Origin of the sequence: Bacillus sp. GB_SG_008 (assembly GCF_052038115.1) — a bacterium.
In the GTDB taxonomy this organism is placed as follows: domain Bacteria; phylum Bacillota; class Bacilli; order Bacillales; family Bacillaceae_G; genus Bacillus_A; species Bacillus_A rhizoplanae.
Genome location: NZ_JBPZSK010000004.1, coordinates 115343 through 173013, shown reverse-complemented (window position 1 = coordinate 173013; position 57671 = coordinate 115343). Strand labels below are relative to the sequence as shown.

Genomic DNA, 57671 nt, shown 5'->3' with positions numbered 1-57671 from the left:
GAATGAAGGGCAATACATATTAGTCATATACAATATGTATTGCTCTTTTATTTATTGGGAATTTTTTAATTTAGGTCTTGATAAATTGATCCCCTTGTTTTTTTATAGTGTTATTTTTCTTATAATTTTGATATTTCTATTTAATTTCTTTAAAATATAATTATAAGATTTTAATGATGTGATTAGAAAAGGTTAACCACATTAAGGTTTTTATAAAAAATAAGGGGGAGACATGTATGCTCATTAAGTCAATTATTTGTCAAATTGATGAAGAGAGAAAGGAAGCATTTTCAACTGCTCAAGAGCAATGGGGAGAGTTGAAAGAATTAGAAGGATTTCATGGACAAGTCGGGGGATGGAATGAATCAGAAGCTTATATAGTTGGTTGCTGGGAAAATATGAAAATGTACCAAAGTTTTATGAATGAAACACATGATACGATTTTTCATAGCAGCAATCAAAAAGGTACGTATACATCATGTGAAACAGAACTATATCAATCTTTATTTGATATAACAGATACTTCATTTGTAGAAGCACTGGCGCATAGTTCCTTCTTACGAGTAGCAATATGTGATGTGGAGCAAGGTAACGAAAAACAATTTTTACATATGCAAGAAACCGTTTGGAATCCAGGTATGGCAAGAACAGAAGGAATGATGGGCGGAGTTGTTGGAAGATCTCTTTCTTCGAACCGTTACATTGTTCTGTCTTTATGGAAAGATGTAGAAGCTCACCAACATTATGTGAAAGAAATATTCCCTCAATTACACCATATAGCAAACCCATCTGAACAAGTGTTACATATAGAGGGAAAACAAATCAAACTTGTCAGTTCTTGGTCTATATTACCTATTCATTGTGTATAAAAAAACATACCTTATACAAAGGAGAGGGTATATATGCCTTATCCAAAGCATATTGTAACGGCTGCAACGGTCGTATTAAATGATAAAAATGAAGTTTTACTTTTAAAAAGTCCAATGCGAGGCTGGGAAATCCCTGGTGGTCAAGTAGAAGAAGGAGAAGCAATTCTAGTAGGTGCTATTAGAGAAGCGAAAGAAGAGACTGGAATTGATATTGAGATTATAAAATATTGCGGAGTGTATCAAAATGTTTCACAATGTATTTGCAATCATTTGTTCATAGGAAAGCCAGTTGGTGGACAATTTACAACAAGTAGTGAAAGCTTAGATGTAGGGTATTTTCCTATTGAAGAAGTATTACAAATGGTAACATGGACAAATTTCAAAGAACGTATTTTATATTGTTTAGATGAAAAGAAACAACCATTTTTGGTGGCTTTTTAATGAAATAACAGGATAGATATCGATAAAACAGCGGTTATTGAAAAATAAACCGCTGTTTTATATTTGTATTTTTATAAAGGAGGTAAATCAATTTTTCCTTCTTCAAATAACTCTTTCAGCATGTGCTTTGTATAGCCAGCTGCCTGTGCGAATGTAATTTTTGCCGGCATAGGGGCTTCATTGACATCAACGATCACATCAATAATACATGGTTTATTTTGCTTTACAGCTTTTTCAAAAGCAGGCATTAATTCCTCAAGTTTTTCCACGCGGTAACCGATTCCACCGCATGCTTCAGCGTATTTCGCGAAGTTTGGATTTGTAAGTTCTGTACCAAACTCAATATTTCCCATTACTTCTTGTTCAAATTTAATCATAGCGATTTTATGGTTGTTTAATACGACTACAATGATTGGAAGGTTGTATTTCACAGCTGTTACAAAATCGTTCATCGTCATACCAAATCCACCATCTCCGCAAATTGCGAAAACTTGTTTATTTGGATACGCAATCTGCCCAGCAATTGCGCCGGGAAGACCGCAGCCAAGTGTTGCTAACCAGCTTGATAAAATAAAGCGCTGATTTGTCATACGGAAATGGCGCGCTGTCCAAACTGTTACATTGCCTACATCTACTGATAAAATAGCATCATCGTGTGCAACTTGCTGCACAGCATGCATTACTCTTTGTGGTTTAATTGGAATAGAAGTGTCGTTTTCTTGATTGTGCAGTCTTTCTTCCCATTTCTTCATCAGTTCTTGATGATGTTCTAAGAAAGAGTGATCAGTATGCTTTTCAATATTTTGTGTGAGCCATTTTAAGGTTTTATCAGCATTACCAGCAAGACCAATATCGGTTGGATAACGCTTTCCGATTTGTGCTGGATCTGTGTCGATATGAATTGTTTTTGCTTTGTCTGGTAAAAATCCTGTGAATGGGTAAGAAGTACCGACCATAATGAGTGTATCGGCATTCTTCATCGCTTCATATGAAGGTTTTGTTCCGATTAAACCTAAACCACCAATACAAAGTGGATGCTCATCGGGAATGATCCCCTTAGCTGGAAGTGTTAACACAATAGGAGCTCCAATATGTTCTGCAAAAGCAAGCAAGGATTCCCTTGCATCTTTTGCCCCTTTTCCTGCTAGAATAACAGGCTTTTCTGCTTCATTTAATGCAGCCGTTGCTTTTTCTAAATCATGTTTTTGCGGAAATAACTCCGGCATCGTAAAAGAAGAGGTTGTAATCCGTGCTTTTGCATCTACCTCAAATTTTTGAATGTCATCTGGAATTGTAAGAACTGACACGCCTTTTTTTGTATAAGCCATGCGAATTGCTTGATTTACAACAGCTGGCAGTTGCTCAGCTGACATGATTCGCTGGTTATAAACTGCGACATCATCAAACATTCTTTCTAAATTTACTTCTTGAAAAAAACCAGTTCCAATTAAATCAGACTCAATCTGACCGGTAATAGCGAGCACGGGTGCTTGATCTAATTTGGCATCGTACAATCCATTTAGTAAATGAATTGCACCTGGCCCTGCGATTGCCATACATACCCCGAGTTTTCCAGTTAATTTTGCATAAGAAGCAGCTGCTAAAGCACCTGCTTCTTCGTGACGAACTTGAATGAATTTAATTTTATCTTGTGCTTTACGAAGAGGTTCGATAATAGAATTAATGGAATCACCAGGCATGCCATATACGTGATCAACGCCCCATTCGATTAGTAAATCGACTAGTACTTCACCGGCTGTTTTTCGAAACAACGTACTCACTCCTTTATTATTAAGCTAAACTTATTTTTTGATAAACTAGGTAAAATATACAAATAAATAGAAGCTATAGAAAAGGGAGCTTATTCAAGTACGATAATCCACAATGATACGATACAGAAGGGGGAATGGAAGTACTGTGTAGGAAAAAGAGCCACATAAAGTGAAACTTCCATCAGTGAGGGTTTTCTTCATCCCTCACTGATGGTTAGTTGAACCAATCGGGCTTTTACGGGCAGAGTGGATCCCTCACCTATCTTCTTCGTTTCTCTCAATCTTGAGGTGGGGGTCTTACTGCCCGTTAATGCGGGATAAAGGAGTAAGCACAACAAAAAAGCAAAGTAGTTTATTTACTACTTTGCTTTTTGTTGTAATGAAGTATAAGGGAAAATAGAAAATACTCAATGATTCATATAGTTAGTAATATGATGTATTTTATGCTGGTGATAATAAGGGAGGAAGAGGGTTCAATAGCTGTTAGCAATTATGTATAGCTTGGAAATCATTTGAATCATCATTTAGGAGAGATGAAAGAAAAAGCCTTGCAGAGAACATCTTGCAAGGGGCAAACTATGGTTTATCCCAATCGAGGCAATAAACGTTCTCCGCTTTTCATTTCACTTCCACATAAAGGACATTTCGGATGTTCTTCAAATGCGAAGTTCTTTCGCATCCATCCTAAGCACTCTTCTGACTCACATTCCCAAACTGGGATTTCTTCTGGTGGTACTTCTGCAACGTCATTCTTTTTGTTACGATACATGAGATCACTCCTTTTATGTAAAATATTTGTTTGTATAAGTAAAAAGGCTGTTAACCGTTCGTGTTAACAACCTTTTTATTGTCTAAATTATAGCTTTACAACGTTTTTAGCTTGAGGTCCGCGGTTACCATCTTCAACTTCGAAGCTAACTTCTTGACCTTCGTCAAGAGTTTTGAAGCCGTCGCCAGTGATAGCTGAGAAGTGAACGAATACGTCGTTTCCGTCTGCAACTTCGATGAATCCGAAACCTTTTTCGCTGTTAAACCATTTTACTTTACCTGTTAATGTCATGGTAAATGCCTCCTAAAAATAAAAAAATAAATATAATATGATCCGTCTTATTTCTAAGAAAATAAAAATTCACATATTATCAAAAACCCATAAGGAACGCATATCATCCCTATTGATGCTTGATAATATGTGAAGTGGATCTGTTTGCATATTGTATTCTACGGTTTCATTTTACAACGAAATGAGAAATATTGCAAGTGATGGTAACATTTTTGGCTATTTTAACAAATGGCCTCTCCATGCAGGATTAACTTGCTTGGAGAGGTGAGGCATTATAAGGAAGCTACGATATAGAATCGATGTGCTTTTACTTCAATATACCCATTTTGTTGAATGGAGTTATAAGCGCAAAGTAAGCGATCTTCATATTTGGATACTGAAAAATCAGGGATTTGCCATGGAACCGCTTTTAAATAATACACAATGCTTCCGATGTCGTAAAAGCGTTGATACGGGAATGCTTCTTGTTGCTTAAGAATTTGAAAGCCAGCTTGTTTTAGTTGTGAAGAGGCGTACTGCATGTTCCAATAACTATATTCACTTTCATTATATGCATGAAGCAGGTGATTTAATTCTAAATTATCTAATCCACCAACTTGCTGTGTAATAAAAATTCCGTTTGGCTTTAAAATTCTTTTTATTTCTGTCTCCGAATATGATTCATGTTTATTAATAATTAAATCAAATTGATTGTTTGCGAAAGGCAAACATGTATCATCCTCGACTGGATATACAGAGACACCTAAAGGTTCTAATTTCGCTTTTGCTAAAGCTACATTTGGCGGATGGCCTTCTGTTGCTGCAGTTCTAGCAGGAAGCGGGGTTAACAAAGACAAAAACTCACCGCCACCAGTCCCCATATCTAGCATACTATCTACTTTTTGTATATAGTGTAATACATTTGCTGCATAACTCCATGGCAGAGGTTCTGTGCTTAGCCTTCCGGTATCTGCTAAAAACGAGAAGTTCCACCCATGAAAAGGCTTATCCGCCTGTTTAATGAAATAGTAAAAAGTGTCCTTCATAGTAATTCCTCCTGAGTTATATATTTATAGCTGTAATATATAAGAGGAGGTCCACGACATGAAATGAAGTTACTATATGTCTATTACATAGTGATACATATATGTACATTTCCTTTCTAAATGGAATATAAATGAAATATCTTAAGGGTTATTGTAAGATTTTAACGTTAATTAGTAAATGTGAAAATCAGAAAAATGAAATTGTTTTCATTTTTATATTAATTAATTTAAGAAGAATGGTATGAAGGAGCTGTATTAAATATGGAAGTAAGATCTAAATTTTGTTAAGAATTTGTTGGAAATGATACTTGAGGATTAGAAAAATAACATTCAATCTAAAACACTGTTTAAACTAAACAATGAGGAAATACGAAATAAAAACCCGATATAAATATATTGAAACATCCTCTTATTCCACTTTTATTAATGGTGATTATATTTTTGTGAACATAAACTTTTTTTAAAAAATTATGATAATATATTGTAAGATAAAATTTATTCTTTATTTCACTTCTTACATTTTATGTTGAAAAATAAGGGGAATATAAGTAGTGATTTGTAAGTGGAGGAACAACATGGATAATCTTACAATTTGTGTTAATTATGCGTTTGAAAATGAACGAAGAGAACAATTATATGGGTTGTTCGAACGAGTATTTCACATTCCAGTACATACATTACAAGACTTTTATAAAAAGGGGTTTTGGGATGAAACTTACTCTCCGTTTACTTTATTTGAAGAAAATACAGCAATTGCAAATGTATCTATGTTTTCAATGCCAATGATGGTTGGGGGAGAGCGTATAAAAGCAGCTGGCATTCAGTCTGTGATGACACATCCTGATTATCGTAATAAAGGTTTAATGAAGCACTTGTTGTGTGAAGCATTGAAAAGCATAGATGAAGAGTATACATATTCATTTTTATTTACAGAAACACCAGAGCTGTATACATCATTTGGTTTTCAAACAGTGAAAGAATATATATCCACTATGCAGTATGAAAAGAATGAACTACAGTTATCGGCTATTCGAAAATTAGATTTTTTTGATGTAGAAGATTTGCAGCTTATAAAAGATGTATTTGAAAATAAAGAATGTCTTTCGCGAGTTTTTGCACCACTTCACTATCAATCTTCTTTTTATTTACATATGTACAATGAAAAGTGGAACGATAAGCTTTACTTTTCAGAGGAAATCAAATCTATACTTATATACGAAGTTGTAGATGGCGTGTTGAAGTTATACGGAGTAATAAGTGAATTAATGCCTGTTTTAGATGAATTATATGCAGTAATTCCGGAAGCGTTTCATACAATAGAGTTTTATTTTTCTCCAGATCAATTAGGAGTCGAAGATTTTAAGTTGAAATTATATGAATCAAATAAGCATTTTATGGTAAGAGGAGAACTTCCTATTGAATTTAACCAGGGTAAGTTTCCAATCTTAGCAGAATTTTGATTTTTTATTTATAGTTATCGAAAAATACCGACATTGGTTACAAACAAATGAAGCATAAAGTATTGTTTCGATAGAACAGTGCTTTACAGAAGTAAGTAAAAACACTCATCCAATTATGATTGATGAGTGTTTTTTGTTGCAACGAATTTTTCCTCTGTTCAATTTACGATGTTTTCTAAAGAGGCTTTTGTAATTGTATTTTCAACTGCTGTTAAATCAAAAACTTTAGCAGATCCTACTAATTTTTCTAATGAAATTGTTTCGAATGTTTTTCCTTCATTGATCATATGTAGAGGTACGTCAATATGTATATCGCTATGAACATCTAACTCTATACGGAGTGTTTGTTACTTTCGAAAATTTTGGTTGTTTTCAAGCTTATTTTTGTAAACAGTTATCCCTTCAAAAACAGGTGCTGTTATATCATATATTTTCATTGTCGTTCTCTTCTTTAAAACGAGTTGTTATAGTTGGCCACCAATGAAAATCATCTTTTTCTAATAAAGCATCAGATTCTTTAGGACCCATTGATCCAGACTCATAGTTAGGGAAGTTTTCAGCTTTTTTGTTTGTCCAAACATTTGAGATAACATCAACAAATTTCCAGGAAAGGGCCACTTCCTCCCAATGCGCAAAATTAGTTGAGTCACCACGCATGCAATCATATAGGAGAACCTCATATGCCTCGGGTGTGTTCATTTTATCTGCACAGTTATTACAATAACTTAATCTAATTGGTGTTGATGTAACACTGCTATTTGTTTTTTGGGCATTTAAATGCAGTGTAATTCCTTCATCGGGTTGAATATGAATAATTAGTAAGTTAGGATGAGTCTTTTTTTCCTTATTAAAATACAAGTTCATTGGCAAGTCTTTAAATTGTATGACAATTTCAGTCGATTTCTCTTGCATACGTTTACCTGTTCGAATATAAAAAGGAATCCCTGACCATCTAAAGTTGTCAATCATGAGCTTACCAGAGACAAATGTCTCTGTATTAGATGCCGGATCTACCGCGTTTTCTTCTTTGTAGCTAATCACCTTTTCTTCGTTTACGATGCCGGACCCGTACTGTCCGCGAACAAAATATTGTTCGACTTGTTCTTCAGTAAGTGATCTTAAAGCACGAAAAATTTTTATTTTCTCGCTTCGAATCTCATCTGCTGTTAATTTAATGGGCGGTTCCATTGCAAGGAGAGCAACCATTTGTAACATATGATTTTGAACCATATCACGGAGAGCACCTGAGGACTCGTAATAACGTCCACGATCCTCAACTCCTAATGTTTCACTTGAAGTAATTTGAACGTTAGCAATATATTGATTGTTCCAAAGTGGTTCGAAAATAGCGTTAGCAAAGCGAATTACTTTAATGTTTTGAACCATTTCTTTTCCTAAGTAATGGTCAATTCGATAAATTTGCTCTTCTGTAAACGCCTGGCGAAGCTGGTTGTTTAGCTCTTCGGCTGATTCGTAGTCATGGCCAAACGGCTTTTCAATAACTAAACGAATCCATCCTTCCGTAGAAGTTAATCCTTCTGACTTTAAATTTGTGGCAATTGTACCAAAAAAATCAGGTGCCATCGCTAAATAAAAAATGCGGTTTCCATTCGTATTATAATTGTCATCAAGAGTGCTTAACAAACTTTTAAGCTCTTGATAAGAAGATACGTTTGTTACATCAAAAGGATGGTAATAGAAATGGGAAGCAAATGTCTCCTGATTCCCATCATCATCTGGAAAGTGGTTAACAGATTGTTTGACATTTTCACGAAATGTTTCATTAGACCAAGGTCTTCTTGCAACACCAACAACAGCGAAATCTTCAGAAATTTCTCCATTACGATACAATCTATAAATAGAAGGAAACAATTTACGCTTTGCTAAATCACCTGTTGCGCCAAAAATAACAATAATAGCTTTAGGAGTTTTTATCATATAATGGTCCTCACTTTATTCAAACTAAATTTACACTTAGTATGCGGTTTGTTTGGAAATATATATAAAATTATTGTTAAATAATTTGTTTTAGCTGATAGGGTACATATAGTACATTTGAAAAAAGAAGGAGAATTTTAAACAGTAGAGAAATGTAGGACTAAATTAAAGATGGAGGAATAAGATGAAAGTGCAATTGGGAGCAGTGACGAGAGAGAATTGGCAAGAGGCTCTAAAATTAAAAGTAAAAGATGTTCAAAATCATTTTGTACCTACTGTAGCAGTATCACTGGCTAAGGTGTATATTAAACCAGATGGTGATAATGTGAATTATCTGCCCTTTACAATTTATGAAGAAGAGCGGGGAATGATTGGTTTTGTGATGCATGCTTATGTAGAGAATACTGATGATATGTATTGGATCAATGGCTTTATAATTGATGAAAAGCATCAAGGTAAAGGATACGGTCGAGCGGCGCTACGAGAGATGGTGAGTTGGATTATAAAGCAATATGCGCAGTGCAAAGAAATTCGCTTAACAGTTCATAAAGAAAACTATGTTGCTCGTCAATTATATAAAAGTTTTGGTTTTGTTGAAGCAGGGGAATTTGATCAAGAAGAAGATTTATTGCGCTTTATAATTAGCAGGGAAGAATAGATGATATATGGATTTGGTATAAAGTGAAACTTCCATCAGTGGGGGCTTCATCCCCCACTGATGGTTAGTTGAACCAATCGGACTTTTACGGGCAGATCCCCCCACCCATCTTCTTCGCTTCTCTCTCAATATTGAGGTGGGGGTCTTACTGCCCGTTAATGCGGGATAAAAGGTATATTAGTTGGAGCTAATATACCTTTTATATTTTTACATTTGGTTGTTATCTAATTTTTTTACGATTCTGTCGTACTGTAAACGGAAGAGGTGAACGAGTAAAGGAAGGTCATCTTCGCTTTTCATGTAATAACTAACCCATCCAGAATCAGGTAAAATATGATGAGGCTGAGCTAATCCTTGCTTTAAAATCTCATCTCTTATTGATTTTGGAAATGGCAAATCAGCTAATGTGTCTCCGTGAATATGACCTAATTCTTTATTTTTATAATTAAATTCAATCCCACCATATCGATGCGGCTTCTCAGTTACACCGTTCCAACTAAGAAGCTCTTTTTTAATCATTTCGCTAAGGGACATAATAGTTCACTCCTTATAAATCGTAGATTTTAATAGTATAATATGTTTTTTATTTGCTGTTTATATCGTTCAAAAGTATGAATGTATGTACGAAAATGGTTTTAGATATGCAGTTTAGAGAATCGATTTAAGTTTGGATTCTGACAGTATCTTTGAACATTCTTGGAATAGACATGGTATAATTTGGGAGGTAGAACCGGTATGAAAAAGTTAGGAGGGAGAACATGGGAAGAGAAGTACACTTTGATGATGAAGGTGTAGTTTTGAAGTTGAATGGAGTAACTGGTTTTTTTGCGTTGAAACTATCCTTAAAAATGCCATTTCATACTATTAAAAGTGTATATGTTGATTATTTTGATGCTCCGCAATGGATGCTTCGGATGCCTGGAACATCTGTTTCTTCTCTTAATATCTTTGAAGGAAGTTTTAAATATGCAGATGAATGGTATTTTCTTTCCTATGAAAATAGAGTACCTCTCGTAATGATCGAATTAGAGGGTCATGAAAAATACAAGTATGTTGTTTTTGAAATTGATGATCCTACTAAGGTGGCAGCAGATATTAGGAAACGTATGAAAGATTGATATGAGTGGTGGATAAAGGTGATACAATTTTGGTAATTGTATCATCCTTTACATGTTATTGGCCCATTCAACTCTTTTCACAGCTTATTAGAGAGAGCGTGCGTTGGTGGAAGCCAAAACAATCCCCTGTGCTTCTTACTTTCTAAAATTAAGTAGAATCTTTTGAATATTTTCTTTCACTAAAATATAATAGAGTTATAATCTAGTGAAAGGCGGTGAAACATATGAAGATGACAGTTACAGCAAAAATTAAAATCAATCCAACCCATGACCAACTTCTGTCGTTAAAAGAAACTACTTTTGCCTACAAAAAAGGGTGTAATTTCGTATCCCGAATCATCTTTCAAACAAAAAAGTTAAGTCAAAAAATCTTACATGAATCTACATATAATGAGTTGCGTTCTCACTTCGGACTACGTTCTCAAATGGCTCAATCTGTTTTAAAGACTGTCATTGCAAAATACAAATCAGCTAAAAGTAATGGCCATAAATGGTCACTTGTTCAGTTCAAAAAAACTGAATACGACCTTGTATGGAATCGTGATTATTCACTTTCAAAAGACATGTTTTCTGTTAATACACTTCAAGGACGTATCAAAGTACCATTTGATACGAAAGGAATGGAACAGTACTTCGACGGTTCTTGGTCGTTTGGTACGGCAAAATTAGTAAACAAATATAACAATTGGTTTTTGTATATTCCCATGACAAAAGAAATAAATGAAGTGTCTGAACACCATATCAAACAAGTCGTGGGCATTGATTTTGGTATTAACTTTGTTGCTACTTCGTATGATTCAAATGGATTAACCACCTTCTTTAATGGCAAACAAATAAAGCACAAAAGAGCGAAATACAAACACCTTCGAAAACAATTACAAAAGAAACAAACTTCTTCTGCTCGTAGACGATTAAAAGCAATTGGAGATAGAGAAAACCGTTGGATGACAGATGTTAATCATTCTGTCAGTAAGGCACTCGTATCCAAATATGGAGAAAGTACGCTATTTGTAATTGAAGATTTAACAGGAATTCGTAATGCAACAGAAAAAGTGCGAGTGAGAAATAGATACGTTTCTGTTTCTTGGTCGTTCTACCAACTTCGTCAAATGCTTGAATATAAAGCGCTAATGAATAGCTCTAAAGTAATTGCGGTTGACCCGCGATATACTTCACAAACTTGCCCTAAGTGTGGGCATACAAAGAAGGCAAACCGCAACAAGAAAACACATACTTTCTGTTGCAAAAATTGCGATTACACATCCAATGACGATAGAATTGGAGCTATGAATCTTCAGCGAAAAGGAATTGAGTACATCGTTGAAGTAACAAAAGAAGCATGACTTCTCTTGTTGGGTAGCGGTCAATCTGCCCACGTTGTAACACCAATCTAAGGAAGGAGTCGCAAGACGTTTGCACTTCTGGGTAGTTACAAGCTCGTGACTTCAGTCGTGAGTAATTGATACAGGAAAAAGCCTTTCTAATGGCATATAATTGTAAGTAGACCTACATTTCATTTTCAGTATCATCCATGTGCAGCAAATATAAGGGGGATTATGCATGAGAATAGAAGTAGAAAAGTTACTGCAAAACCTTGAAGTATTCGGATTAGAGCATGATTGTACAAAAGAAACGAGGGAAGAAAAGCTGCGCAACGTGTCTAAAGAAATGGGGCAGTTTTTATCTATTTTGGTGAAAATGTGTGAAGCGAAACATATTCTAGAAATTGGAACGTCGAATGGATTTTCTACGTTATGGCTTGCCAATGCTGCAGAGGAAACAAGAGGAACTGTCACAACAGTTGAACTCTCATCGAAACGAGTTACACAAGCAATTGAAAACTTCCAAAAAGCAAACCTCACAAACTATATTCATATCCATAATCAAGAAGCTGGTGCATTTTTATCAGAACAGCTAGACAAGTCATATGATTTTATTTTTTTAGATGCAGAACGAACGCAATATATGTGGTGGTGGGAAGATCTAAAACGTATTTTAATGCCCAAAGGGATTATCATCATTGATAATGCGACTTCGCATGCAGAAGAATTACAGAATTTTTTTGATTTAGTCGAAGAAGAGAAAAACTTTGAAACAGTGTTACTACCTTTTAAAATGGGTGCTTATGTAATGAGGAAAAATAGCTGAAAAGAGTATACAAGAGGAAGGGTTAGCTTTTAAACTAAAGAATCCGACTTAAGCATGGAGGTTTCTCAGCCTTAAGTCTGAGGACAATCAAAAATACAATAGGTATACTTATAATATAAAACAGGGAATGAATGTAATATAAATTGTTTAGAGATATGGTACCCTAACCATAATTATAAGTGTATGCATATAAAGGAGCGATTTTGTTGACGGAATTGCAAAAGAAAGAAACCTTATCAGTAGATTCACAAAATAATATGGAGGTAATCGTAGATACAGTAATTAAAGAGGATGAATTAGTTGCACTAAATAAAGAGGCAGATTTGTATGTACAAAAGTTAAATAGTGAGCATAATGCAGATCTTTCAAAAGTATTGTCACAACTGGCTGATTTAGGAGATAAAGAACAACGCGATGCAGGACAAACATTAACGGCATTAAAACGTCCAGTAACAGCAATGATGAATGGGAAAAATGAGGATATTCCTAACACGTTGCTTGATTTACGTAAAGTTGTATCGGAATTAGATCCGAATTCATTACAAGCAACTGGTATGAAACGAATTATGTTTAAAGTATTTAAGAAAAATCCAATGGAAACGTATGTTCACAAATATCAATCCATTGATAAACAAATCGAAGAAATTATAAAGTCACTATTAGTTGGTCGTGATAATTTAAAAGAAGATAGTGTTGGTTTAGAAATGTTAAAAGAACAGTCTCAAGCAAAGATTTATGCGCTTGATAAACAAGTATATTTAGGTAAGAAACTTGCGGATATGTTGGAAGTGGAGAAACAAAATCCAGAGAGATATAAAGATGTTCCGTTAATTAATGATGCGCTAGAAAAAATTCTTGTACGTACGCGTAACATGCAGCAAGCAAAGAGTGTCTTACTGCAATCTATTGCCTCTGTTGATATTATTAAGAAGAACAATGAAAAATTAACAGAAGCGATTCGAAATGCAATCACAATGACACAAAACGTTGTAACCGTATCTGCCGCTATTCAATTGGCATTAACGAACCAAAGGAAAACAATTGACGCAGTGAATGCAACAAACGAAGCAATTGAATCTATGGTATTAAGTAACTCACAAGCGTTGAAACAAAATACAGAAGAAACGACAAAATTATTAGAAAATCCAGCAATCAGCATGGAGAAACTTCGTGAATCATTCCAAAACGTCTTTGCAGCGATTGAAGCGTCTGAAAAATCATCAGAGCGAATTATCGAATCAAGTAAAATGTTTGTAAAAGAACTAGATTCGTTCAATGATGAAATGAAAAAGAAGCTCATTCAACGTCCAACTAAATAAGCTGCAATAGAGGAGGTGAAATCATGGATTTCTTTCAATTTATTTTGACACTGATAGGTATTGTTCTTTTGTTAGGACTTACTGCAGTAATTTTACTTGTTTACTTTGGAAGAAAGTTTTATTTATCATGGACAAAGCCGTATAAACGAGCGACAGACTCAATAGCACGCTTATCACACAGCACAGTACCATTCTTACGAGAATTTACACAGAATCCGTTGTTTTACCGCTGGATTCGTACAGAAGGAAGCAGTAGCCAAAAAGCATTTACAATTCTTTTTTGCACAGCTAATCAACGCACAAAGCAGCAGGTTTTTTCAATGTTGCCGAGGGAAAAGCAGAAAAAACTACATTACAATGTAAAAACAACAAAGCAAATTACAAGTGAAGATATGGAAATGACAACGATGAAAGTAAAAGAATTTTTGAAACAGGAATCACAACAATTATCGAAACCGAAAGATTTCTCGTTTTACAAGTTATACTTTTATGATCGTTATCCAGACGCATTAAAACATATTGAAATGTACAAACGTTCAGTGAATCCATCATTGCAAAGAAGTATTGATGATGTGACAATCTCTGTTTTACATGCTATTCCGTTTTATCAAGAAAATCGTATGTTTGAACAGCAACATAAACTTGAGACCTTCTTAATGAAAGACTTAGTAGATATGTTGTCACTCATTGCACAAATTCCATCAGCGCAGCGTTCTGAGAAAGAAGAAGAGCTTACTGTTTATCTAAAAGGATTCCAAAAAGAAATGGAAGCAGTAGAACGTAATATTCGTAACGCTGTCGATTATGATTTACAAGTGAAGATGCGTGCAGCGAAAGAGAAATTTAAGAATTAAACAAGCGAGCATTGGTATATCAATGCTCGCTTGTTTAATTTGGGATGGAGATAATAGTTAGTAATTTCACGTACCGTAATAATAATTATAATTACAATTAAAAGAAAAAAGAAAGTAAACAAACCTAAATGTGGGAAGGGGTTACAGTTTGCTCGCTACCGATAATAGTATGTTAACTTCATATGAATAAAGTATACAAAGATGAAAATCAAGATGAAGGAAAAATATACCAAGGATATTTTGTTACTACAAACGAATTATTCATACATATGCTACACAATAAAAGAAATGTAGGGAGTGTCTTTATGCCATTAGTAAAAATCTATTAAAAAAAAGAAATGGAATAGATAAAAAATTGATTGCTTTTACTGTAAGAGAGATACTTAAAGATGTTTTTAAAGTGCCTGCTAATGATGGACCTGTAAAGTTTTTTGAAATAGATGAAAGTAATTGGTTTATGCCTGATGGATGGGAAGAAGAAAAGGTCTTTATTGAGCTTCTAATCTTGCCGGGACGCAAGAAAGAAACAAAAGCTAAATTGCTAAAAGAAATAACAGAACAAGTGTCAAATATATTGAAAATCGACAAGAGTGCCATAATTATAACGCTACACGAACCATCTCTTGATAATTGGGGATTTAAAGGAGGACAGCAAGCTTCTCAAATAGGTGTTACCTTTAAGCTGGATGTTTAATTTCGATACTAAGGCAACTTATTTATTAATTAAGCAGTGATAACTTAAAGAAATCTTGATTACAATGGAAAGTAACCTTTCTACGGAAAAGTAGGATTTTTTTATAATCTTGAGGTGGGAGTTTTACTGCCCGCGAACAGTGAGATAAATTTGCAATGCTTTACCCCTTTAGATTTGATTTTCTAAAGGGGTGTTTTTATACCCCAAAAACTCAGCTATTAAAAGTTAATAAAATATAAATTTGTTTAATTAATAGTAGTTTCAAATTATTTGGGATAATTCCGAATAGACGGTAAATTCGAATGGGATTTGGTATAATTATCTTATAAGCATAATTTGTAAGAGGTGAAATTCGATTATGAGAAATGAAACTTTACATACTATGGATGATATTGTTACTATGTTAGATTCTCTATTAAGATCCCCTAAACCATTTTGGAATAATTTCTATTCTGATCGCGATAAAGAAGTACCTTTCTTTGTTAATGTGCCGGATGAAAATTTAGTTTGCTATTTTGATAGAAATATGATTCATAAAGGAAAAGTGTTGGAATTAGGCTGCGGTCCTGGTCGAAATGCTTTGTATTTAGCAAAAACGGGCTGTGAAGTAGATGCAGTTGATTTATCAGAAGAAGGGATTAAATGGGGAGAAGAAAGAGCGGCTGAGCAAGGGGCATCAGTGCGTTTTATCTGTAAGTCTATCTTTGATTTACAGGTCGAGAACCAATATGATTTCGTATATGATTCTGGCTGTTTACATCATATCCCACCTCACCGGAGAATCCATTATGTTGAGTTAGTGAAGCGAGCATTAAAGCCAAACGGATTTTTCGGTTTAACATGCTTTGCCACGGGAGAATTAGATGAAAAAAATGGTTCGGAAATATCAGATTGGGATGTATATCGAGGGTGGAGTTTGCAGGGAGGAATTGCATATTCAGAAGAAAAACTACGCGATATTTTTCAAGATTTTGAGATCATTGAACTGCGCAAAATGAAAGAAATTAGGCAACCTAATGAAGTATTTGGAGAATCATTTCTTTGGACAGCTCTTTTTAGGAAGAAAGGGTAATTACGATGGAGAGAACAATTTTACTTTTCTTGAGTAATAATGATTTAGAAGAAATTGAAGCGATAAGAAGGAAACGTGACCCTTTATTTGGTTTGATTTCACCTCATATTACGCTAGTATTTCACTTTTGTGAGTGAAGTTCCAAATGAGTGTTTAAAAAAACATATAGAAACAATTGTAGGCAACATGAATTCTTTTCATATTACGTTAAATCCAGTTGTAACTTATTCAGAAGAGTATTTATTTTTACTTATAGAGGAAGGAAAAGAAGATATAATTGAGTTGCATAATAAGTTGTATACAGACTTTCTGCAACCGTTTCTTCACAAAGAAATTCCTTTTCTTCCTCATGTTACTGTAGGAAGAAAAGGTGATAAAGAACAAGCTTTTGACGTTATAAAAAATCTTCATCCACTTCGAGATACCATGCGATTCACTATTGATAAAATTACAGTAGAAAGCATAGGTGAAAACGAGGAATCTATTATAGAGTTTGAAGTACAACTTACAATAAAATAAGGAAATTGTTTTTCGAAATGAGAACCTTCATGGAAGCAGATTTGCTTTATAGGTGATATTATGTATCTTTACTTGATTTTGTACATATAGTATAATAATTCCATAATTTAGATTTCAATGAGAATAAAAAATAAATTAGACGAGGTGCTTTTTGTGAGTGGAGTAGTATCCAAATAGGAAAAATTTAATTAAATAAATCTAATGATGAAGGGTATTTTTTATATCAATTTATACCCTGTATTTGGTCATGGATTTATTTAAGTTACCTATGAAGATACCTACAACACTTTATAAAGCATGTAGCGGTATTTATTATTAAAGACCTAGACCTTTATTTGAAATAGGTCTGTTTAATGATAGATACTTGTTTTTACACTTGTCTTGTAAATGTATGTAAAGCTACGGTATCCCCGTAGCTTTTTTTATTTTCACTTTATAGAAACTCATTGAAATTTTATTATTAGGTATCTTCATACATGATTCAATTATTAAATCATAGTGAGGAGAACAGAAATGAATACAATGACATTTGAAAAATTACAGTATAACGAATTAAAGGAAATTGTAAAATCATATTGTGTAAGTGGATTAGGAAAACAATTATTAGATAAGCTACAACCAAGCTCTAATGTGAAAGTAGTTAAAAATCGATTAAATGAAACGACTGAAGCAAAAGCAATATTAAATACAGAAAGTCACGTTCCATTAGTAGGGATTTCTAATATAGAGAACATAATTGGAAAGCTTGAAAAAGGAATGATTTTGGAACCGGCAGAATTAGTTAACATATCAGATTTTTTAAGAGGATGTAGAAAAATTAAGGGGTTTATGTTAAGTAAAGCATTTTTTGCGCCTGTTTTAAGTTCTTACGCATATTCTATGGCAGAGTTCACAAATATTGAGGAGGAGATTCATTTTTCGATTAAAGGGAATAGCGTTGATTCTGCTGCAAGCAAAGAATTAAAACGAATTCGAAATCAAATTGAAACAACAGAAGGAAAGATTGGAGAGCGATTAAATAAATTTTTAAAAAGTAGTGCAAATAAGGAGTATATTCAAGAATTCTTTATTAGTAAAAAAGATGATCGATACACTGTTCCTATTAAGGCTTCTTATAAAAATCAAGTTGCAGGAACAATTGTAGAGGTTTCTTCTAAAGGTTCAACAGTATTTATGGAACCTGCTATTATTTCAAAATTAAGCGGGGAGTTAGCGAGTTTAAAAGCGGAAGAGGCGATAGAAGAGTATCAAATATTAGCGACTTTATCAGGAATGATTTTTGAGAATGTTAGTGATATAAAAATTAATATTGAGCTTATAAGTCAATATGATATGATTTTCGCGAAAGCTAAATTTAGTAAGAGTATTGATGGTATAGCACCGAAATTAAATAGTCATGGATATATAAAACTAGTTGAATGTAAACATCCTCTTTTACAAGGTGAGATTGTTCCATTAAATTTTGATATTGGAAAAGAATACCGCAGTTTAGTCATTACGGGACCAAATGCTGGAGGGAAAACAATTGTCTTGAAAACAATTGGATTATTAACTTTAGCAACAATGTCAGGGTTTCATATTCATGGTGATAAAGAGACTGAAATTGCCCTTTTTGATTCTATTTTTGTAGATATAGGTGATAATCAAAGTATTGAAAATGCTTTAAGTACTTTTTCTTCACATATGAAAAATATTTCAGAAATTATGAGAATATCTAACAATAATACATTGTTATTATTTGATGAAATTGGTAGTGGTACAGAACCGAATGAAGGTGCCGCACTTGCAATTGCCATTTTAGAAGAATTTTATCATATGGGATGTATGACAGTTGCTACGACTCATTATGGTGAAATTAAACGATTCTCAGAAATTCATGGTGACTTCATGAATGCGGCTATGCAATTTAATAATGAAACATTAGAGCCGATGTATAAGTTAATTATTGGAGAATCTGGAGATAGTAACGCACTTTGGATTTCTAGAAAGATGAATTTAGGGGAACATGTTTTGGAGCGAGCACAGTGTTATATGGAAAATAAAGATTATAGCTTAGAGCTAGTAAAAGAAAATAAAATAAAGAAGCCTGAAGTGAATGTGGTGAAAACGAAAGAAACTTATGAGTATAAGGTTGGAGACAAAATAAAGTTATTAGATCACAATGATTTTGGTATTGTATACAAGAAAAAAGATAGTTTCAATAATATTGTAGTACTATACAAAGAAGAGTTTATTGAGGTGAATTGTAAACGCGTTATTCTGGAATTGAAAGCAGCAGAGTTGTATCCAGAAGGCTATGATTTAAATACGTTGTTTGTAAGTTATAAAGAGAGAAAGCTACAACATGATATAGATCGAGGCTCTAAAAAAGCATTAAGAAACATACAAAAAGAAATGAGAAAAAAGTAAACGAAAATATAATCCAATTGCCAGCAATCCCTCACTTAAACGTTAACACGTTTTGAAGAGAGGGATTGTTTTACATACTAAAAATAGAGTAAATGTAATCTTATTTTGAATAAATACAATAACAGTGCGTTTTTGTTTTTCATATTTAGCTAAATAAATGGTACAATCAATATTTGATATGAAAAATAGTGAAAAGAAGTGATCGATTTGAAAGGTTTTTTAGAATTAGGAATTAGCACAACGTTAAATGATACATTAAGAGAAAACGGAATTGCAGAATCGACTCCGATTCAAGAAAAAGCAATCCCAGTAGTTCTAGCAGGAAAAGATATTATTGGACAAGCAAAAACAGGAACGGGAAAAACATTAGCATTTATTTTGCCGATAATAGAAAAAATAAATCCACAGTCCAGTCATGTACAAGCGTTAATTGTGGCTCCGACACGAGAATTAGCGCTGCAAATCACAAATGAAATTCAAAAAATGATTGTGCATGTAAAGGATATTCATGTGCTTGCTGTTTATGGTGGACAAGATGTTTCACAGCAAATGAAGAAATTAAAAGGAAATACACATATTGTTGTAGCGACACCTGGACGATTATTAGACCATTTACGCCGCGGGACAATGGAGTTATCGCATGTATCTATGCTTGTTTTAGATGAAGCGGATCAAATGTTGCATTTTGGTTTTTTACCAGAGGTAGAAGAAATTATTGAACAAACACCTGTAGAGAGACAAACAATGTTGTTTTCTGCAACGATGGCTAAGCAAATTCAATCTCTTGCAAAGCGCTATATGCGAAAGCCTGAAATTATAAAAATTCAAAGTGCAGAAGTTACAGTAAATAATATTAAACAGCGCGTTGTTGAAACAACAGACAGAGCAAAACAAGATACGCTGCGTCAATTAATGGAACGGGATCAACCATTTTTAGCAGTTATTTTCTGTCGTACGAAACGCAGAGTTACAAAACTGTACGAAGCGTTAAAGGGATACGGTTATAACTGTGATGAACTTCATGGTGATTTATCACAAGCAAAACGTGAACGTGTCATGAAACGTTTTCGAGATGCTGAAAGTCAATATTTAATCGCAACAGATGTAGCAGCAAGAGGACTTGATGTAGAAGGTGTTACTCATGTATTTAACTACGATATCCCAGAAGATGTAGAAAGTTACATTCACCGTATCGGTCGAACAGGTCGTGCTGGCGGAAGTGGACTTGCGATTACATTAGTTGCGCCGAAAGATAAGATGTATTTACAACAAATTGAAAAAGGAATTAACGCATCATTACAACGACAAGTATTAGAGCAGCCTAACGAGCAAGAATCTGTGAAAAAAGAAATAAAATCACAAAAACCAAAAGAAAAGAAACAGTTTAAAGAGAAGAAACAATTTGGACAATCAGGACGTCGTGATAGAAAAGAAGGAACGAAAACAGAAAAATCGCGTTACGGTCAACCAAGCAAGAAGAAACGCAGTGCAAAGCCGGGACAGAAAAATCGCGGAAGATAAGTTGAAGCTATATAAATCATGAAACATGAGTATCCTTACTCTGTAAAACGATAATCTAGCCTTTAATTTTAATGACCCAAATGGAATGTTCCACATTGTATAAGTATTGGTACATCACTCACTATTAGTGGTGTATCTTTTTTTATTCATAAGACCTCTAAATGATCTCATCTTTTACCTCAACAAGTAAAAAAAGTTATATTCTTTTCTCTGTATCATTTCTAAGCTTCTTCAACTAACGGGGCAGGTTAGTGCAAGAAGGATTTTACAAAAGATTGTAGAGTTTTTCCACGATATTTAATTGAACCACTGAATTTAGGAGGGCATTTATGGAGGTTTGGGATATCTACGATAAAAATAGAAATAAAACAAATAAAACTCATGTACGTGGTACTCCGTTAGCGGTTGGTGATTATCATATAGTTGTCCATGTCTGGATAAGGAATAAAAAAGATGACATTCTTCTAACGAAAAGACATCCTGATAAACCTCATCCTAATCTATGGGAATGTTCAGGTGGCTCTATATTAGCAGGCGAAAATAGTCTCGATGGTGCTGTACGAGAGGTGAAAGAAGAAATCGGAATTAACTTGTCTCGTTCTAATGGAAAACTGATAAAGAGCGAACGTAGGGATGTTTACAATGACTTTTATGATGTATGGCTTTTTAACCAAAGCTTTGAAATTACAGAAACCATACTTCAAAAAGATGAAGTGAGCGATATTAAATGGGTAACAAAATCAGAGCTTGAAAGCATGTATAATTCAAATTGTATAGTACCAACTCTTAGTTATTTTAAATTAATCTTTTAGCAAGTCTTTCTTTAACAAATGGGTACCTTTGTTAAAGATGACCTACTGTTGATCTGAAATAAAGTGTGAGAAAAAACACCTTATAAACCCATACATTACGATGAATAAAAAGAATCCATTAAAAAAAGATTGATTAAAATGGATTCTTTTCTAGCAGATTTAAGTTTCGTTTTTATAAAAAAGTTTGATCGTTTTCTATCTTTAATCTTCCACAATAGCGCCCGATTGTGGAAAATCACCAAGCTTCTATTAGCTGGTTAGTTGAAGAAGAATTTGTTCCACAACTCTTAAGCTATGATACTTAAAAGTTAAATTCACCTCCTACAATCCCTTCAAAGCCGTCAATCTCCATCTTTTGAATTCCCTGACCATTGCTGATCCTAAGCCAAACAACTATACCACCTCTAGCAAAATAATTAACATATCATATTCAGGAAAGGTTAGTTAGCTAATAGCATATGTTTTATTGAAAGGGTGTGATTGAATTATGGATCGGCAGAAATGGGGCGTTGGAGGATTAGTATTCGTTGGCTGCATGTTTCTTGGTGGAGGAGTGGGATCTTTATTAGGAAGTTCCCGAATTGGATGGCTGATAGGAATGGGTGTTGGATTTCTTGGGATGGCTTTAACGAGACTGATTAGAAAATAGTAGAACGAGGGTTCTTCTTCCAGTAAATAAGGCAATATGCATTTAAGTAATTACTTACATACTAGCCCTGTAACATGTAGTAATCGTACTCATACAAAGTCACTCTCTAACAGAAAGTGGCTTTTTTTGTTTTCGGCTCTGTTAAATTTCATTGTTGATTTTTAGTCAAATAAAAAGCCGATGTTTTACATAATGGGTTCTCTTTTGGAGTACAAAATTAGAAATCACACAACTTTTGACAACACAAATCACAACATAATAGACCATCAATTGACACAAAGATTCGCTTGAAAGCGGGATTTTTTGCTTACTCAATTTGTAGCTTTGAAATAAAATTTGATCAAAAATACCTCGCAATCCCAAATTTTACGATAAATAAAAAGAATCCATTTTGAAAAAAGATTGATCAAAATAGATTCTTCTCTAGCAGATTTAGGTTTGGTTTTTATAAAAAAGTTTAATCCTTTCTACCTATGTTGTTTCACAATCGCGCCCGATACTTGAATAAGCATTTTACTTATTTTAGCTGGAACATGCTTATTTTCTAATTTATACTTCATCTTTACTATTAATATAAGAATGTCTAAAAAACAAAAATAAAGGTAGAGCTAAAGATAACCCAACTGTAAACAGAGATAAAAGACAAATCCATTTTTCTTTAATGTTATACTTTCGTGATTCATTGAACATAAATATCAAGAAAACAACACATGAGATTAAAAAATCAACTGCAAAAAAGGCTGATATCGTGTTAGTAAATAATAATTCTATTAATAAACCTAAATCAAGTCCATTATCCCTGAGGAAGTGAATAAAAAAATAATACGGAAAAACAGTACCAATTAGCCCTAAAATTAAATATAATTTTTTCACTGGATAATTTCCCCTTTTTTAACAAAGTTACTATTAGATTACCATAACTAATTCTAAGATCGTTCAAAATATATATTATTGAAGATTCCTTTACTAAACAATCTGGCCCGATTGCGGAACAAAAAAGTCCTGCATATCATACAGGACTTTTAATCAAACTTTATTTTAAATCAATACCTACAACATGTTGTAGTAAAATCTCCTATTGTTGTAGTAGTAAATGAGGTTATATGTAGTAATAAAAAATGATAGATAAAGCCGATTATGTCTGCTTTTATCTATCATTTTCTATTACGTCATATAATGTGGAACATTCTATCGGAAGTCAGTAATCTAAAATCTCGATAACACCTTTCGGTATTTTTAACAAAATTGAATAAAGGACTCATGTTTTTTTATGTGCATAAAAAGTTCAGGACATACTAACAGGTGAGGTTCAACTAATGAATTACAAGCATCGCAATCTTTCTGACACCGAATTATCTAAATTGAAACTAAGATAGCACTTACATTGCTATTATGTAAAACAATAAAAATAACGGTGTGAGAGTAGTGCCTTATAGGAGTAATGAAAAGAAACAGCATGATTACAATTGTAAGTTTAAAAATTGTTATTGTTAGGAGGAGAATCGTCATGATTAAGCTTGTACTTCTTCGTCACGGTCAAAGTGTATGGAATTTGGAAAATAGGTTTACTGGATGGATGGACGTTGATATGTCTGCAAAAGGATTACAGGAAGCAAGAGAAGCAGCACAAATTTTAAAGGCGAATGATTATACGTTTGATGTGGCATACACTTCCGTGTTAAAACGAGCAATTAGAACGTTATGGATTATTCTTCATGAGATGGATCTCGCTTGGGTACCTATTTATAAAACATGGCATTTAAATGAAAGGCATTACGGTGCACTGCAAGGTTTAAATAAGGATGAAACGACTAAAAAATATGGGGAAGAACAAGTAAATATATGGCGCAGAAGTACAAATGTAAGACCGCCAGCACTTACGGAAAATGATCCGCGTTATGAAGTTTCAGATCCCAGATATAAATATCTCAAAGAAGGAGAATTTCCTCTTACAGAGTGTCTAGAAGATACAGAAAAACGAGTGCTTAAGTATTGGTATGAAGAAATTGCGCCAGTATTAAAAAGTGGTGAGAAAGTAATTATTTCCTCGCACGGTAATACAATTCGTTCACTTGTAAAATATTTAGATCACTTATCTGATGATGGAGTTGTAACGTTAAATATCCCTACAAGCATTCCGCTTGTGTATGAATTAGATGATAATTTACAACCGATTCGACATTATTATTTGAGCATGGATGGAGAAGTGCCAGAAGGAGAAATTCCGAAGCATATATCACTCTAATATGGACATGCAATAGAAGTTGGTGATTTATATATACGCAAGGAAAAAAAGAAAGAGGGTGTGTAGACACATCCTCTTTCTTTATGGGCGAAATCGTGAAATATGTTGAAACGCTTCTTTGTAATTTGTTATTTCTATTAGTGCTTTCTCTTCTTCACGAATTCGGATTGATAGAACAGCTAAGTTGAGGAAACTAAAAACAACAGCAGTGATATATGCTTGAAATAAAAGTGGAATAAGTAAAATTTCCAAGATTACAATCATATAGTTGGGGTGCCGGATAAATTTATAAGGACCTTTTGTTGTTACAGAAGCGTTTGGTAAAATAATAATCTTGGTGTTCCAATACGAACCGAGAGAAACAATCGTCCAAACGCGAAGGAATTGAGCTAAAAGCAAAAAAGTAAGAAGTATGTACCAAATAGGTGAAAGTTGACGATGAAAGATTGTAACCTCTAAAAAAATTGAAATGAGAAAGAAAGCGTGAAGAAATACAATATATTTATAATGCGCTTTTCCGAACTCTAGTGCTCCTTTTTCTTTCATATATCTTTCATTTCGTTTTGCAATTGCTAACTCTATGAGGCGTTGCATTACAATCAGACTGAAAATAATAAAAAAAATCATTGAATATTCTCCCAGCGTAGAAGAACTAACTCTGAACTAAAACCCGGTCCAAGTGCTCCAATTAACCCCAGTTCATCGCTTTTGTTAACAGTCTGTACATATTTTTGTAACACATACAATACAGTAGCAGACGACATATTTCCATATTCACGTAGTATATCAAAAGAAATCTGCATTTTCCGTGCGTCTATTCCTAGCGCATATTCATAAGCTTCTAGTACTTTTTTTCCGCCAGGATGTACAATGAAATGAGAAAGATCACTAAGCTGAGTATGATTTTTCATTAAAAATTCTTTTACGTTCGGATGAAACCATGTACTAATAATACTTGGGATATCTTTGGAAAAGATAACGTACAATCCTTCATTTCTTACGTCCCATCCCATTACATCTTCACTATCTTTCATAAGAGTAGATTGTGAATCAATATAAGAAGGAAGAATAGAAAGAGAAGACATAGCTGAAATATCCACTTCATCACCTGCTATTAAAGCACATGCTGCACCGTCAGCAAAAAGAGATGTTCCAATTAAGTTGCTTTTGGACAAATCATTGCGCTGAAATGTGAGACTGCATAATTCAACAGCAAGAACAAGGACTTTTGCTTTTGGAAAAGCTTTGCAATATTCAAAAGCTCTTGCTAACCCTGCTGCTCCGCCTGCACACCCAAGTCCCCAAAGAGGAATCCGTTTCGTATGTGAAGAAAAAGGTAAGACATTCATAATTCTCGCATCGATAGTTGGGGTTGCGAGTCCTGTAGAAGAAATATAAAACAATGCTTCAATCTCTTCTAGTTTCATATTTTGCTTCAAAAATGTTTTATTGGTTACGCAGTTTTCGATTGCTTGAGCACCGAGTTTAATGGAGCACTCTATATACGCATTATTTTTTTCCTCAAATGTATGATCATTTTCAAACCAAGATAGCTCTTTTGCGATATGACGTTTTTCTATTTGTCCGTTTTCAAATACTTGTAGTAAACGTTTTATATCTTTAAAAGCATCTCCAAATAAATCTTTTGCAAAGTGGACGACTGTTCTTTGATCGATTATGTGAGGAGGTGGACAAATTCCAACTGATATAATTTTAGGCATAGCATCTACTCCATTTTTAATCATATAGATTATACAGTGCACATTTTTATGTGGAAGTATTCAAGAAATGAAAATAGATGATATATCAATTGAAAGTGGTACAATACTTATATAGAACTGTTTATTGTTTCAAAGTAAGAAGAAGCAGACAAAATAAGAATTTCATTTTACCATGAGTAGAAAGAGGCGAGGTATATGTATACCAATCTAGAGGAATTAATTAAGCACCCTGTATTCCATCATTTTGCAGAAATTTCAAAGATTCCAAGAGGGTCTGGTAACGAGAAAGAGATTAGTGATTATTTAGTAAAGTTTGCACAAGATAGAAATTTAGAAGTTGTGCAGGACAATGCGTTAAATGTCATTATGAAAAAACCGGCAACACCTGGATATGAGAATGTGCCAACAATTATTATTCAAGGTCACATGGATATGGTATGTGAGAAGAATCAATCGACTGTTCATGATTTTGAGAAAGATCCAATTCAATTACGAATTGTCGAGGATATGCTGTATGCGAATCATACAACGTTAGGGGCAGATAATGGGATTGCTGTTGCATATGCTTTAGCTTTATTAGATGCAACAGATATTCCGCATCCTGCTCTTGAAGTAGTCATTACGACAGAAGAAGAAACAACGATGGGTGGCGCTTTTGCGGTTGATCCTAAGCATTTTAGCGGTAGAATCTTTATTAACCTTGATTCAGAAGAAGATCATAAATTGTTAGTAAGCAGTGCGGGCGGTGCAAAAGCAGTTGAAACAATTCCCGTTGTTTGGGAAGAAACTCCAGCTCATGCGTTACCTTATCGCCTTTTTGTTGGTGGATTAAAAGGTGGACATTCTGGCATGGAAATTGATAAAGAAAGAGGAAATGCCAATAAAATTTTAGGTAGAGTTCTATACGATTTATCGAATGAATTTGCATTTTCGATGAGTGACGTCCATGGTGGATTAAAAACAAATGCAATCCCGCGTGAAAGTGCAGCAACGATTTTACTTTCTGCAAATGATGCGCAAAAAGTAGAAGAGAAAGTAGAGCAGTGGACAGGCATTTTACAAGAGGAACTACGTGCTGTAGACCCAGATGTGTATGTTTCACTTACGAAGTTAGAAGAAACAGTTGAGAAGGTATTCGCACAAAAAACGCAAAAACAGCTTATTTCTTCATTATTTTTAATCCCTAATGGTATTCAAAGTATGAGTATGGATATAAAAGGACTAGTGGAAAGTTCTACAAACTTAGGTGTTGTTGAAACGTTACATAATGAAATTAAATTAAGAAACGAAGTAAGAAGTTCTGTAAAAAGCTTAAAACAACATATTGTAAATGAAATTAAGCATATTGCAGAATTAGTAGAAGCTCAGTTTGAAAAAGAATCTGAGTACCCAGAGTGGCCATATAATCCAAATTCTTCAATTCGCAGCTTATTTGAAAAAGTGCATAAAGAAAAGTATGGTACAGATGCAGAGATTTTTGCAGTTCATGCGGGAATCGAGTGCGGCGTATTTATTGAAAAAATCCCAGGACTAGATGCAATTTCACTTGGACCAGATATGTTTCATGTGCATACACCAGATGAGCATGTAAGTATTCCTTCTGTTTTGAATAACTGGGAGTATTTTATTGAGGTATTGCGGGAGACGAAGTCTTTGGTTTAAATATGTTTGAGATGAAAAGAGATGCTTATATTTTTAGAGCATCTCTTTTTGTTTAGTTTATTAAGTCAGTTGACGACAATATTTAAATTACTACTAAAGTTGGAGAAAATTTAGTCAATATGTAGCAAGTATCTATAATTGAAAAAATGTAAAATGAATTTAAGAATCAAAATGTTAGAAGGGAGAGAGAAACTAATTGAGTAGAGAAAATAATAAAAGGCTTGTGGTAATCACTGGAGTAACGCAAGGTTTAGGTCGGTCATTAATTGACCGTTTTTCTGAACTAGGTTGGTTGATTGTTGGATGTGGCCGTTCTCAAAGCAAGATAGAACAAATTAGGAGTCAATTTGACGACAAATATGATTTTCAATCCGTTGATGTTTCGGACGATAAGGCTGTTAGAGCTTGGGGAGAATATATTCTTCAGCGATACGGTGCACCAGATTTACTTATTAATAATGCTTCTATCGTTAATAAAAATGCAACGCTTTGGACTATTTCTTCGGAAGAATTTGCAAATGTTATGAATATCAATGTGAATGGTGTAGTCAATGTGATACGGTCATTTGTTCCAGCTATGATTCATAATAAACGAGGTGTCATTATCAACATTAGCTCTAGTTGGGGAAGGTCTGGCGAAGCTAAACTTGCACCGTACTGTGCTTCCAAGTTTGCTATTGAGGGTTTGACTCAATCAATGGCATTAGAATTACCAAAAGAAATGGCAGTAGTTTCAATGGATCCGGGTGGTAGCATCGATACTCCGATGCTGCATTCGTGTGCACCAGAATATATATCAAATTCCCCAACACCTGAAGCTTGGTCGCATGTCGCTGTACCATACATGCTTAGTATCACATCCAAAGACAATGGAAAATCACTTACTTGTCCAAAGGTTTCTTAAAGTATCATATCTGATAGATACGAATATACACTTTGGTTTGGTGGTGAAATTTTTGTAAAAGGAGGTTCCATGTAAAATGGGAGACTGCTGCGGTGCTTTGAAAAGTGTAACGAGCGATGTTGTTTGTCCTTTATGCAAAACGAAGGGAAAACAAGTTAGATTGATTACATTAAAAAGCTTGCTGAATGCTAATGCTTTAGCTCAATTGGAGTCAGATAAAACATACTATTTTTGTTCAGAGCAAGAATGTGATGTAGTGTACTTTAATGAAGAACAACAAGTATTTATTAAAAACGATCTTAAGGTTCCTGTTTTTCAAAAAGATATAGAGGAAGACGTGCCTGCTTGTTACTGTTTTAATTGGACACGATCACGTATTCGTGAAGAAATAAAACAAACCGGAAAGAGCCAAGCGGTACAAGAGATATCAATGCATATTAAAGCAAACCGTTGTGGATGTGAGGTAAATAATCCTCAAGGTTCTTGTTGTTTAGGAAACGTATCTGCGTTTATAAAGCAAGTCGAAAAATAATATTATTAACTTCCGCTACTATCAATTATGTGAGTGAAGCAAAAATAGCTAGAGCTCGTAGTAGGTATCTACTAGAACCCTAGCTATTTTTATTTATCTCGCATGAACGGGCAGTAAGACCCCCACCTCAATATTCAGAGAAAAGCGAAGAAGATAGGTGGGGGATCATAGTTTGTAAAAGCCCGATTGGTTTAACCATCAGTGGGGGATGAAAAAAACCACTGATGGAAGCTTCACTTTATTCAGAATCGATAAGATTAACAGCCCTAATTTTAATGTCGGGTTGTTGAGCTAATATTTGTTGTTTTGCTTCTTCTATATCACTCGCTTGTACTTTTCTGTAATACACAACTCCTTTAGGACATTGATATTCAACATTATAGTCTTTCTGTTTAGAGTTCATTTTTATTCCTCTTTAACATGATGTAAATTTTTAAGGGAGTATCTCTTTTGATATTTTAGATATATTCATTAAAAATTTCCTCTTATAATATTTTTACTTATGAAAAGGTCAAAATAAACATTATTTCTTTGATCCACTCATTGCATACAAATAAAAAATATAATCAGTTGAAGTCCCTGTAAAACCTAACTGTCTTAACATAGCTGTTATATTTCCACGATGATATGTTCCATGATTCACAACATGCTGTATCAATTCAAAAACAGTCGTTTCTAGCCGCCCAAAGTGAGGGTGTTCAGGAGAAACGACTGCATCTAAATTTTCTTGACGAGCGAAAAATGTTTGATAGTCTTCGAAAGAATTCAAAAATAACTGCTCCATTTCTTCCATGCTTGTTCCTTTTATTTTTTCTGAAAGATGTATTGCTGATGTCTTCACTTCATCAAAAGGTTTGCCTAATAAAGTACCTAACCAAATTGTATCAGTGATATACATATGCATAAATGTTTGTGAAATAGAGGGAAATACACTTTGTACTTCTGTTGACCAAACGTCTGTTGGCAATGTTTTTAAGTGTGCAAAGATTCTTTTATTTGCCCATACATGATATTCATATGCTTGTAATGCTGGATGCTTCATTAAAAATTCCTCCGATTTCATTTGATTTCACGTTATAAAGGGATTGCTTACTTTGAATATACAACCGGTGTTCATGATTTTCCTGTTAGAAGCTATGAAAAAGCAGTTTATTAAAAGGGAAGGGAGTTTTTTACCTTGTCCTGCATAGTTTCTAACATCTAAGCAAAAAGTAACGTTGGAGGTGAGCAAAGTGGGTCGAAAAACTAAACAGGATCCTTCCAGAGCAGGCCTTGGTTCTTCACAAGTTGAAGGGCAAGGAACTACTACGCAAGAAACAGGTTCCATGAAAGTACCTTCATCAAATAAGAGACAAAAACGTAGTTAATCATAATTTTTCATGAATTTACTGTGAAACGTAGTAAAGTGAAAAAGCCATTGGAATTATGCTTATTAATTCCAATGGCTTTTTTAGATGTTGAAAATTTTCCCTATGTTCTCTCAATACCTATTGTGAAGTATATACAACATCTTTTTGGAATCTCGTCACAATAGGTAAATTGTAAAGTTGTTTAAAACACTAGTCATGTTATTCAGCAATCGGACCATATTCTGGAATAATGGGTAACCCCAAGATACCTGTAACTTTTACATTTAAACTTTAGCGGAAATAATAAAATCTTTTTTTGTTAAGCCTTAGAGGACATTAGAATCTTTAATTCCTGGTGTTAATGTCCTCTATCTTGATAACGCTCATTTAGATCTGCACGACATTCTGTTCAGGTCCCAGTTGATTCGGATTTTGAGAAAAACGGTAGTATGTAACTCGTTTTTTGTTATTAGCTTGATGGGCATGGGGTTTACCCTCTTACAGAGTTAGAAGATAACTCGGACATCTCTGTTACTGTGGTTGCTGACCATCGTACTGCTTTTTCTTCATTCTTGTGCCCAGTATGATGAGGGCCACATAGATTACGATGGCAATCGAATCTATAAGCGTATCCGTAAGCCCCGATACGTCAAGCAATGCCGTTACACCAAGAATAACCATTAGTCGGACGATCAGGATCGCCGCAATCAACCATGCGGCAAACCGGATCTTTGATCGCTCGGTTTGGAATGACATGAAAATGAAAGCAATGCCGAAGACCAGATTTTCCGCCGTGATGATGTGCCAGACATACGTGAATACTGTCCGGGTACCCACGGATATCGCCTCAATGTTGAGCATCGGTAGCACAGCGGATTGCCCGTTCCATGCGTGCGTGACGGCAAACAGTATCGCAAGGACGCCTGCAATCAGATAATAAAAATTCCTAACCTTGATGTTCACCACAACCTTCCTTGGAAATTCCTGGTTTCTTCTTTCTCTTTTTTGTTTACTTCTTTAATTATTTTCAATTTATGTCCTTAAATTGATTTTATTCACTTTAATGCAGAAAGAACGCTACTTTAAATAAAGTGGCTCATTTCCGTGACCTTGTCATTTTATGCCACAAACGGGCGCGATTGTGCAGTAAATCCTTAGATTCAAATGACTTTATTGCTATATTTTTAAGTGCAGCGTGGTTTCAGTCATTTCGTTACATTATTAAATAAAGAGTTAATAAGTTCTATCATTTGTTTCATTAAAAAAATGTTTTAGACTATAGAAAAAAGTATTAGACTATTAAAAAATAGTTGTAGATTGAAAAAGGTGCTTTCATGTATAGAAAGCACCTTTTATAAACATAAAACCAATGTATCCCCAAACCTTGAAAATTTACTTCAGAAAATCTGAAGAGGATTTTCCTTCACATAATCAGTGTTATTGGAAATAAATATATTTGTTTTATTTAACTTTAGAACTCCTTTAGTTGAGCTGTAAAACTTCGAAAGTTGGCTTGTTTGTAGAAGTTAAAAAGACTGGGCAAGACGGAATCCAAGGTCGTCTATGCAAAATGACGGATGGCTACGACGACGACACGAAGCCCCACAACCCCTGGCCTCTTCAGCCCAGCTACCTCCTCGGAAAATTCGATAGGAGCCGTACACTCGTTCATCATATAAATCCCAACACCACTCCCAAACATTTCCTAACATATCATACAGACCCCATGCATTCGGTTCCTTCCTTCCTACTTCATGGATTGTGCCTCCTGAATTTTCATTATACCAGGCAATCTTATCAAGCTCTCCGTATCTATAACCAGTGGTCCCTGCTTTACATGCATATTGCCACTCTGCTTCTGAAGGAAGTCGATAGCCGTTTGATTCCCAATCACAAATAATATTTTCATCATCATTACTTATAGAATAACACTCTTTCAGTCCAGCTTTCTGTGAAAGTAGATTACAAAAAGAAATTGCGTCATTCCAAGAAATATTCACAACCGGTTTTAGATCTCTGTCAAAAGAATTAGGTGATTTATTTGTAATAGCATAGTATAGATCCATAGTTACAGGATATCGGGCAAGAAGAAAAGGTCTTATTTCAGCTTTCCATTTGCTTTTTATTCTATCGTCTCTTAATTCTATTTCTCCCCCTGGAATTTTTATCATTGGATAGTCAAGGTAACTCTTTATTTCATTTACCACTCTACCTTCCTCCTAATGATCTTAGTTTTACAAATTTTACCTCGTGTAGAGCCATTAAATCAATACAAAAATTACGTTGTTTTTTGCAGATAACTGCCTGTTAGCGCTGCACCACAGAAAAACATGTATTTAACCAACAACTAAAAGAAACATTTGACATATATTAGTATCAGTTTAAAATAAAAGTGAGTACTCACTCATAAAAATGAAGAGGAGGAAAGTATATGTCTCCAACAAATGAGGCAGTATTGCTTAAAGGTGTTTCCAAGTACTTTGGAAAGAAACAAGTGATTCAAGATATTTCATTTTCTGTCGGGGAAGCTGAAATTTTTGGTTTAGTCGGCCCTTCTGGCTCGGGAAAGACGACACTTATTAAAATGATTGCTGGTATTAGTGAAGCAACATCGGGAGAAGTAACAGCACTGCAAACAGTTATGCCGAATTTGAATGGAATGAAACAAATTGGCTATATGGCTCAAGCTGATGCATTATATGATGAACTATCGGCTTATGAAAATGCTGATTTTATCGCGACAATGTACGGATTAAAAGGAAAGCAAAAGAAGGAGCGCATTTCTGAAGTTTTTGAGCTTGTTCAGTTATCTGAGGATGCAAAAAAGCAAGTGCAGCATTTTTCAGGTGGAATGAAGAAGCGTTTATCGCTTGCCATGTCACTTTTGCATGAACCAAAGCTTCTTATTTTAGATGAACCAACTGTTGGGATTGATCCCGTTCTTCGAAAATCAATTTGGGATAAGTTTTATGAGCTGAAAAAACAAGGAACGACGATTATTGTTACAACGCATATTATGGATGAAGCAGAGTTTTGTGAACGCCTTGGTTTAATTCGTGAAGGGAAGTTAATCGCAACGGGTTCTCCAGTTGAATTAAAAGAACGAACAACATCGGGACGTATTGAGGATGTCTTTTTACTGGAAGGAGTGATGGAGTGATGAGAGTATTTGGAGTTGTTATCCGTATTATTCGTCAGTTTTTCCGAGATAAAAGGTCGCTTGCGCTTATGTTCGGAGCACCGATGTTACTTCTTTGGCTTCTTTCACTTGTATTCACACAAAAAGATTACAAGCCTCATATTGCTTTAGTTGATGTACCAGCACCAATTGTAGAATCAATGAAAAAGCAAGATGCTTCTTTTTATGAGTATGATAAGGAGAAAGCACGTAGTGAATTAGAAAATCAAGCAATTGATGCGATAGTTACTGTAGATCATGGAAAGATGAAAATAACGTTAGAAGGTAGCGATTCATCGAAAAATCGTGCTGTCATGCAAGTTTTGCAAAAGAGTATGGAGAAAAAAGAACCGACGACTATGAAGCCTGATGTTTCTTATTTACATGGATCAGCTGATTTTACTATGTTTGATGGATTAGGTCCGGTATTAATTGGCTTCTTTACATTCTTCTTTGTCTTTATTTTATCAGGAGTTTCATTCGTTCGAGAGCGTTTAAGCGGTACTTTGGAACGATTATTATCGACCCCAATTCGGCGTTGGGAGATTGTTGCAGGTTATATTATTGGATTCGGTATCTTTGCATTTTTACAATCCGTACTGATTGTTAGTTTTTCTGTGTATGTTCTTGATTTATATGTTGCAGGTTCACCTTGGCTCACGTTACTTATTACATGTATGCTTTCATTAACAGCACTAACACTTGGAACATTTTTATCAGCGTATGCAAACAATGAATTTCAAATGATTCAATTTATTCCATTGGTCATCGTACCACAAATTTTCTTTTCGGGTTTATTTCCGATTGAGTCTATGAATAAGTGGTTACAACTATTAGGAAAGTTATTTCCTTTAACATACGGTGCAGATGCGATGCGGCAAGTTATGATTCGAAATCAAGGATTTAGTGAAATTGCTGTTGATCTTGGAGTTTTATTATTATTTGCGATTGTGTTTGCAGTAGGTAACGTATTTGCTTTGAAGAAGCATAGAAGAATATAATGGAAATAAAAGGAGTTTATCATGAAAGAGGATTGGTTAGAAGAATTAATTGCTGCCACAGGGACGGATAAGCGCAATGAACGGCAAATGCGCATTTTAGAAGCAGCAGTGGACATGTTTAGTGAAAAAGGGTATTCGGCAACGTCAACGAGTGAAATTGCTAAGCGTGCGGGTGTAGCGGAAGGAACGATCTTCCGTTACTATAAAACGAAAAAAGATTTGTTGTTTGCCGTTGTGATGCCAACTTTAACGAAATTTGCCGCACCGTTTTTTGTGCAAACTTTTGCAAAAGAAATATTTGAAAATACGTATGATTCATATGAAAATTTTTTACGTGCTGTCATTCGCAATCGCTTTGAATTTGCAAGAAAACACTTTCCGATGCTGAAAATTTTAATTCAGGAAGTACCATTTCATCCTGAATTAAAAGATGAAATTCAACAATTACTAGCAAAAGAAATTTACTCTCGCTTTGAAAAAATCGTTGATCATTTTCAGAAGCAGGGACAAATTATTGAACTTCCCAAGCCGGCAGTATTACGGTTTACATTATCACCTGTTATTGGTTTAATTTTAACCCGTTTTTTATTACTACCAGAAGAAAAATGGGATGATGATGCTGAGATCGAGTCTACAGTTCAATTCATTTTATACGGGCTAACACCTCGGAGGTAATAATATGAGGCAATTTGTAAAACCAACAGTTGTCGTAAGTAAATGTTTAGAATTTGAAGCATGCCGTTATAATGGTGACAAGATTTCTGATGCAACAGTGCGTAATTTACAGCCGTTTGTAGAATTCATTCCAATTTGTCCAGAAGTGGAGATTGGACTTAGCATTCCAAGAGAAACGATTCGTATTGTTGAACAAGATGGGATACAAAAATTAGTGCAGCCATCAACAGGAGATGATTTAACGGAGAAAATGCAGCAGTTTTCAGATGTATTTTTATCTTCTCTACCGGATATAGATGGTTTTATTTTGAAAAATAGGTCTCCAAGTTGCGGAACTCGTGATGTGAAAATATATGCTGGGGTAGGAAAAGCACCAACAAAAGGAAAGGGTGCGGGTTTATTTGGTAGTGCAGTATTAGCTACCTTTTCACATTTAGCAATTGAGGAAGAAGGAAGATTGTCGAATTTTATCATACGTGAACATTTCTTTACGCAGTTATTTACGATTGCTCATTTTAAAACGTTAAAGAAAAAGAAAAACATGAAGGCTTTAGTTGAATTTCAATCTGATTATAAATACTTATTTATGGCGTACAATCAGACGAAGCAAAAAGAATTAGGGCGTATCATTGCTAATCAGGAAAAATGTCCGATTGATGAAGTATTTGCAAGCTATGAAAAAACATTGTATGAGTTGTTAAAACGTACACCGCGGTATACATCAAATATAAACGTATGTCAGCATATTTTTGGCTATTTTAAAAATAAATTGAAGAAAGAAGAGAAAGATCATTTTCTTTCTTTACTTAGTAAGTATGCAGAAAAGAAAATACCATTAAGCAGTATTCTCACTATTTTAAAATCGTGGGCACTTCGGTTTGAGGAAACATATTTACTGAGACAAACATATTTTGAACCGTATCCAGAAGTTTTAGTGGAAATCACAGATTCTGGAAAAGGAAGAGATTATTAAACAAAAAACTACATAATTCGACCTTTTAATTCCTATGTTGTTGTAGAACAATGTAGGAATTTTTTCGTGCATTAGTACAGATTCTGTTTTACAATTGAATTATGACAGAATTATAGCAATTATCTCACTACTGTTCGTTCTTTTTTCGAGGCAAGATTTGTACTATATACGCGCACGCTGTCGAAATAACGAATTCGATAAGGGGTGTGACAAATGGAATTTACTCTTACTAGAGAAAAACAAATGATCAAAGAAATGGTGCGCGACTTTGCTGAAAAGGAAATCGCTCCAAAAGCGGTGTATTACGACAAAACGGCAGAATTCCCATATGAAACGTTTCAAAAGATGGGCGAACTTGGTTTGTTAGGAATCCCATTCCCTGAAGAATACGGTGGTTCTGGCGGCGATACGTTATCGTATGCATTAGCAGTTGAAGAAATTGGCCGCGCTTGTGGTGGTACAGGATTAAGTTATGCTGCAACAATCTCACTGGGCGCTTCTCCTATCTATTATTTTGGTACAGAAGAACAAAAACAAAAATATTTAGTTCCAATGGCATCTGGTAAGACACTTGGTGCATTTGGATTAACAGAGCCAAATGCTGGATCTGATGCTGGTGGAACACAAACGAAAGCGGTATTAGATGGCGATGAGTATGTAATTAGCGGCGAGAAGTGCTGGATTACAAATGCTGAGTATGCGAATACGATTATTGTAACCGCTATCAATGGTGTTGAGGAAAGTGGTAAGAAGCGAATTTCTGCTTTTATCGTACCGACAAATAGCGAAGGATTAACAATTTCTAGTCCGTACGACAAAATGGGTGTTCGTGCTTCGAATACATGTGAGATTGTTTTAGATGGCGTTCGTGTACCAAAGGAAAATATCCTTGGGGATGTAAATAAAGGATTTAAACAATTTTTATATACGTTAGATGGTGGCCGCATTTCCATTGCTTCATTAGCAGTAGGGATTGCTCAATCTGCATTTGAGCGTGCATTGCAATACGCAAAGGAGCGTAAACAATTTGGTCGTTCTCTATCAAACTTCCAAGCAATTCAATTTAAATTGGCAGATATGGCAACAGAAATTGAATTAGCACGCAATATGGTACATAAAGCTGCTTGGTTAAAAGACAATGATAAGCCATTTGGGAAAGAAGCTGCGATGGCAAAACTTTTTGCCTCTGAAACAGCAAGCCGTGTATCAAATCAAGCGGTTCAAATTCATGGTGGTTACGGATATATGCGTGAGTATGAAGTAGAGCGTCATATTCGTGATGCAAAGTTATTAGAAATTGGTGAAGGTACTTCTGAAATTCAGCGTCTCGTTATTTCAAGACATTTAGGATGTCGTTAATAGGAGGGTTCACTATGTTTCGAAAAATATTAATTGCGAACCGCGGTGAAATTGCTGTTCGTATTATAAAGACGTGTCAAAAACTTGGGATTCGTACAGTTGCGATTTATTCAGAAGCTGATGAGTTTGCACTTCATGTGAAAATGGCAAATGAAGCATATCTTGTTGGTGGTCCACGCGTACAAGAAAGTTATTTAAATCTTGAAAAGATTATTGAAATTGCAAAAGAAACAAATGTAGAAGCAATTCATCCAGGTTATGGATTGTTGTCAGAAAATCCAACATTTGCAGCGCGCTGCGAAGAAGAAGGAATTGTCTTCATTGGTCCTTCTAAAGATGTTATTGCGAAGATGGGAAGCAAAATTGAGTCCCGAAAAGCAATGCTAGAAGCTGAAGTTCCAATTGTACCTGGTATTTCAACTAGCATTCCAACAGTAGAAGAAGCGAAAGAAATTGCAAGTCAAATTGGTTATCCACTTATGTTAAAAGCATCTGCTGGCGGCGGAGGCATTGGTATGCAAGTGATTGAAACTGAACAAGCGCTCACTCAAGCGTTTGAAAGTAATCAAACTCGTGCAAAAAATTTCTTCGGAAACGGAGAAATGTATATGGAACGATTGATTACAAATGCGCATCATATTGAGATTCAAGTGCTTGCTGATAAACAAGGGAATACAGTGTATTTGTGGGAACGTGAATGCTCTGTGCAGCGCCGCAATCAAAAAGTAATTGAAGAAGCGCCATCACCATTTTTAGATGAAGAAACACGCAAGGCGATGGGAGAAGTTGCAGTAAAAGCTGCGAAAGCACTTGGTTATGCGAATGCAGGGACAATTGAATTTCTCGTTGATGATGAGAAAAACTTCTATTTCTTAGAAATGAATACGAGATTACAAGTAGAGCATCCAGTAACAGAAGAAATTACAGGTCTTGATTTAGTAGAGCAACAACTGCGCATCGCATCAGGCGAAACACTTTCGTTTACGCAGGACGAAGTAAAACGCAGTGGTCATGCCATTGAAGCTCGTATTTATGCGGAAGATCCAAAAACATTTTTCCCATCACCAGGGAAGATCAAGTCTCTTTCTCTTCCAACATCAGTTCGCGTCGATCATTTCTTAGAAGATGGTGTAACAATTACACCGTTTTATGATCCAATGATTGCAAAAATCATTGCACATGGAGAAACGCGTGCAGATGCAATTCAAAAATTGCAAGTGGCATTAGAAGAATTGCAAGTGGAAGGTATTAAAACCAATACGCCGATGCTTCTGCAAGTGTTAGAAGATGAAGTATTCCAAAGTGGTATTTACACAACAAGCTTTGTCACGAAACAGCTTGTGAAAAAATAAAGGTTACGAAATTTAAAGGAGGAAATAATGATGACAAAAGTGTATGCATCGATGGCAGGAAATGTTTGGAAAATTGTGGTAGGTGTAGGAGATACAGTAGAGGAAGATCAAGACGTCGTCATTTTAGAATCTATGAAAATGGAAATTCCGATCGCTGTAGAAGAATCTGGCACAGTTATGAAGATTCTTGTGCAAGAGGGCGATTTTGTTAATGAGGGAGATGTATTAGTAGAAATTGAATAATTAGAAACGGGGTGTAATCGATTGAAACTACCTTCTTTTGCTTCTATTAAAGAAGTTGGACCGCGTGATGGTTTGCAAAATGAAAAGAAAATTGTTGGCTCAAAAGATAAAGTGAAATGGATTCATATGTTAGCAGACGCAGGTCTTTCTTATATTGAAGTTTCATCTTTCGTTCACCCTAAATGGATTCCTGCTTTAGCAGATGCACAAGATGTGTTTACAATGCTTGAGCGGAAACCACATGTTACATATGCAGCTCTCGTTCCAAATCAAAATGGTTTGGAACGGGCGCTTTTGCAAGATGTAGATGAGGTGAACGTCTTTTTATCTGCTAGTGAAACGCATAATAAGAAAAATATTAATAAATCAATTGATGAAGCACTTTCTGTTATTGAGGATATAACGAAACAATCACTATTTGCTGGGAAAACGGTACGTGGTTACGTATCTACTGTGTTTGGTTGTCCGTATGAGGGCGAAATAAGCGTTCAAGCCGTTGATGAACTTTGTGACAAATTGTTTTCGTACGGTATTTATGAAGTATCGCTTGGAGATACGATTGGGGTAGCAAATCCGGCACAAGTAGAACGTGTGCTAGAGCATTTACTCAAAAAATATGATTCTTCTAAATTTGCGATGCACTTTCATAACACGTACGGCATGGCACTTGCCAATGTTGTAAAGTCATTAGAATGCGGTGTTACAACATTTGATAGTTCGTGCGGTGGTCTTGGCGGATGCCCGTATGCACCAGGTGCGTCTGGAAACGTCGCAACAAATGATTTAGTTCATATGCTTCATAAAATGGGCGTGCAGACAAATGTAAATGAAGAAAAGTTATTACAGGCAACGAAATTTATTCAAAGCAAGCTCGATATGCAGATTCCAAGCCATGTATACCGTGCCTTGCAACATAAAACAGTGAGTAGGTGATCCCATGTTACAGCTGCAAAATATTTCAGTTGAATTCGTAACTCCTCATATTGTGAAAGTGATGTTAAATCGTGAACGACAAGCAAATGCTTTATCACTTGCTCTTTTAGAAGAATTACAAGAGACACTTAGTCGTATTAACGAAAAAAATGATGTCCGTGTCGTAATGATTACGGGTGCAGGTGCAAAAGCATTTTGTGCAGGTGCAGATTTAAAAGAACGCGCGAATATGAACGAAGAACAAGTGCGCCATGCAGTTGGGATGATTCGCTCTACAATGGATATGGTAGAACAATTATCACAACCTGTTATTGCAGTTCTAAATGGAATTGCGCTTGGTGGCGGTACAGAATTAAGTCTTGCTTGTGATATTCGCATTGCTTCTGACACAGCAAGTCTTGGTTTAACAGAAACATCGCTTGCGATTATTCCAGGAGCCGGTGGTACGCAGCGTCTTCCGCGTTTAATTGGAATTGGACGTGCAAAAGAATTAATTTATACAGCAAGACGTATTTCAGCTGAAGAAGCAAAGGAATATGGACTTGTAGAATATGTTGTTCCTGCTGATGAACTAGAAGAAAAAGCAATTGAAATTGCAAAGCAAATTGCAGAGAATGGCCCAATTGCTGTTCGCCTTGCGAAAGAAGCGATTACAAATGGTATGCAAGTAGATTTAAAGACTGGTTTACAAATGGAAAAGCAAGCGTATGAAGGAGTGATTCATACGCAAGATCGCTTAGAAGGATTACAAGCATTTCGTGAAAAACGGAAGCCGATTTATAAGGGGGAATGAACATGCTAGATCAAAAACAACAATCTCGTACATTAGAAGAACGCATAGAAACGATAAAGCAAGGCGGCGCACCGAAATATCATGAGCAAAATACAGCAAAAGGGAAACTGTTTGTTCGTGATCGTTTGGCGCTTTTGTTTGATAACGGTGAGTATGTAGAAGATGCGTTATTTGCAAACTGCGAACAAGAAGGCTTACCTGCTGATGGAGTTGTTACCGCAACTGGTAAAGTAAATGGGCGTACTGTTTGTGTAATGGCAAACGATTCTACCGTAAAAGCAGGATCATGGGGATCTCGTACAGTAGAAAAGATTTTACGTATTCAAGAAACAGCTGAAAAATTACGTGTACCGCTCTTTTATCTTGTTGACTCCGCTGGTGCACGTATTACTGACCAAGTTGAAATGTTCCCAGGAAGACGCGGCGCAGGGCGCATTTTCTATAACCAAGTAAAATTATCCGGAAAAGTACCGCAAATTTGTTTACTATTTGGTCCATCGGCTGCTGGCGGTGCATATATTCCTGCTTTCTGTGACGTTGTTATGATGGTTGAAGGAAATGCATCCATGTATCTTGGTTCACCTCGTATGGCTGAGATGGTAATCGGTGAAAAAGTAACATTAGAAGAAATGGGCGGAGCACGTATGCATTGCTCTGTATCTGGTTGCGGAGATGTACTTTGCAAAACAGAAGAAGATGCAATTTCAAAAGCACGTCAATATATTTCTTACTTTCCAAGTAACTACTTAGAAAAAGCTCCAATGACAGAACCTCAAGAACCGAAAGAATTTGAAAAAACATTAGAACAAATTATCCCGGAAAATCAAAATGCACCTTTTAATATGCTTGATTTAATTAAACGTATTATTGATGAAGACTCTTTCTTCGAAGTGAAAAAATTATTTGCACAAGAACTTATTACTGGATTTGCACGTATTAACGGTATGCCAGTTGGAATTATTGCGAACCAGCCTCGTATGAAAGGCGGCGTATTATTCCACGATTCCGCTGATAAAGCAGCAAAATTTATTACATTATGCGATGCGTACCACATTCCACTTTTATTCTTAGCTGATGTACCAGGCTTTATGATTGGTACAAAAGTAGAGCGTGCTGGTATTATCCGTCACGGTGCAAAAATGATTTCTGCTATGAGTGAAGCAACTGTACCGAAAATTTCTATCGTTGTACGAAAAGCATACGGTGCTGGTTTATATGCGATGGCAGGCCCTGCATTTGAACCTGATTGCTGCCTTGCACTTCCTACAGCTTCAATTGCAGTAATGGGACCAGAAGCAGCGGTAAACGCAGTGTATGCAAATAAAATTGCAGCACTTCCAGAAGAAGAGCGTCCAAGCTTTATCGCTCAAAAACGTGAAGAGTACAAGCAAGATATTGATATTTATCGTCTTGCATCAGAAATGGTAATTGATGGTGTTGTCCATCCGAACCAATTACGTGAAGAATTAAAGAAACGTTTTGAAATGTATATGAGCAAATATCAAGTATTTACAGATCGAAAACATCCAGTTTATCCGGTATAAAGTGAAACTTTTATATAAATACAAATTGAAAAAACGATATAAAACTCTTTTCTTTTTAGGTGGGCGAGAACATCCGGCCTTGCTTAGAAGCGATCAACTTCCTTTCCTGCCACATATCATACGAAAACAAAGAGAGGCAACGAGCTCAGATCACTTTTGTTCTGCGTAGCAGTGAGTTATATGTTGAAAAATCAAAATGGATTTATATATTAGTGAGAATGCCCTGTTGAAGGGTGTTCTTTTTCAAAAAATAAGGGGGGAAGAATAGTGAAACAAGCAGTTTGGTTTCCAACAGAAGAATATAAAGCAAAAACACGCTTATATCAATGGATGCAATCACTAGGCTATGATGATTATGAAACATTTTATCAAAAGTCTATTGAAGATACAGCATGGTTTTGGGGAGAAGCAGAGCGTGCTGTAGGTTATCAATGGATGAGTCCATATACAGAAGTGTTAGATTTGGCAAACGGTATTCCGTTTGCGCAGTGGTATGTAGATGGTACTTGCAATGTTGTAGAATCTGCACTGTCTCGCTGGATTGCAGAAGATGATACAAAAGCACAAAAGGCTCTCATTTGGGAAGGAGAAAATGGAACATCAAAATCGTTTACATATGAAGAGCTAGATCATTGGGTAAGCCGCGTTGCAAATGGTCTTAAGCATTTAGGAATTGAAAAAGGAGATCGTGTAACAATTTACATGCCAATGATACCAGAGACAGTGGTTGCAATGTTAGCTGTGATGAAAATTGGTGCGATCATTTCTCCTATTTTCTCAGGGTTTGCTTCAGATGCAGTTATGACACGTGTGCAAGCAGCAGGGTCGAAAATGATTATTACGGCAGATGGATTTGCACGCCGTGGTAAAACAGTTTCTTTAAAAGATGAAGTGGATAAAGCATGTCAGCATTGCCCAAGTGTTGAAAAAGTGGTAATTGTCCGTCATGCGGGGAACGAATTTACACCGCATGATTATGATATTTTATGGAGCGCTCTTGAAAAAGAGAAACCATTTACTCATGCAGAAGAGATGAAAAATGACGACCCGCTTATGCTTATTTATACATCTGGTACAACAGGTAAACCAAAAGGAACAGTGCACACGCATGCAGGATTCCCGTTAAAAGCAGCATTTGATGCTAGTTTTGGTATGAACGTAAAACAAGGTGACCGAATGCTGTGGATTACTGATATGGGCTGGATGATGGGTCCGTTCCTACTATTTGGTTCTCTTATTAACGGAGCAACAATGGTTATGTATGAAGGTGTACCTGATTATCCAGAACCAGATCGTCTATGGGAAATGGTTGATCGTTATAAAGTAACACATCTTGGTATTTCACCAACATTAATTCGTTCATTAATGGCAAAAGGTGATGAATGGGCAAACAAACATTCACTGCAAAGTTTAGAAGCAATCGGTTCAACAGGTGAACCGTGGAATCCAGACCCTTGGATGTGGCTCTTTGAAACAGTTTGCAAAGGGAAAGTACCAATTTGTAACTATTCTGGTGGTACTGAAATTTCTGGTGGTATTTTTGGAAACGTCCTTATTAAACCGATTGCACCAATTAGTTTTAATGCAGCATTACCAGGAATGGCCGCTGTTGTATTGGATGAAACGGGTGCACCAGTTCAAAATGAGGTCGGAGAATTATGTTTAGAAAAGCCTTGGGTTGGTATGACGAAAAGTTTCTGGGAAGAAGATGATCGTTATGTGAGCACATATTGGTCTCGTTTTGAAAACAAATGGGTGCATGGTGACTGGGTATTATATGATGGAGAACAATACATCATTACAGGTCGTTCTGACGATACGTTAAATATTGCAGGAAAACGTATTGGACCTGCGGAGTATGAATCCATACTTATAAAACATAATGATGTCATAGAAGCTGGTGCAATTGGAGTTCCTGATGAAGTGAAAGGTGAAGTGTGTCATTGCTTTGTTGTGTTACGCGAGGGCACTTTATTTACACCAGAATTGAAAAAAGAGTTAATGAGTCTAGTAAACTCTCACATTGGAAAAGCACTGTGTCCAAAAGATATTCATGTTGTTGAAGATTTACCGAAAACACGTAACTCGAAAGTGATGCGCCGCGTTATTAAAGCAGCGTATTTAGGAAAAGAACTTGGAGATTTATCTTCACTAGTGAATCCTGAGGTTGTGACGTATATTCAAAGATTACAGTCTCAACAACAACTATAATTTTTAAAAAGCAAACTCTTTAATATAGGAGTTTGCTTTTTAATTTGTGTTTATGAGTATTAAATTAGATTAAAGTAGGAACGGGAAATAATGGTAAACGCCAAGTAACTCCAAAATATACAATAAAGGTTGATTTTAGAGTTACTTGACGTTTACATAGATACTATATTTATATCTGTTAAGAACTCGATATAATCCGTAATAATAGTTTGATTTCTGGCATTGGGTAATCCTTATCACCATGAATATTTAGCGTCATAAGTCCAGAAAGGACAGTAAAGTAGCAGGAAATTAGATTCCGAGGATTCCCCTTAGCAAATACGCCTAATTTTTGCCCCTCTATGAATAATGGCTCCAATTTATCGACATAAACTTCCATAGAATATTGCTTGAGTAGCACTTTAGCTTCTTCGGGTACTTCATCTGATGTGCGAGCCTGATGAATTAGCATGAAACCAAGTTGATTTTCTTCATCGAGTATATGCTGAGTTAAAGCTCTTATTTTATCCATTGGTGATCCTGGTAGATGATAGAAGCATAGGCCATCAATTGATTCTTTCATTGCCCGTTGAACGAGTGTAGTGAAAAGTTCATCCTTTGATTTAAAATAGCGATAGAGAAGACCTGGGCTGATATTTGCTTCAGTAGCAATCATACTCATTTTCGTTCCGTTGATGCCCCGGCGTGCGAAGACTTTAAGGGCAGATTCCATAATTTGTTCCTTTCGCTCATTACGAATCTGTTGTAACTGATCTTCATTTAAAGGTGACAATAGGATTTTTCCTCCCCGCAGTAGTATTTTCTAATGACTGAAGAAACAATTGTGATTTATTTTTCAAGCGCTGATGTATTTTCGAGAAAAGACCTCCACTCAAAATAATTACTGATTTACTGACTTGAAAGCTGTCTGAGAGAAGGTAGGCACAATTTGATCTAATACGTCTTCTAATGGTTGACCATAGGTTAGTAAAAGCTCATGGAGGAAGTGATGCCCTTCATTAGATGAAGTAAGAATGGTCTGTACCATTTTGGGATTAAAGATAGTATGTGGGGAGATCGCCAATGAATTTACTGCCCAATACAGTCCATATAGTTCGAAATTGCGCTCGGTTGTTGCATATTTAAGATATAAATCCATATATTTTTGGCCAAAAGAAATTCCTTTCAATTGTTGTGAACTTACATATTCGACACCTTTCCACTGCAAATCAGTAGCACAATTGAGCCACCAAGCTGGCTCGATTACATCTTGTATTTTTTTGAGAACTCTTTGTTCAAAATGGGGAGTAGGATTATTTTGTTGTTCTTGCAAACAGGATTCGAGTACTTCTACTTCAATTGCAGCAACGGTCATTCCCTGACCAAAAATTGGGTCGTAAATACAGAATGCGTCTCCCAAAACTAATAATCCAGCTGGCCATCGGTGCATTTGTTCAAAGTGATGACGAAACAATTCTGGAACGCGATAACTTCGAGGAGAGGATATTGGTTCAAACCCTTGCAAGATTTCGTCGATTATCGGACTTGGGAGCTGAGTAATAGCCTGTTCAAAGTCTTCGGCATTTTTAGGAGGATAATGTCCACCTGGACGATAAAGTAATACCTCAGCTACATTATTTTCAATAAAGGAAAATACTCCTGTAAAAGTTTCGTTAGCGGGCTGCCCTGCAATGTTAATTGTATCCCATTTTTTTATGAGATGTGATAGATGGGAAGGAACCTTATAACGGCGGGTACTATATCCAAGAGAGACTTTCAAACGTTCTGAATCTGGTACATCATAGCCGTAATTTTGAAGCCAATTTACTAACCTAGAGGAACGACCACTGATATCAAATATCAAATCAGCATTCAGTATTCGTACTTGCTCGGATTTTCCACGTTCCCGGACTTGAATTCCTGTAACAGTTGTCTGATCTATCGTCATTAACAAGCCAATTACATTATGATTTGTTAGAAAACTAACATTAGGAATTTTTTGTACACGTTTACGAAGGGCCCACTCAAGCAATGCTCTACTAAACTTGATATCATTTCGTGGGTATTGCATTTCTATAGTGCCATATTGATTCATGTTGTGGACTATTTTATTCAGCACTGAAGGCGCCCCTTGTGCTACTAAATCATTTTCATAGCCTGGAAAGAGTCGTTCTGTAATTAACTTACCACGCTGGGTAAAACGATGTGGATGAAAAGCTTGTGGAGTGCCAGATCGGTTGTCTGGTTTTTCTGGAAAATCATCTTTATCAACTATAAGCACCTCTTTATAATAAGCAGAAAGTACTTTTGCAGTTAGTAATCCTCCAATACCGCCTCCAATGATAATAGCTCGCTCTGTTTTCCCCTCTGTAAGTGCATACTTGGTATTAGTCATAATCGTAATCCTCCATTCATAAAGTGAAATTTTAATCAGTATTTTTTCATTCCACACTGATTATTAGTTGATCAAATTCGGCTTTTACTGCCCGTTCATACGGGATAAATGGTTTAACTAATGAGTAAATGAATCATTCATTACTAAGTTATGTTAATTTTTTGAAGTGTGAACTGGAAAATCAAAAATAATTGTGAAGTGACTCTTTATATCTGCATGAAAAATAAAATATTCTGCACCAATATAAGTGGAGAAAGCTAAGTTTGGAAGTTGAAAGGCAGTTGAAGTTTTTAAAAGAAAAAATTATACAAAAAGGCGCTATCCTTTCCTAATATGTCTACAGAAAGAACAACGCATTTTTGAATTTAATATATTTGTTTTGTAAGTTTGAAAATGGTGAGACTGTGTGAATCATAAAATGTATTTTGTGATGTATCTAATTTAATTGCTTGAAGGTGTATGATTATTGTAACTACTTGTTAACATCACTTCTAATTCTTCATGTCGATAAGGTAGTTCAATCTCACGTAAGGTGGTACCTGATCCCTTGCTGTTTTTAAAAGTGTTTTTACATATACTTTATAAAAGCAAAATAATTAACCTTAAAAGTGGAATCCATTTTGATCAATCTTTTTTCAAAATGTATTTTTTTGTTTGCAGTAGAATGTAGGGTTATCTGGGATTTTTGATTAAACTTTATTTCGAAGCTACATCAGGAAACCCTGCCCGGCTCCATAACCATAAAGGAGTATGAACATCAATTGAAGCAGGACCGTTACCAGATAGAGCTGTTTCCCATTCTTTCTTTAATCGGTGTCTTTTTATAAAAAAACCTCCACATATAGTATGTAAGGAGATTATCTCATGGGTTATTTACAAATAGTAGGTGGGGAATATTTGACGCTTACAAATAATGTATTATATAAAAAAATAGAAAAATTGATTATATATAGAATATTAAAGAAAAAAGTTCTGTAATGTGTTACATGTACCTCTATTTTTTAACAATCTTTCCCGTTAGTTGAACAACTCTACTTTTAAAATTATTTCCTTGTTTACTTAATTATGAAATAACAAGAATATTTGAGGGAGTTGAAGTCAATATTATAATTGTTAAAAGAAAAAGGAGGTTATGATCATGAACAAACAACGTGCACAAGAAATTGCAGCTTCACCAGTTATGGCTAATGTAACCTATAACGGAGAGCAAATCTACATTCAAAATGTAGACGAAAATAATGAAACAGCTAGAATTTATCCTCTCAACCAACCAAATAATGAACAAGAGGTTCCTGTATCTAGCTTAACTGAGCATTAATTGCTTACATGTTTTCTTGATAAAAACAGTTGTCAGAAAAATCTCGATAGCTGTAGCTTTAGAATAAAGTCTGATTGTTAATAAAAAGAGCGAAATCCTGTATTGATAATGCAGGATTTCGCTCTTTTTATTGTTACAAGTATTAATTAGGGGTGCAGAACCTATTTTGTATATATTTTGAAGAAGAGTAGACTTGGTAAATCAACTAAATTGAATTATCAGGAAGATTTAATTTTGGTTTTTATAAAAAAGTTTGATCACAATAGATTTTTAAAATTGATTTAATCCAACCATTTCCTCATTCATTTCAATTGGGGGATATTCAAACTCAGACTATATTGTGTCACAAAATAGTAATGAAAAGTGTGCTTTACATTATATATTTTTTTCGATTTTTGTAAAAGAAAATATAGTCCCATTTTTATTTGATTGTAAAGTATATTTTAAATCGAGCATTCTAGATATATCCTCAATTATTTTTAATCCTAGCCCCGCATTTTTGCTATTAATATCGAAACCAATTCCATTATCCTTAATAGAAACAACACTATTTTCAATGGTTACTTCAAGTTTTTTAGCTTTTGAATGTTTTAACGTATTTTGGAAAATGTTATCAAATAACCTTTGAAACCACAAAGCATTACTAGTCCATATCAAATCTTTATTTAGTGGATTATATATTAATTCAATATCATGAATATTATACAAATAATCCCACTTTTTAACCATGATTTCTAATAAATCATGTATATTCACTTCATCATTTAAAATATAAGAATTCTCTAACGTATCAGTGGATTGTAAATTAAATTCATTGGTTAATTCAGCAATATATTGTATTTGTTGATATAAAGATTCTAGTATGGGTGCTTGATCATTATATTGACCTTCTAAGTAAAATAATTGTAATCTCACAGCTGTTAAAGGTGTATTAATATCATGTCTTAATTTATTTAAAAGTTCTTTTTTCATTTCCTCTTGCTGCTTAAGTTCTAATTCTCGATATGTAGTTCTTTCAATTAATAAATTTACTGACCTAATTAGTTCTCCTATTTCATCATCGCTTTTAACGTCTAATTTATTTGGGATCTTTTTATCACTAGCTAAATTTCGAATAGTTTTATTCAATATATTTATTTTATTTAATAGTGAGTTAATCGATTTCGAAAATAAAAAGGCTAATAACAAAAGTGATAAAAAAAATACGACTAGCATTGTAGGATATGCAAAAGATTCATGAAAAGGAATGCCATTATTTTTCATTTTAAAGGCCTTATCATAAATTACTGACATAAGGATACTAATCAATAGTAATAAAAACGGTACGCTTATAACAGCGGAAAATAACAATAACCGGTATTTCTTCTTCAATTTCATTTCTTCATATAGGTATTCAATCTATACCCTTCTCCATATATATTTTCAATAATCTCACCCATTTTATCATTGATTTTTGTTCTAATTTTTTTTATGTGTACATTCATGATATTTGGATTTCTGTCTTCAAGTTGCCATAAATAGTCAAAGAAATGTTCTTTCGTTAAAATTCTATCCCTATTTTCGTATAAATAGAAGAATATTTTACGCTCAATCGCAGTAAAAACAACTTCATTATGTAAGCTATTATCGAAAACCTTTTTATGTTCTGCATCAATATATAAATGTTTAATTTGCGTAAAAGTACCATATTGATTATCTAGCATTTTCTGCATTCTTAGTAACAGTTCTCTAGGATCAAAAGGCTTTATCATATAATCCTCACCGATTGTCAAGCCTTGGAGTTTGCTATCCATATCATTTCGAGCGGATAGAAAAATAACTGGAATATTTAATCCTAGTTTTTTTACTTTCCTTGTAATTTGATAGCCATCTTCACCTGGCAACATAATATCCATTATGACTAAATCTATCTCATGGATAATATCAATAATATTTTTTCCTTCTTTCTTCCAACATACATTGTACCCTTCGCGTTGCAAAATTTTTTGCAATAAATCACCAATCATCAAATCATCTTCAACAATTAAAATGTTATATCCTTTCATCACGTAGACCTTCCATTTTTAAATAACAACTTATTAATTTTTTTCTATTTCGTTATGGATAAAATCCATGGCAAGATTATAAATCTCATCAGGAGCGTATAAATAAATGCTGTGCGTGCCTTCAATTATTTTTACATCTGCTATTAATAGTCGATCCGCAAACTCCTCATAATCTTTGTTTTGTTGTTTTGTATATTTCAAGTTTTTATATTGATCAGCAATCGCATCAATAAATAAAATAGGTGTTTCTTTTGGTATCGGTAGGTTAATTGATTTTTTACCGTTATTGTAAATCTGTAACAGCTCTTGCTCCATATCATCATTAAAAGCTTGTTTATATGATAGTGCTTTATAAATTTCTTTTTCATGTTCAGTTAAAAAAGATTGCTGAATCACTTTGGGGTTATAAGTAGCAGAAGGAACGAGTCGCTGAAAACCAATTTTCGTTAAAATATTCATTCCTTTTATTTTTAATGAATCAACTAGGCTCATTTTATAAGTTACGTACTGCTGAGGTAAACCGATATCTAAAGCAATAATTGCCTTTATTTCACTTGGGTATTTTTGCGCCCAGTAAATCGCTTCTAAACCTGATAAAGAGTGTGGTACTAATATATACGGAGGTTTATTTCCACTTTTAATTAGCGCTTCTCTAGTTTGTTCTAATATTGTATCAATATCTCTATCATCGTGAAAAACATCACTGTATCCATAACCTGCTCTTTCTATTACAGCAATCTTGTTTTCTTTTGAAAACTTGCTATATAGTCCTTTCAATTCATAAACAGGAGCAGCAATCCCAGAGCCAGACATAAATACATATGTATCCTCATCGTTTCCTTCATTGTATACATTAATTTTTTTGTTATTAAAATTAATTAATGTTCCTTCATTTTTAATTAATGCAGCTTCTTTGCTTAATTGATAGTTATGATAAATAAAAACAGATACTGATACGAGTAAGATAAAGGCAATTAATATAACAAATATATGCTTTAATACTTTAAATAATTTTCTCATAGGATTCTCCTTTCAAGTTATATTGAAAGGATACGATATAAAAATAAATTTCTAATTAATTTTATAGAAATTAAATTTTTCTTTGTGTTTTTAAATACAAGCTACTTTTCAACTTCAGGTAATCTCCTTCTTTTGGACATAAATGCCTTCCATTGGTAATCATAACCAAAGGGGAGGGAGCAACGCAACTTTTTTACCAATGTCGTGAATTTATTCAAAACACCCCGACTTAAGTTCAAAGCCATAGCTATGATTAGATGTATGGAGTTAGTATAGTCATATGAGTATAGTAGTTAAGTCCTTACAACGGATTTTAAGGATGAAGTGTCCGTGTGATAGCACTTGTATCGAGTAATTTTATGATATTTTTAATATATCGTACACAATAGAAAGTCTAGCACTATTTCAATATACCGAGGGATGATATAATTGTAAGAGAATACATAGTAGAGTTAGTTATAAAACTCCTCAAGCAATAGAGGATTTGGCAGCTTAGGTTTACCTTTTTGTGTCCATTAAATTCAGTAATTAAAACAGATAGATAATATTCTAAAGGGGAGAAATTAATGAATAATATGGAAAAATATAGTAACGAATTAGATAGAAATAAAGATAATATAGTTACGTTATATATTACTAGACACGGTAAAACAATGTTAAATGCTAGTGAGCGTGTGCAAGGTTGGGCAGATTCTCCATTAGTAGAGAAGGGTGTTGAAGTAGCTAAAGGTTTAGGAAATGGATTAAAAGGTATTCATTTTGATGATGCTTACAGTAGTGATAGTGGCCGCGCAATTGAAACTGCTAACTTAGTATTAAAATATAGCGGGCAATCCAAGTTAAAACTTGAACAAAGGAAAGATTTACGGGAATTGAATTTTGGGATTTTTGAAGGCGAAAAGAATGAAATTATGTGGAAAGTTATTGGAGATGCTGCTGGAGTTACATCAGTAGATGAACTAATGGATTTATCTATTGAGAAAATTATTAATTTCATTGCAGCAGCAGATCATACGAAGCAAGCTGAAGATTGGAAAACCTTTTCAACTCGTATAAAAAAAGAAATTGATAAAATTAGTGAAGAGACTGCCAAAAATGGTGGAGGTAACGTTTTAGTTATATCTCATGGAATTGCGATCATGACATTAGTAGACATGCTTGATAGTAGTAAAACAAAACTTGGATTAGAAAATGCAAGTGTAACTAAAATTCTCTATAAGGATGGAGAATATAAAGTCGAATCTGTTGGTGATATGAGTTATGCTGAAAAAGGCAAAGAAAGTGTAAGAGTATAAAAGGATGTCGAAAGTAATAGAATGAGAAAAAAGGCGGATTTCTTACGAGAGTAAGAGACCGCCTTTTTTTCTTGGAATCTTAAACACTTTAAAAATGTGAAAAAGTGCTAAAAATTCCCCTGATAACTTTCTTAAGTGATTTTAAATAAAAATTGAAGGGATTTTCACCATTTATATCGAATTTATGTGGTGAAAAATGGAAGTGGAGGGATTTTTATGAAAAGTTTTGTAAAACAGACTGCAAAATGGGTAACAGCTTCGACATTTGTAGGTGGGATATTATTTTCTCCTGGACTTACTATAAGTGCTGCAGAAACGGATTACCCTGTAAAAGGAGCATACAATCCGGCAGTTACATCTCCTGTTCAGCTGAAGACACCATTTCAGTCGCAATTCATGAACAAGCACGGACAAGATATATTTGGTCCAGCTAATCCAGACTATAAAATGAACGTTAACTATGATTCTACCAATCATACTATTCAAGGGGAAATGACTGTCACTTTTAAGAACAATACTCGTACGCAGCTAAACGAACTTTATTTTAACTTGTGGGGAAACGCAGAAACATTTAAAGAAAATGGCGGAAGTATGTCTGTTTCTAATGTAAAAGTAAATGGGAAAACAGCAAAATTTACTGTTGATAGTACTGCAATGCATATTTCATCTGTTCAAATTCCCGATAATCAAAAATCTACTGTATCGATGGATTTTGTAGTTCATGTACCGGAACAACAAGATCGTTTTGGTTGGAATAAAAACACTGTTTCGCTTGGAAACTGGTTTCCCATTCTGGCAGTTTACGATAAAGAGGGCTGGAATGTAGATGCTTATTTTCCATATGGAGAATCTTTTTATTCTTTAACTGGAGATTTTGATGTAACACTTACGACTGATAAAGCCCAGGTCATTGCAACGACAGGAACGGAAGTGGGACAGCCAGGTATTTCAGGAAATGTAGCAACGCATCATTATAAAGCTAAACAAGTTCGCGATTTTGCAATAGAAATGGATACGACTTACAAAGTAAAACAAACGAAAGTAAATAATGTAAATATTAATGTGTATTATACAGATGAACAGGCAAAATACGCTGATTCTATGGTTGAGGCAGGGGTTGAGAGCATCAAGTTGTACAGTGACCGCTTTGGAGAGTATCCATGGCCAGAACTAGATATCGTTGGCATGGAAGGTTGGTTTGGCGGAATGGAATATCCACAATTAACGATGATAAGTATCGCTGGTAATCCTTCTCAAGAATGGGTCAAACATGTTACTGCGCATGAAATTGGGCATCAATGGTTTTACGGCATTATAGGAAATAACGAGAACGATGAACCGTGGCTTGATGAATCATTTGCTAGTTTTGCAGCAGCGCTCTACAACAAAGAACTTGATCAACTAAAAGCGGAACCTGTCGGAGACTATCATCTTTCGTATCCTGTTTCAACATTTACTGAACGTGCTGCAGAAGGCGGGATTGGGGCATATTATGGTATGATTTATGGTTACGGTTCAAGAACAGTTAATGATCTTCGTCTTGAACTTGGCGATGAAGTCTTTTACAAAGCGATGAAAGATTACTTTAACGAAAAGAAATTTGGTGTGAGTACGACAAAAGATTTTATTCGAATTATGGAGAAATCAACTGGAAGAGATTTGACAAATTTCTTTGCGTCTCATAGGGTATTTGTTTCTGACCAAGAATAAACAGAAAAACCTGCCACGAATCGAATGCGGCAGGTTTTTCTATTTGATGATAAATATCCCGCTGGTGAGCTGCTACTTTCATCATATATACTACTTTGTAGAAAATATTATCATAATATGAGAGGATGAAAATAACGAATTTTCATTCTAATATTGGTACAATTGCAGATGAGACTATATGGAAAAATGAATTGTTCAAGGTAAAAAAGTAATGGAGGACGAAGAGATGAATCACCATTTAGAAGAAAGAAAATATACCTTTGATGATATTGTCTACGAATATGAAAAAATACGGCCGACATATCCAGGAGAACTATTTGCTGATATTATTAATTATTCGAAAATTGAAATAGATTCTCCCGTTCTTGAAGTTGGCTGCGGTACAGGAAAAGGGACGGAAGGGTTTGTTCAACTAGGATATAAATGTATTGATTGTGTTGAGCTTGGAGAGCAACTAGCTCAATTTACAGCTGATAAATTCAAATATGAAAAAGACGTTCAAGTGTATCGAAGCGCTTTTGAAGAATGGACTCCGCTGCATAATGAATATTCGCTTGTATTCTCAGCAACAGCATTTCATTTTATTAATCCTGAAATTGGCTATCCGAAAGTGGCGAGTTTGTTACGTAATCATGGGACAATGGCATTCTTTTGGACATATCACATACAACCTAATACAGATGTTTTTCGAGAGATTGGAGCGTGCTATGAAAAATATGCACCGCATTTACACCCTAATAAGTTACCAACGCCAGACGAACTAATTGAAGAACGAAAAGGTCTTACAATGCAGCATAATTTGTTTCAAGATTTAGTTGTGAAAACATATACGTGGACTGATATATATACAAGTGACCATTATATTGCACTATTACATACACAATCTGCGCATCGCTTGCTTCAAAAAGATATAAAAGAAAAATTGTTTCATAGTATTCGTAACGTAATCGAAAAGCATGGTGGCATAATTGAAAAACCACAGTTTGTTGCGTTGTATTTAGCACGAAAAAAATAATAAGGGATATCTCGAAATACATTTTCTAACAACGAATCTACATAAGAGAGGGAGTTTTTGGATGAATAATTTCGAATGTAAAATGTTAACGATGTGTATGGTGCAAGATGGGGACAAAGTGTTACTAATGAATCGTCCAGATCGTTTGGGGTTTCCTGGGTTCATTGCTCCAGGTGGAAAAGTCGACTTTCCTGAAAGTATTGTAGACGGAGCAATTCGAGAAGTACGTGAAGAAACAGGTTTAATTGTAAAAGACATCATTTTTAAAGGGATATCCGAGTTTTGTGAGCCGAATATGAAATTAAGATATATGGTATTTAATTATCTTGCTACATCTTTTGAAGGAAAGCTACTTGAAGATCCACCTGAAGGAGAATTAGTATGGGTGGATATAAAAGATGCGCTAAATTTACCGATGCAAGATTGGTTCAGAAAAAGGTTTCCTCTATTCTTTGAACCCGGAACATTTGAATGGCACTCGGTGTGGGATAAAGAGCGTGATATTACTTTAAATAGGGTGGAAAAACATTATAAAGAATCAGAGTTACATAAAGTGTAAATAATGTATCTCCATTTTATTTTTTAGATAGAAGATAAATTTTTTTGTGATAAAAATAGAAACAGCCAGGAAATCTGACTGTTTCTATTTTTAGAATAAGGGATATTTCGTTATTTTCTTCATAAGATTCATTTTTATAATGCGATAGTGGGCAAGTAGTGCAATACATACCTCCAAGGATTATACCGGCCAATACATCTAGAGGATAATGTGCACCAACCCAAATTCTCGAAAAGACAATTTACATTCCAAAAATGACCCACATAAACTTATTTCCTCTACGAGATAGCCAAATCGTTACAGTAATTACTGAAGCAGTTGTAGCATGATCACTTGGGAAAGAAGAATTCGCAGTGTAATCAACCGATTATTTAATATGTTGCATAATAAAATTTCACGTAACGTAATGGAAAAGGATTATTTTTTATTATGTAGAATAAAAATGTGATGGCTATAAGCATTTTTTATAAAGAGATCGTATTGAATGAACCAAATTATAAATTCTATCTTGTTAACAGGAAGTTGGGAACTAGATATTCGGCATATGCTAGAACAATTAGTGGAGGAACTCCAACTAGACAAAGAAAGAATCATAGCGTGGGGACTATGTCACTGTATCCTTTCATTTTGGTGGTACATAGAAAGTCATGAACGAGTGCCTGAAGAAACAATTGCTTGTGCTCGCTGGTTTGATGAATTAAGAGTTAGTTTGAAATAGGATTGAACTGTTTAATAAAGAATATAGATCAATTACAAATAAAACTTTAGAAAACTAGGAGTGATTTCCGGTGTGTAATGTTGAGATAAGGAGACCACGAATTGAGGACATTGAAGAGCTAAATCAATTTTTTAGTACAACGATTAAAGATACGTTTGCTAAAGAAGGTTTATCAGAGTTGGTTGATGATATAGAAAAGGAAATTGAAAGTAAGGAACAATACTTGAAATGTGACTTTGATAGCAATGGGAGAAATCGATATTTTTTGATAGCTGTTGATAAAAGTTGTAATAAAGTTATCGGTACAATTGAATATGGTCCAGCTAGTCAACTGATTAACATTTGCACAGATAGAGCACTGAAAGAGTTATATGAGATAGGAACTGTATTTGTACTTCCAGAATATCAAAGGCGTGGTATCGGAACATTACTTTTAAATGCAATGTTTCTCACCCTGTTGAATAGGGATATTAAAGAATTTTGTTTGGATAGTGGATATACAAATGCACAAAAGATATGGAAGAAGAAATTTGGAGAGCCTGATTATTTACTGAAAGATTATTGGGGTGAGGGGTGTGATCATATGATTTGGAAGAGACGCACC

57 protein-coding genes and 2 pseudogenes (1 of these 59 cut by a window edge) are annotated in these 57671 nt (G+C 34.8%); 39 read left to right on the top strand and 20 right to left on the bottom strand.

Annotation, left to right across the window (positions count from 1 at the left end; translation table 11 throughout):
- The first annotated feature begins 236 nt into the window (after nt 1–236).
- Nucleotides 237–869 (top strand): YdbC family protein, encoded by a 633-nt coding sequence (locus ACTDJC_RS12360; protein WP_440603570.1) that lies wholly within the window; start codon nt 237–239, stop codon nt 867–869.
- A gap of 33 nt (nt 870–902) precedes the next feature.
- The gene (locus ACTDJC_RS12355; RefSeq protein ID WP_440603569.1) at nt 903–1310 is read left to right on the top strand and encodes an NUDIX hydrolase; all 408 of its coding nucleotides are present in this window, start codon (nt 903–905) and stop codon (nt 1308–1310) included.
- Nucleotides 1311–1381: 71 nt separating this feature from the next.
- Here the strand turns inward: ACTDJC_RS12355 and ACTDJC_RS12350 are convergent, their stop codons facing one another.
- From ACTDJC_RS12350 to ACTDJC_RS12335, 4 genes are all read right to left on the bottom strand, one after another.
- Nucleotides 1382–3082 (bottom strand): pyruvate oxidase, encoded by a 1701-nt coding sequence (locus ACTDJC_RS12350; protein WP_230575482.1) that lies wholly within the window; start codon nt 3080–3082, stop codon nt 1382–1384.
- Nucleotides 3083–3665: 583 nt separating this feature from the next.
- Nucleotides 3666–3851, bottom strand: a complete 186-nt coding sequence (locus ACTDJC_RS12345) for a cold-shock protein (RefSeq protein ID WP_098307362.1) — start codon at nt 3849–3851, stop codon at nt 3666–3668.
- 87 nt (nt 3852–3938) lie between these two features.
- Nucleotides 3939–4142 (bottom strand): cold-shock protein, encoded by a 204-nt coding sequence (locus ACTDJC_RS12340; protein WP_429720666.1) that lies wholly within the window; start codon nt 4140–4142, stop codon nt 3939–3941.
- 272 nt (nt 4143–4414) lie between these two features.
- Entirely contained in the window at nt 4415–5167 is a 753-nt protein-coding gene (locus ACTDJC_RS12335; RefSeq protein ID WP_440603568.1) for a class I SAM-dependent methyltransferase, read from the bottom strand.
- Between the two features lie 575 nt (nt 5168–5742).
- Here ACTDJC_RS12335 and ACTDJC_RS12330 point away from each other — a divergent pair.
- Complete coding sequence (locus ACTDJC_RS12330; RefSeq protein ID WP_440603567.1) at nt 5743–6627, top strand: GNAT family N-acetyltransferase; 885 nt, start codon at nt 5743–5745, stop codon at nt 6625–6627.
- A gap of 167 nt (nt 6628–6794) precedes the next feature.
- Here the strand turns inward: ACTDJC_RS12330 and ACTDJC_RS12325 are convergent.
- Together ACTDJC_RS12325 and zwf are read right to left on the bottom strand one after the other, a co-directional pair.
- Nucleotides 6795–7064, bottom strand: a pseudogene (locus ACTDJC_RS12325) (cyclase family protein); the annotation flags it as partial.
- The gene (gene zwf, locus ACTDJC_RS12320) at nt 7051–8565 is read right to left on the bottom strand and encodes a glucose-6-phosphate dehydrogenase (RefSeq protein WP_440603566.1); all 1515 of its coding nucleotides are present in this window, start codon (nt 8563–8565) and stop codon (nt 7051–7053) included. The gene zwf and the pseudogene ACTDJC_RS12325, both read right to left, overlap by 14 nt.
- A 184-nt stretch (nt 8566–8749) precedes the next feature.
- Between zwf and ACTDJC_RS12315 the strand changes: the two genes are divergently transcribed.
- The gene (locus ACTDJC_RS12315; RefSeq protein WP_440603565.1) at nt 8750–9223 is read left to right on the top strand and encodes a GNAT family N-acetyltransferase; all 474 of its coding nucleotides are present in this window, start codon (nt 8750–8752) and stop codon (nt 9221–9223) included.
- A 207-nt stretch (nt 9224–9430) separates the two neighbouring features.
- Here ACTDJC_RS12315 and ACTDJC_RS12310 read toward each other — a convergent pair whose 3' ends face one another.
- Nucleotides 9431–9757 (bottom strand): luciferase domain-containing protein, encoded by a 327-nt coding sequence (locus ACTDJC_RS12310; protein ID WP_440603564.1) that lies wholly within the window; start codon nt 9755–9757, stop codon nt 9431–9433.
- 224 nt (nt 9758–9981) lie between these two features.
- Here ACTDJC_RS12310 and ACTDJC_RS12305 point away from each other — a divergent pair, with 224 nt between their 5' ends.
- The 12 genes and pseudogenes from ACTDJC_RS12305 to ACTDJC_RS12250 all read left to right on the top strand — a co-directional run bounded on the left by ACTDJC_RS12305 (nt 9982) and on the right by ACTDJC_RS12250 (nt 22338).
- The gene (locus ACTDJC_RS12305) at nt 9982–10341 is read left to right on the top strand and encodes a hypothetical protein (protein WP_440603563.1); all 360 of its coding nucleotides are present in this window, start codon (nt 9982–9984) and stop codon (nt 10339–10341) included.
- Between the two features lie 224 nt (nt 10342–10565).
- Nucleotides 10566–11684: an RNA-guided endonuclease InsQ/TnpB family protein gene (locus ACTDJC_RS12300; RefSeq protein WP_440603562.1), complete on the top strand. Its 1119-nt coding sequence runs from the start codon at nt 10566–10568 to the stop codon at nt 11682–11684.
- 217 nt (nt 11685–11901) lie between these two features.
- Nucleotides 11902–12489 (top strand): O-methyltransferase, encoded by a 588-nt coding sequence (locus ACTDJC_RS12295; protein ID WP_440603561.1) that lies wholly within the window; start codon nt 11902–11904, stop codon nt 12487–12489.
- A 206-nt stretch (nt 12490–12695) separates the two neighbouring features.
- A complete protein-coding gene (locus ACTDJC_RS12290) occupies nt 12696–13808 on the top strand; it encodes a toxic anion resistance protein (protein ID WP_098307384.1) in 1113 nt (370 codons plus the stop codon).
- A gap of 23 nt (nt 13809–13831) precedes the next feature.
- Entirely contained in the window at nt 13832–14662 is an 831-nt protein-coding gene (locus tag ACTDJC_RS12285) for a DUF3974 domain-containing protein (RefSeq protein ID WP_098307386.1), read from the top strand.
- A 355-nt stretch (nt 14663–15017) separates the two neighbouring features.
- On the top strand, nt 15018–15356 hold the full coding sequence (locus ACTDJC_RS12280; RefSeq protein WP_440603560.1) for a tautomerase family protein: 339 nt from the start codon (nt 15018–15020) through the stop codon (nt 15354–15356).
- A gap of 358 nt (nt 15357–15714) precedes the next feature.
- A complete protein-coding gene (locus tag ACTDJC_RS12275) occupies nt 15715–16428 on the top strand; it encodes a class I SAM-dependent methyltransferase (RefSeq protein ID WP_098307390.1) in 714 nt (237 codons plus the stop codon).
- A 5-nt stretch (nt 16429–16433) separates the two neighbouring features.
- Nucleotides 16434–16947: pseudogene (locus tag ACTDJC_RS12270) on the top strand (2'-5' RNA ligase family protein).
- Between the two features lie 513 nt (nt 16948–17460).
- Nucleotides 17461–19356 carry an endonuclease MutS2 gene (locus ACTDJC_RS12265; RefSeq protein WP_098307394.1) on the top strand — a complete coding sequence of 632 codons (1896 nt, stop codon included), beginning with the start codon at nt 17461–17463 and terminating at the stop codon, nt 19354–19356.
- 198 nt (nt 19357–19554) lie between these two features.
- A complete protein-coding gene (locus ACTDJC_RS12260) occupies nt 19555–20877 on the top strand; it encodes a DEAD/DEAH box helicase (RefSeq protein WP_253629471.1) in 1323 nt (440 codons plus the stop codon).
- A gap of 329 nt (nt 20878–21206) precedes the next feature.
- Nucleotides 21207–21689: an NUDIX hydrolase gene (locus ACTDJC_RS12255; RefSeq protein WP_098307400.1), complete on the top strand. Its 483-nt coding sequence runs from the start codon at nt 21207–21209 to the stop codon at nt 21687–21689.
- Nucleotides 21690–22176: 487 nt separating this feature from the next.
- Nucleotides 22177–22338 carry a hypothetical protein gene (locus ACTDJC_RS12250; protein WP_440603559.1) on the top strand — a complete coding sequence of 54 codons (162 nt, stop codon included), beginning with the start codon at nt 22177–22179 and terminating at the stop codon, nt 22336–22338.
- Between the two features lie 549 nt (nt 22339–22887).
- Here the strand turns inward: ACTDJC_RS12250 and ACTDJC_RS12245 are convergent.
- Nucleotides 22888–23211, bottom strand: coding sequence for a DUF2834 domain-containing protein (locus tag ACTDJC_RS12245; RefSeq protein WP_440603558.1), 324 nt, complete (start codon nt 23209–23211; stop codon nt 22888–22890).
- 634 nt (nt 23212–23845) lie between these two features.
- On the opposite strand from ACTDJC_RS12245, the gene gpmA reads away from it, so the two are divergent.
- A complete protein-coding gene (gene gpmA / locus ACTDJC_RS12240; protein ID WP_098307404.1) occupies nt 23846–24583 on the top strand; it encodes a 2,3-diphosphoglycerate-dependent phosphoglycerate mutase in 738 nt (245 codons plus the stop codon).
- A gap of 81 nt (nt 24584–24664) precedes the next feature.
- Here gpmA and ACTDJC_RS12235 read toward each other — a convergent pair whose 3' ends face one another.
- Together ACTDJC_RS12235 and ACTDJC_RS12230 are read right to left on the bottom strand one after the other, a co-directional pair.
- A complete protein-coding gene (locus tag ACTDJC_RS12235; RefSeq protein WP_098307406.1) occupies nt 24665–25210 on the bottom strand; it encodes an isoprenylcysteine carboxyl methyltransferase family protein in 546 nt (181 codons plus the stop codon).
- Entirely contained in the window at nt 25207–26304 is a 1098-nt protein-coding gene (locus tag ACTDJC_RS12230) for a type III polyketide synthase (protein ID WP_440603557.1), read from the bottom strand. Before ACTDJC_RS12230 ends, ACTDJC_RS12235 begins: the two co-directional genes overlap by 4 nt.
- 195 nt (nt 26305–26499) lie before the next feature.
- On the opposite strand from ACTDJC_RS12230, the gene ACTDJC_RS12225 reads away from it, so the two are divergent.
- The 3 genes from ACTDJC_RS12225 (at nt 26500) to ACTDJC_RS12215 (ending at nt 29402) form a co-directional block, all read left to right on the top strand.
- Nucleotides 26500–27966 carry an aminoacyl-histidine dipeptidase gene (locus ACTDJC_RS12225; RefSeq protein WP_440603556.1) on the top strand — a complete coding sequence of 489 codons (1467 nt, stop codon included), beginning with the start codon at nt 26500–26502 and terminating at the stop codon, nt 27964–27966.
- A 196-nt stretch (nt 27967–28162) separates the two neighbouring features.
- Nucleotides 28163–28870 (top strand): SDR family oxidoreductase, encoded by a 708-nt coding sequence (locus ACTDJC_RS12220; RefSeq protein WP_440603555.1) that lies wholly within the window; start codon nt 28163–28165, stop codon nt 28868–28870.
- A 76-nt stretch (nt 28871–28946) separates the two neighbouring features.
- A complete protein-coding gene (locus ACTDJC_RS12215) occupies nt 28947–29402 on the top strand; it encodes a putative iron-sulfur cluster-binding metallochaperone (RefSeq protein ID WP_440603554.1) in 456 nt (151 codons plus the stop codon).
- 238 nt (nt 29403–29640) lie between these two features.
- Here ACTDJC_RS12215 and ACTDJC_RS12210 read toward each other — a convergent pair whose 3' ends face one another.
- Both ACTDJC_RS12210 and ACTDJC_RS12205 read right to left on the bottom strand, forming a co-directional pair.
- The gene (locus ACTDJC_RS12210; RefSeq protein WP_440603553.1) at nt 29641–29805 is read right to left on the bottom strand and encodes a hypothetical protein; all 165 of its coding nucleotides are present in this window, start codon (nt 29803–29805) and stop codon (nt 29641–29643) included.
- Between the two features lie 120 nt (nt 29806–29925).
- Nucleotides 29926–30444 (bottom strand): DinB family protein, encoded by a 519-nt coding sequence (locus ACTDJC_RS12205; protein WP_440603552.1) that lies wholly within the window; start codon nt 30442–30444, stop codon nt 29926–29928.
- 190 nt (nt 30445–30634) lie between these two features.
- On the opposite strand from ACTDJC_RS12205, the gene ACTDJC_RS12200 reads away from it, so the two are divergent.
- Nucleotides 30635–30769, top strand: a complete 135-nt coding sequence (locus tag ACTDJC_RS12200) for a YuzL family protein (RefSeq protein ID WP_098307419.1) — start codon at nt 30635–30637, stop codon at nt 30767–30769.
- Nucleotides 30770–31282: 513 nt separating this feature from the next.
- Here ACTDJC_RS12200 and ACTDJC_RS12195 read toward each other — a convergent pair.
- Together ACTDJC_RS12195 and ACTDJC_RS12190 are read right to left on the bottom strand one after the other, a co-directional pair.
- Nucleotides 31283–31717 (bottom strand): hypothetical protein, encoded by a 435-nt coding sequence (locus ACTDJC_RS12195; protein WP_440603551.1) that lies wholly within the window; start codon nt 31715–31717, stop codon nt 31283–31285.
- A 560-nt stretch (nt 31718–32277) separates the two neighbouring features.
- A complete protein-coding gene (locus ACTDJC_RS12190) occupies nt 32278–32922 on the bottom strand; it encodes a formylglycine-generating enzyme family protein (RefSeq protein WP_440603733.1) in 645 nt (214 codons plus the stop codon).
- 260 nt (nt 32923–33182) lie between these two features.
- Between ACTDJC_RS12190 and ACTDJC_RS12185 the strand changes: the two genes are divergently transcribed.
- The 11 genes from ACTDJC_RS12185 (at nt 33183) to ACTDJC_RS12135 (ending at nt 45013) form a co-directional block, all read left to right on the top strand.
- A complete protein-coding gene (locus ACTDJC_RS12185; protein ID WP_440603550.1) occupies nt 33183–33911 on the top strand; it encodes an ABC transporter ATP-binding protein in 729 nt (242 codons plus the stop codon).
- Nucleotides 33911–34930, top strand: coding sequence for an ABC transporter permease (locus tag ACTDJC_RS12180; RefSeq protein ID WP_098307429.1), 1020 nt, complete (start codon nt 33911–33913; stop codon nt 34928–34930). Before ACTDJC_RS12185 ends, ACTDJC_RS12180 begins: the two co-directional genes overlap by 1 nt.
- Before the next feature lie 21 nt (nt 34931–34951).
- Nucleotides 34952–35605: a TetR/AcrR family transcriptional regulator gene (locus ACTDJC_RS12175; protein WP_253629489.1), complete on the top strand. Its 654-nt coding sequence runs from the start codon at nt 34952–34954 to the stop codon at nt 35603–35605.
- Between the two features lie 4 nt (nt 35606–35609).
- Nucleotides 35610–36578 carry a YbgA family protein gene (locus ACTDJC_RS12170; protein ID WP_098307432.1) on the top strand — a complete coding sequence of 323 codons (969 nt, stop codon included), beginning with the start codon at nt 35610–35612 and terminating at the stop codon, nt 36576–36578.
- Between the two features lie 213 nt (nt 36579–36791).
- The gene (locus ACTDJC_RS12165; protein WP_098307434.1) at nt 36792–37937 is read left to right on the top strand and encodes an acyl-CoA dehydrogenase; all 1146 of its coding nucleotides are present in this window, start codon (nt 36792–36794) and stop codon (nt 37935–37937) included.
- A 14-nt stretch (nt 37938–37951) separates the two neighbouring features.
- Nucleotides 37952–39289 carry an acetyl-CoA carboxylase biotin carboxylase subunit gene (locus ACTDJC_RS12160; protein ID WP_098307436.1) on the top strand — a complete coding sequence of 446 codons (1338 nt, stop codon included), beginning with the start codon at nt 37952–37954 and terminating at the stop codon, nt 39287–39289.
- A 27-nt stretch (nt 39290–39316) separates the two neighbouring features.
- Nucleotides 39317–39532, top strand: a complete 216-nt coding sequence (locus tag ACTDJC_RS12155; protein WP_098307438.1) for an acetyl-CoA carboxylase biotin carboxyl carrier protein subunit — start codon at nt 39317–39319, stop codon at nt 39530–39532.
- A gap of 21 nt (nt 39533–39553) precedes the next feature.
- Nucleotides 39554–40465, top strand: coding sequence for a hydroxymethylglutaryl-CoA lyase (locus ACTDJC_RS12150; protein ID WP_098307440.1), 912 nt, complete (start codon nt 39554–39556; stop codon nt 40463–40465).
- 4 nt (nt 40466–40469) lie between these two features.
- A complete protein-coding gene (locus ACTDJC_RS12145; RefSeq protein ID WP_098307442.1) occupies nt 40470–41258 on the top strand; it encodes an enoyl-CoA hydratase in 789 nt (262 codons plus the stop codon).
- Between the two features lie 2 nt (nt 41259–41260).
- Nucleotides 41261–42802, top strand: a complete 1542-nt coding sequence (locus ACTDJC_RS12140; RefSeq protein ID WP_253629495.1) for an acyl-CoA carboxylase subunit beta — start codon at nt 41261–41263, stop codon at nt 42800–42802.
- A gap of 267 nt (nt 42803–43069) precedes the next feature.
- A complete protein-coding gene (locus ACTDJC_RS12135) occupies nt 43070–45013 on the top strand; it encodes an AMP-binding protein (protein WP_440603549.1) in 1944 nt (647 codons plus the stop codon).
- Between the two features lie 178 nt (nt 45014–45191).
- Here the strand turns inward: ACTDJC_RS12135 and ACTDJC_RS12130 are convergent, their stop codons facing one another.
- The gene (locus tag ACTDJC_RS12130; RefSeq protein ID WP_440603548.1) at nt 45192–45785 is read right to left on the bottom strand and encodes a TetR/AcrR family transcriptional regulator; all 594 of its coding nucleotides are present in this window, start codon (nt 45783–45785) and stop codon (nt 45192–45194) included.
- A gap of 108 nt (nt 45786–45893) precedes the next feature.
- Nucleotides 45894–47387: an NAD(P)/FAD-dependent oxidoreductase gene (locus ACTDJC_RS12125; RefSeq protein WP_440603547.1), complete on the bottom strand. Its 1494-nt coding sequence runs from the start codon at nt 47385–47387 to the stop codon at nt 45894–45896.
- A gap of 1138 nt (nt 47388–48525) precedes the next feature.
- Here ACTDJC_RS12125 and ACTDJC_RS12120 point away from each other — a divergent pair.
- Nucleotides 48526–48705 carry a small acid-soluble spore protein H gene (locus ACTDJC_RS12120; protein WP_098307448.1) on the top strand — a complete coding sequence of 60 codons (180 nt, stop codon included), beginning with the start codon at nt 48526–48528 and terminating at the stop codon, nt 48703–48705.
- Between the two features lie 375 nt (nt 48706–49080).
- Here the strand turns inward: ACTDJC_RS12120 and ACTDJC_RS12115 are convergent, their stop codons facing one another.
- Genes ACTDJC_RS12115 through ACTDJC_RS12105 form a run of 3 tightly spaced genes read right to left on the bottom strand, consistent with a single transcriptional unit; the run spans nt 49081 to nt 51770 of the window.
- Nucleotides 49081–50082 (bottom strand): sensor histidine kinase, encoded by a 1002-nt coding sequence (locus ACTDJC_RS12115; RefSeq protein ID WP_440603546.1) that lies wholly within the window; start codon nt 50080–50082, stop codon nt 49081–49083.
- Nucleotides 50079–50750 (bottom strand): response regulator transcription factor, encoded by a 672-nt coding sequence (locus tag ACTDJC_RS12110; protein WP_440603545.1) that lies wholly within the window; start codon nt 50748–50750, stop codon nt 50079–50081. Before ACTDJC_RS12110 ends, ACTDJC_RS12115 begins: the two co-directional genes overlap by 4 nt.
- 33 nt (nt 50751–50783) lie before the next feature.
- A complete protein-coding gene (locus ACTDJC_RS12105) occupies nt 50784–51770 on the bottom strand; it encodes an alpha/beta fold hydrolase (RefSeq protein ID WP_440603544.1) in 987 nt (328 codons plus the stop codon).
- A 566-nt stretch (nt 51771–52336) separates the two neighbouring features.
- Here ACTDJC_RS12105 and ACTDJC_RS12100 point away from each other — a divergent pair.
- The 4 genes from ACTDJC_RS12100 (at nt 52337) to ACTDJC_RS12085 (ending at nt 56349) form a co-directional block, all read left to right on the top strand.
- Entirely contained in the window at nt 52337–53065 is a 729-nt protein-coding gene (locus ACTDJC_RS12100; protein WP_440603543.1) for a histidine phosphatase family protein, read from the top strand.
- 216 nt (nt 53066–53281) lie between these two features.
- On the top strand, nt 53282–54775 hold the full coding sequence (locus ACTDJC_RS12095) for a M1 family metallopeptidase (RefSeq protein ID WP_440603542.1): 1494 nt from the start codon (nt 53282–53284) through the stop codon (nt 54773–54775).
- Nucleotides 54776–55001: 226 nt separating this feature from the next.
- Nucleotides 55002–55790 (top strand): methyltransferase domain-containing protein, encoded by a 789-nt coding sequence (locus ACTDJC_RS12090; protein ID WP_440603541.1) that lies wholly within the window; start codon nt 55002–55004, stop codon nt 55788–55790.
- A 61-nt stretch (nt 55791–55851) separates the two neighbouring features.
- Entirely contained in the window at nt 55852–56349 is a 498-nt protein-coding gene (locus ACTDJC_RS12085; protein ID WP_253629507.1) for an 8-oxo-dGTP diphosphatase, read from the top strand.
- A 16-nt stretch (nt 56350–56365) separates the two neighbouring features.
- Here ACTDJC_RS12085 and ACTDJC_RS12080 read toward each other — a convergent pair whose 3' ends face one another.
- A complete protein-coding gene (locus ACTDJC_RS12080) occupies nt 56366–56542 on the bottom strand; it encodes a hypothetical protein (protein WP_375337662.1) in 177 nt (58 codons plus the stop codon).
- A 291-nt stretch (nt 56543–56833) separates the two neighbouring features.
- Between ACTDJC_RS12080 and ACTDJC_RS12075 the strand changes: the two genes are divergently transcribed.
- Both ACTDJC_RS12075 and ACTDJC_RS12070 read left to right on the top strand, forming a co-directional pair.
- Nucleotides 56834–57067, top strand: coding sequence for a hypothetical protein (locus ACTDJC_RS12075; RefSeq protein WP_098307517.1), 234 nt, complete (start codon nt 56834–56836; stop codon nt 57065–57067).
- Nucleotides 57068–57137: 70 nt separating this feature from the next.
- Nucleotides 57138–57671, top strand: partial view of a GNAT family N-acetyltransferase gene (locus tag ACTDJC_RS12070; protein ID WP_098307519.1) — the 5' portion only. Its footprint extends 30 nt past the window's final position; the window shows 534 of its 564 coding nt (coding positions 1–534); the start codon lies at nt 57138–57140; the stop codon falls past the right edge of the window.

Bases quoted from the DNA above. Each gene is read 5' to 3' on its own strand.
- ACTDJC_RS12235 (WP_098307406.1), bottom strand. From the start codon at position 25,210: ATGATTTTTTTTATTATTTTCAGTCTGATTGTAATGCAACGCCTCATA.
- ACTDJC_RS12160 (WP_098307436.1), top strand. From the start codon at position 37,952: ATGTTTCGAAAAATATTAATTGCGAACCGCGGTGAAATTGCTGTTCGT.
- ACTDJC_RS12210 (WP_440603553.1), bottom strand. From the start codon at position 29,805: ATGAACTCTAAACAGAAAGACTATAATGTTGAATATCAATGTCCTAAA.
- ACTDJC_RS12275 (WP_098307390.1), top strand. From the start codon at position 15,715: ATGAGAAATGAAACTTTACATACTATGGATGATATTGTTACTATGTTA.
- ACTDJC_RS12075 (WP_098307517.1), top strand. From the start codon at position 56,834: ATGAACCAAATTATAAATTCTATCTTGTTAACAGGAAGTTGGGAACTA.
- ACTDJC_RS12110 (WP_440603545.1), bottom strand. From the start codon at position 50,750: ATGAAAGGATATAACATTTTAATTGTTGAAGATGATTTGATGATTGGT.
- ACTDJC_RS12355 (WP_440603569.1), top strand. From the start codon at position 903: ATGCCTTATCCAAAGCATATTGTAACGGCTGCAACGGTCGTATTAAAT.
- ACTDJC_RS12300 (WP_440603562.1), top strand. From the start codon at position 10,566: ATGAAGATGACAGTTACAGCAAAAATTAAAATCAATCCAACCCATGAC.
- ACTDJC_RS12265 (WP_098307394.1), top strand. From the start codon at position 17,461: ATGAATACAATGACATTTGAAAAATTACAGTATAACGAATTAAAGGAA.
- ACTDJC_RS12190 (WP_440603733.1), bottom strand. From the start codon at position 32,922: ATGATAAAAATTCCAGGGGGAGAAATAGAATTAAGAGACGATAGAATA.
- ACTDJC_RS12315 (WP_440603565.1), top strand. From the start codon at position 8,750: ATGAAAGTGCAATTGGGAGCAGTGACGAGAGAGAATTGGCAAGAGGCT.
- ACTDJC_RS12175 (WP_253629489.1), top strand. From the start codon at position 34,952: ATGAAAGAGGATTGGTTAGAAGAATTAATTGCTGCCACAGGGACGGAT.
- ACTDJC_RS12090 (WP_440603541.1), top strand. From the start codon at position 55,002: ATGAATCACCATTTAGAAGAAAGAAAATATACCTTTGATGATATTGTC.
- ACTDJC_RS12120 (WP_098307448.1), top strand. From the start codon at position 48,526: ATGAACAAACAACGTGCACAAGAAATTGCAGCTTCACCAGTTATGGCT.
- ACTDJC_RS12205 (WP_440603552.1), bottom strand. From the start codon at position 30,444: ATGAAGCATCCAGCATTACAAGCATATGAATATCATGTATGGGCAAAT.
- ACTDJC_RS12215 (WP_440603554.1), top strand. From the start codon at position 28,947: ATGGGAGACTGCTGCGGTGCTTTGAAAAGTGTAACGAGCGATGTTGTT.
- ACTDJC_RS12100 (WP_440603543.1), top strand. From the start codon at position 52,337: ATGAATAATATGGAAAAATATAGTAACGAATTAGATAGAAATAAAGAT.
- ACTDJC_RS12145 (WP_098307442.1), top strand. From the start codon at position 40,470: ATGTTACAGCTGCAAAATATTTCAGTTGAATTCGTAACTCCTCATATT.
- ACTDJC_RS12155 (WP_098307438.1), top strand. From the start codon at position 39,317: ATGATGACAAAAGTGTATGCATCGATGGCAGGAAATGTTTGGAAAATT.
- ACTDJC_RS12140 (WP_253629495.1), top strand. From the start codon at position 41,261: ATGCTAGATCAAAAACAACAATCTCGTACATTAGAAGAACGCATAGAA.
- ACTDJC_RS12310 (WP_440603564.1), bottom strand. From the start codon at position 9,757: ATGTCCCTTAGCGAAATGATTAAAAAAGAGCTTCTTAGTTGGAACGGT.
- ACTDJC_RS12250 (WP_440603559.1), top strand. From the start codon at position 22,177: ATGGATCGGCAGAAATGGGGCGTTGGAGGATTAGTATTCGTTGGCTGC.
- ACTDJC_RS12295 (WP_440603561.1), top strand. From the start codon at position 11,902: ATGAGAATAGAAGTAGAAAAGTTACTGCAAAACCTTGAAGTATTCGGA.
- ACTDJC_RS12335 (WP_440603568.1), bottom strand. From the start codon at position 5,167: ATGAAGGACACTTTTTACTATTTCATTAAACAGGCGGATAAGCCTTTT.
- ACTDJC_RS12170 (WP_098307432.1), top strand. From the start codon at position 35,610: ATGAGGCAATTTGTAAAACCAACAGTTGTCGTAAGTAAATGTTTAGAA.
- ACTDJC_RS12115 (WP_440603546.1), bottom strand. From the start codon at position 50,082: ATGAAATTGAAGAAGAAATACCGGTTATTGTTATTTTCCGCTGTTATA.
- ACTDJC_RS12230 (WP_440603557.1), bottom strand. From the start codon at position 26,304: ATGCCTAAAATTATATCAGTTGGAATTTGTCCACCTCCTCACATAATC.
- ACTDJC_RS12185 (WP_440603550.1), top strand. From the start codon at position 33,183: ATGTCTCCAACAAATGAGGCAGTATTGCTTAAAGGTGTTTCCAAGTAC.
- ACTDJC_RS12330 (WP_440603567.1), top strand. From the start codon at position 5,743: ATGGATAATCTTACAATTTGTGTTAATTATGCGTTTGAAAATGAACGA.
- ACTDJC_RS12255 (WP_098307400.1), top strand. From the start codon at position 21,207: ATGGAGGTTTGGGATATCTACGATAAAAATAGAAATAAAACAAATAAA.
- ACTDJC_RS12305 (WP_440603563.1), top strand. From the start codon at position 9,982: ATGGGAAGAGAAGTACACTTTGATGATGAAGGTGTAGTTTTGAAGTTG.
- gpmA (WP_098307404.1), top strand. From the start codon at position 23,846: ATGATTAAGCTTGTACTTCTTCGTCACGGTCAAAGTGTATGGAATTTG.
- ACTDJC_RS12180 (WP_098307429.1), top strand. From the start codon at position 33,911: ATGAGAGTATTTGGAGTTGTTATCCGTATTATTCGTCAGTTTTTCCGA.
- ACTDJC_RS12285 (WP_098307386.1), top strand. From the start codon at position 13,832: ATGGATTTCTTTCAATTTATTTTGACACTGATAGGTATTGTTCTTTTG.
- ACTDJC_RS12095 (WP_440603542.1), top strand. From the start codon at position 53,282: ATGAAAAGTTTTGTAAAACAGACTGCAAAATGGGTAACAGCTTCGACA.
- ACTDJC_RS12345 (WP_098307362.1), bottom strand. From the start codon at position 3,851: ATGTATCGTAACAAAAAGAATGACGTTGCAGAAGTACCACCAGAAGAA.
- ACTDJC_RS12360 (WP_440603570.1), top strand. From the start codon at position 237: ATGCTCATTAAGTCAATTATTTGTCAAATTGATGAAGAGAGAAAGGAA.
- ACTDJC_RS12105 (WP_440603544.1), bottom strand. From the start codon at position 51,770: ATGAGAAAATTATTTAAAGTATTAAAGCATATATTTGTTATATTAATT.
- ACTDJC_RS12225 (WP_440603556.1), top strand. From the start codon at position 26,500: ATGTATACCAATCTAGAGGAATTAATTAAGCACCCTGTATTCCATCAT.
- ACTDJC_RS12165 (WP_098307434.1), top strand. From the start codon at position 36,792: ATGGAATTTACTCTTACTAGAGAAAAACAAATGATCAAAGAAATGGTG.
- ACTDJC_RS12085 (WP_253629507.1), top strand. From the start codon at position 55,852: ATGAATAATTTCGAATGTAAAATGTTAACGATGTGTATGGTGCAAGAT.
- ACTDJC_RS12125 (WP_440603547.1), bottom strand. From the start codon at position 47,387: ATGACTAATACCAAGTATGCACTTACAGAGGGGAAAACAGAGCGAGCT.
- ACTDJC_RS12340 (WP_429720666.1), bottom strand. From the start codon at position 4,142: ATGACATTAACAGGTAAAGTAAAATGGTTTAACAGCGAAAAAGGTTTC.
- zwf (WP_440603566.1), bottom strand. From the start codon at position 8,565: ATGATAAAAACTCCTAAAGCTATTATTGTTATTTTTGGCGCAACAGGT.